Source organism: Nisaea sp., assembly GCF_017640745.1.
Taxonomy (GTDB): domain Bacteria; phylum Pseudomonadota; class Alphaproteobacteria; order Thalassobaculales; family Thalassobaculaceae; genus Nisaea.
The window spans coordinates 1-55,898 of sequence record NZ_JAEPQA010000013.1 but is presented as its reverse complement, the minus strand read 5'-3'; the positions used below and the strand labels follow the sequence as shown (position 1 = coordinate 55,898).

The following is a 55,898-nucleotide window of genomic DNA, read 5'->3' as shown; positions in this document are numbered from 1 at the left end:
TTCAGCTGCGCACTCTTCTGGTCATTGCCTTCGTCGCTGCCGGATCGCTCGGCCTGATGGCTTGTGACCGCCAGGGCCCCGCCGAGCAGCTTGGCGAAAAAATTGACGACACCGTCGAGCAGGCCGGCGATGCGATCGAGGATGCGACCGACAAGTAAAAATCAATCTGTCTGTCGATCTGTTTACATCGAAGTGGAAAATAATAGATTAGTAATAAAACAGCCGCAAGCATCGCGGCTGTTTTTTATTTTTATGAAAACAATAAATCATTCGGGAACAATTTATTCAGTCTGACGTTTTCTAAGTGTGTCGGGTTCGAGAAGACCGGACAAAGGAAATCAGATGGAAGGCGTCCCGCATTTGACCGGGTCGTATTCTGAATACCGCAAAGTTGTTTGATCGTTTCAGGAGGCAATCATGAAAAAGTATCTTCTCAGCACCGTTCCGGTGGCGTTTCTGGCCATTGTTCCGGCCAATGCGGACGCGAACATTTTCTTCGAACAGGTCGAGGAGATCCGGAAGGAAGCTCCGGCCGGCGATGATTTCCGCGCGAACCTGGTGCGCGAGTACAAGGATCTCACGATCTACGAGGCCGACGAGATGTATGACTGGTTCGATGCGGAGAACCATGCCGAGAAAGGCATGATGGCCGCGAAGGGCCAGACTCCGATGCCGTCCGACCCGAAAGAGTGGGGCATCGAGGACTCGCTCAAGCTGCGTGAGCTTGAAACGGCCCGTGCCGGTATGATGGCCCTGTTCGACAAGGGCGCGCGGACCACGGCGCCGAAACAGGCCGCCCACGCCCAAGCGAAATACGACTGCTGGGTCGAGCAGCAGGAAGAAGGCCATCAGCCGGCGCACATTGCCGCCTGTAAGCAGGAATTCGACGCGGCTATGGCGGCCCTTGATCTTGCCATGCAACCGAAGGTGTCCGAGGCCAAGCCGGCGCCCAAGACCACCACGGTGACCACGGTCGTCGAGGAGGTCGCCCGCGAAACCGTCTATTTCGGTTTTGACAGCGCCTCGATCCGTCCGGCCGAGCAGGCCAAGATCGACGCTTTCGTTACCGAGATGAAAGGCATCCAGCCGGTCGTCACCCTCTATATCGAAGGGCATGCGGATACCTCCGGTCCCGCGGATTACAACATGAAGCTTTCGGCTGAGCGTGCGCGTTCTGTGCGGACCGAGCTCGGCCGTCAGGGCATGAACCTCGGCGATTACAAGAAGCTGGAAGTCGAGCCGGAAGGCGAGGGCGAGCCGGCTGTCGATCTCGGAGATGGTGTGCGCGAAGAGCTGAACCGGCGCGTGGTTATCATCGCCCGTGGCCAGGTTACCAAGACGGAGTCGCTTGCGGTTGTTCCGCAATAAAATAAAAACTTTCGACCGCGAAAACCCCCGCGCTTGCCGCGGGGGTTTTTGTTTTTGTGCAATAGAAAAGGAACAATAAACGGGCTTCCGGCGTTTCCTCATTGAACGCGCATGTTGTTTCAAAGATGCGTTTTGAATTCAGAGACGTAGAAATTTTATTCAATGAGGAGAAGAAAGTTATGATCCGTAATCTTCTTGCGACGACTGCATTGAGCGCCGCCGTGGTTCTGTCCGGGGGCGTGCCGTCCGGCGCTGCAACTGGCAAGGTTGTATTCGACAATGAAGCCAAGGCCGGAAGCGCCGCGAGCGCGAACTCTTACCACAAGGTGGAGCGCGACCAGATCCTGGCCTCGGTACTGATCGGGCAGGCGGTCTACAACTCCGCCTCTAGCGACGCGGAACCGATCGGCGACATCAACGATATCGTGATGACCACGGACGGCATCGTCGTGGCGACCGTGATCGGTGTCGGCGGCGTACTCGGTATCGGTGAGAAGGACGTCGCGGTCGATATCGATCGTCTCGTCTGGATTCCGCTGGAGGATGGCCGCCGGCTTACCGTGAACGCCTCCAGGACCGAGCTTGAGGCCGCGCCGGAATATGATCGCAAGAAGTTCGAGAAGCTCACCGGACTCAGCATCTCGGCGCCGGACATGAAAGACGTCGACAAGGCGTTCAGCGAGTTCAAGACGGATACGAAGAAGGCCCTCGGCGGCTACATGCCGGACGACAGTGACCTGATGCCGGTGGACCTTGCGACGGTCCAGCCGCAGGAACTGGTCGGTGCGCCGGTCTTCGGTGCCGACAAGGAGGATATCGGCGAGATCAGCCGGGTTCTGCTGGCTGACGGCAACCGGGTCGAAGCCTATGTCGTCGATGTCGGCGGTTTCCTTGGCATCGGCGAGAAGCGCGTAGCCCTCGGTTCCGGTACAGGCCGGGTGATGATGGACCGGGCGGATGGCGGCATCGTGATCCAAATGCCCTTCACCCAGGCGCAGCTCGAGGCCCATCCGGCCTTCAGGTCCGAGGCCTACGACAACGATCCGGACATCATGATCCTGCGCTGATCGAGCATGCAACTGCCGGCGACAGTCCCGGCGGCGGGGTGCCGGCCCGATCCGGCCCCCGCACTTTTCCCCAGACCCGAAAGGAGACCATCATGGCGACCGCTCAGGCAAATGCCACCACGGCCAAGAAGGCATCGGATGGAAAGAACGCTTCCCAGGAAGATATCGAGAGCCAGCTCGCCGCGCTGCGCGAGGATGTCGCGGCGCTTGCGGGCAGCTTCGCCGATCTCGGCCGGAGCAAGGCCGGCGAGGCCAAGGTGCGCGGCCAGGACATGGCGTCGAAGGCCGCCGAAAGGTCGGGTGCCGCTGCGCGCCGCGTCCGGGACGATCTGAAACGGATCGAGGACGGCGTCAGCACCGGTGTGCGGGAGCGTCCTCTTCGCTCGATCGCGATCGCGGCCGGGATCGGTCTCGTCGCAGGCTATCTGATCAGGCGCTAGGCCGTGATCGGACGTCTTGCAACCCATGTCGGACGGATCGCGGCCTGGAATGCGGAGCGCCTCGCGGCCCGAACGCGGCGCAACCTGGTTCTCGCCGCGGTTTCCGGCGTGTTCGGGACGACGGCCTACGGCGCGGGTCTCATTGCGGGCACGCTCTGGCTGGCCGGTAAACTCGGTTTGCCTGGTGCGCTCGCGGTGGTGGGGGTGGTTTCGGCCGCCCTTGCGGTCGTGGTTGCCGCAATCGCGATGGCGATCAATGCGACGGAGCGTCGGCGCGAGGCCGAGGTGCGGCGCGCGAGTGCCGAAACGGTCTCGACCGCACTCCCTGCATTGCCGATGCTCAAGGGTTCCAATCTCGCCGTGATGGCTGCGGCGGGCGCAGCGCTGGCCTATTTCGCGATCGGTCATGACGGGTCGGAAGCTGGTGGAGGCGAGGCGGACTGAAGCGCGATCGGCTCTCCGATCCGCCCCCTCCTCGTACCTTTACGGCTTCGGTTTGAGGACCGTGAGCGCGCCCGGGTGGATCTTCAGTTCCACATTTTTTTCCAGCCTGACCAGTTCGCCGTCGATCGTGGCTTTCGCCTTGCGCGTCAGCTTCGGGAACTCGAGCGTGACAGAGCGTGCCGGCGCCATCTCGAAGTCGGGATTGGCGCGCCAGTTGCCGATGACGAAATCGGCAATCAGCTGGAGGTTCTGATGCGGTTTCAGCGGGGCGGCCTGGCCGAGGCCCAGGGCGCCCCCGGAAAGGTCGTCCGCGTAAGGCAGATGCCCGTCGCCATAGAGGTTGTTGCTGACGACGATAAGGCTGTAGCGGCCCTCCAGGCGGTCGTCATCGGTCGCGATCCTGGCCGGGAAGGCTGGTGGCCGGTGAAAGGTCGCTAGCGTCGCCCGCAGGCCCGCGATCATCTTCCCGATCCGGGAATAGTACTGGAAGCTGTTGCGGTCCCCGATGATCCGGGGCTGCATGCCGACGGAAAACTGGTGCACGAAGGGCCGCCCGTTGGCGGTGGCGATATCGCAGGGGCTCTGATCCGCCTCGGCCAATGCATCGGCAGCCTGCTCAAGGTCGAGCGGCAGGCCGAGAGCGCGGGCGAACATATTCATCGTCCCGGCGGGGAGAACGCCGAGCGGTTTGCCTTTCTTCCAAGCGATCGAAGTCGCGGCGGAAACGGTACCGTCGCCACCGCCAGCGATCAGGGCGTCGTATTTGTCCTCGCCGGCCGCGTCCTCGAGCGCATCGACAATCTCCTTGCCGGAGGTGGGCCGGCAGTCGATCTCGCCTCCCCTCGCGGAAAAGCTCCGCCGAAGGGTATCGCAATAGGACTCCATGTCCGTCGTCTTGAAGGTGCCGCCGTCGCGGTTCAGGACTGCAACGACGCGCATCTGAGGTCTCCGGAAGGTGGGCGGGTCAAACCCGTGCTTGGCGTGAACGACGCCGGGATCAGGCGACGAAGGCCTGGGAAGTGACGGGAGCGGAAACGGCATCCGGACCGTAGTCGGCGGGACCCTCGATATAGAGGACTTCCTGCAGTTTCTGCCGCCCCCGGTTGATCCGGCTCTTGATGGTTCCGACGGCACAGCCGCAGATTTCAGAGGCCTCCTCGTAGGAGAACCCGGAGGCCCCGACGAGAATCAACGCCTCGCGCTGGTCTTCCGGCAGGGTGTCGAGCGCCCGTCGGAAATCCCGCATGTCGAGCGAACCGTACTGTTCCGGATGAACGGAGAGCCGCTCGGTAAACGTGCCCTCGCTGTCCTGCACCTCGCGGCCGCGCTTGCGCATCTGGCTGTAGAACTCGTTGCGCAGGATGGTGAAGAGCCAGGCCTTGATGTTCGTGCCGTGGGTGAAGCTGTCCTGCTTTGCCCAGGCTTTCATGATCGTGTCCTGAACCAGATCGTCGGCCTTGTCGGAGGCGCCGATCAGGGATACGGCGAAGGCGCGGAGATTGGGCAATGCCGCAATCATGTCGCGCTTGAAACTGGCGGCAGCGGCGCCGTCCGTCGATCGGTCCGCACTCATTTCTTCACCGCCAGCTTGGATTTCTGTTCCGCCTCGTCGAGTTTCTCGAGCAGGTCGAGGAAACGGTCGGGGATCGCCTCCTCGCGCACGGAATCATAAAGCTCCCGCAATTTCCCGGAAATCTGGGCGTTTATGTCATTGTCACGGGGCGGTCCGCTGGGGGCCGGTCCCCGGTTCTCTGTATTGTTTGTATCGGCCATGGATCTCTTTCCCACCTGAGTCAGTCGGCAATACAACGCACGGCAACCAAAAAAGTTCCGATGCCGGGGAACTTTTTTTCATCCCGCCCGTTATACGTCGGTGAACCGCCCGTTTCGAGGGCTCTGAGGGAGTTCGTTTCATGTCTTTATCCACTCGCGTCGCTCCGCATCTTCCGAGTTTGCGCCGCCATGCGCGCGCTGTCAGCGGGTCGCAGACGTCCGGGGACGCCTACGTGGCGGCAACCCTCGAGGCGTTGATCGCCGACGTTTCCTGCTTCCCGGAAACATCCAGCGACCGCGTGTCCCTGTTTAAACTCTTCGCCCGCCTGTTCGGTTCCGTTCCGATCGAGATCGAACCGAAGGACTCGCCCTATGCCTGGGAAAAGCGCGCGGCGGCGAATCTCGCCGCGGTGCCGCCGGTGGCCCGCCAGGCGTTTCTTCTGGCCGTCATTGAAGGTTTCTCCCATGCCGAGATCGGTGAGATCCTTGGGCGGGACGAAGAAGGCGTCGGCGCCTTGCTCAACGAAGCGTCTCAGGAGATTTCCCGCCAGGTCGAGACCGACATCATGATCATCGAGGACGAGCCGCTGATCGCGATGGATATCGAGCAGATGGTCGAATCCCTCGGTCACAACGTCACCGGCATCGCGCGGACCCATTCCGAGGCCGTCGACCTTTTCGCACGCACGAAGCCGAAGATGGTTCTGGCCGATATCCAGCTCGCCGACGGCAGCTCGGGGATCGACGCGGTCAACGATATCCTGAAGACCGACAGCAATATTCCGGTGATCTTCATCACCGCGTTCCCGGAGCGGTTCCTGACGGGCGAGCGCCCGGAGCCGGCCTTCCTGGTCACCAAGCCGTTCAACCCGGACATGGTCAAGGCGCTGATCAGTCAGGCCCTGTTCTTCATGCGGGAGGTTCCGGCGGCGGCCGCTGAATGATTTGACGCCGCACAGCCGAAAATTCCAGCGATTGCGGAACGAAAAGGCAAGAAAAGCGTTTCTACTCTATCAAGACAATGGAGGCTGTTATGCTTTTCTATGCTCTTCTTTTCTTTCTTGTCGCGATAGTTGCAGGCGTTCTTGGTTTTGGAGGTGTGGCTGGTGCCAGTGCCGGTATCGCACAAGTTCTGTTTTTCCTGTTCCTCGTTCTGTTCGTGGTCTCGCTTCTGGCGCGGCTGTTCAGGCGGGTTTAGTGAATTAGCCGGCCCGGTCGCCAAAGCGGGCGCTGCGAGGGTGCGGCGCCCGCAACCGATTCCGGTATCTTGGGAGGTTCGAAGGCTGTGAAAGAGTCTCTGACCTGGAAGAAGGCAGACCAGGACGAGTCCGAGCTCAGCGATTATCTGGTTCGGGCACTGATCCGGTCCGGTGTCTGCGTAACGCTCCAGGGCGCCGATCTCGGTTATGTATTTATCGCCAATCTCCCGGACTGCTGGTCGGTGGAGGCCGAGCGCGACCCCGACGACAGCACCATTTTCGGTGCCGGCAGCGGCGCCGAGATCGCCGCGCTGAAACGCGAGGCGATGGGGGCCGGGGAAAAGCGACGAACCGAAATCTCCCCGGGAGACGAGCTGTTCTTCGAAATCCATGTCGAGCCGATCCGCGCGGCCGACGGATCCGTCTCTGTCATGACGACGATAATCGATCTGACCGAAGAGCGGCGACGGGAGAGAATTCTGCGCGCCTTGCTGCGGGAGCTGAGTCACCGCTCGAAGAACCTGCTGGCGATCATCCAGAGCATCGCGAACCAGACCGCGCGTTTCGCGCCGGACCTGGAGTTCTTCAAGCGCAAGTTCTTCGGCCGTCTCCATTCCCTTTCCCAATCCCAGGACCTGATCACGGATTCAAGCTGGCGCGGCGCGCGTTTCTACGATCTTGCCGAGCAGCAGATCGAGAAATACCTGCCGGAAGTGCCGGGTTCTGTCTCCGTCACGGGCGAGAATCTCTGGCTCAATCCGAACGAGGCGCTGCATGTCGGGCTCGCGCTGCATGAGCTTGTGGTGAACGCGGCGGGTGCCGGAACGATGCGCGCCGGCGGCGCGCCGATCGAAATTTCCTGCGTCTCGGTCCGCAAGAAGAACGAGTGTCCGCAGGTTGCCGTCACCTGGTCGGAGAACAGGAAGGGACTGACTCTCAGCGATGATGCGATCGCGGATCAGAGCGTGTTCGGCAGCATTGTATTGCAGCGGGTCGTTCCGAACGCGGTCGGCGGCGAGGCCGAATACAGTTATGACGACGACCGGGTCTGCTACAGGCTGAAATTCCAGCAACGCGCAGAAGACTAAAAAATTGCCGGCGCCGTCAGGGGAGCGACAGCGCCGGCCTAAACCTCTCGGGAGTTGGAATTCCGTCTGCAGTCGTGCGGCTTTCTTTTTTGTAAGAACGCTCAGCGTTGCTGCAGTTATAGTGATAACGATTAAGGCCCGAATTTGTTCCTCCCGCCTTCTACAGACCTTCTTCCTCTCTCAGTTTCAGGTCCGCTGAGGCTGCCGATATCCCCCGGTTCCCGCTCATGAGGCGGGTCGGAATTGCTTCAAATTGAAAGAATTGCGGAAGCGCGGGGGAGGCCGTAAAAAGTTAACGAATTTTCAAGGACCGTATTCTTGAGCCGATATTTCCCGCTGCTGGTTTTCCTCCTGGTCGGATCGATCGGACTGGCGACAACGATCGTTGTCTACCGGGCCGAAGAAGCTGCCGAACAAGCCCGTTTCGAGGCCCTTGCCGACGATACGGTCGACCGGATCGGCGAGCGTCTGAGGCGCTCACTTGCATTGCTTCGTGCGACCAACGCCTATTTCACCACCAGCCGCGGTTCGGTGTCCCGGCAGGATTTCATCTCCTATGTCGACGGACTGGAAATCGAGCAGCGGTTTGACGGCCTGCAGGGCCTCGGCTTTGCGCGTTTCCTGCCGGCGGGTCAGGAGCGGGACGTCGAGGCGGAGCTGGAGCGGAACTACGACTGGGCGATCAAGGCCTGGCCGGAAACGGACCAGGACCGGCGCGCGGTCATCGTGCTGCTCGAGCCGCACAATTTCCGGAACGAGGCCGCGCTCGGCTACGACATGTTCAGCGAGCCGCTGCGCCGACGTGCGATGCAGACCGCGATCGAGACCGGACAAGATACGGCGAGCGCGCCGGTCTCGCTGGTGCAGGAGGTGACATCGGTCAAGCAGGCCGGGTTCCTTGTCTATACGCCGCTCTACCGTTCTGGAACCGGGATCGCCTATCGGGCAGAGCCGATCGGTTTCGTCTATGCCGCGTTCCGGGCCGGGGATTTTCACCAGGCGGCGTTGGAGCGCCCTGACCAGCTCCCGCTTGTCGTCGAGACCCGGGACACGACCGACGGGCAGTCCGAGCTCCTCTTCCATTCGGAAGGATATGACGAGATGTCCGCATCGAGCAGCTTCACCGTCGAACGCAAGATCCCCATCGCAGGGCGCTCTTGGACCATCACGGCGCACGAGACCCAGGCTTTCTTCGATGCATCGCGTTACTGGCGTACCACTGTCCTCGGAGCGATTTTCCTGTTGCTCTCCGCCGCGCTTGCCGCGGTTGCGCGGCTGCAGGCCCGTGCGATGGAAGCGGCCAGGGAAATCCAGGTCCTGACAGAGAAGGCGGTGGAGGAGAAGGACCTTCTCCTGCACGAGACCAAGCACCGGATCAAGAACTCGATCACCCGGATCCTCGCCATGGCGCGGCAGACCGCGCTGAATTCAGAGACGCTGGAGGATTTCAGCCGGTCCTTCGAGGCGCGCATGCAGGCGATGGCGAACGCCCAGGACCTGCTGACCCGGTCGGGACACCGGAACCCGGATCTCGAGACCTTGCTGCGCGGCGAACTGCAACAGGTCTTCGGCGATCATATTGCTGACGGTGCAGTCGATGGACCGGCGGTGGAGCTTGGCGACACGGCGATCCAGGCGCTTGGCCTGACCTTCCACGAACTGGCGACCAATGCGCTGAAATATGGCGGCGTGTCGGGACCCGGCGGCAGCCTCAAGGTAAGCTGGGAACTGATCAACGATGGTGACCACCTGTCTCTCGAATGGATCGAGGAGCGTCCCGAGGCGGCCCCGGACGCAGAGCCGGACGTTGCCGAGAGTACTGGGCGCAAAGGCTTCGGAACCCGGCTGATCGACGCCAGTATCAAGCTCGAACTCGGCGGCACCATCGAGCGCGCATTCTCCGCTTCCCGCTCGCGGATCTTCATCAGCATTCCCTTGGCGGAACCGGCCGAGGAGGCCGGCTGACCGCGCGGCCGGCCGCCCGCCGGTCGCAAACCTCGCTCGCGTCATAGAGGATATCAATCGATCCATCGGTACTAACGATTGGATCGCGCGGCGCTGCTCGTAAATGCTTCTGTCTCAACCCGCGGTAAAGCGGGCATGCGACAAGACGATTGCGAGATATGCTCATGCCGGTGACCGCTGAACGGCCCGAAACCCTTGATGTGCGCACGCTCTGCGCCGCATATGGCAATCAGGCGCCGATGCTGCTGGAGGTCCTGCATGACCTGCAGGAGAAAATCGGGTACGTGCCGGAAGCCTGCGTTCCGGCGCTCGCCGAATGCCTGAATCTCTCGAAGGCGGAAGTCCACGGCGTCGTCAGCTTCTATCACGATTTCAGGACCGCGCCGGGAGGCCGGGTCACGGTCAGGATCTGCCAGGCGGAGGCCTGCCGCTCCATGGGGGCGGAAGCGCTGACCGAGCAGATCCTGTCGCGCTATGGCGTGTCGCTCTCCGAGGCGACGGTGGCGGGCATCACTTTCGAGCCGGTCTATTGCCTCGGAAATTGCGCCCTCGCCCCGGCGGCAATGGTCGGTTCCGAATTGATCGGCCGGGCCGACGGACCCTCGCTCGACGCCGCGATCGAGGAGGCCGGACGATGAGCATGATCCTCTATGTCCCGGACGATGCTGCCGCTCTCTCGGTCGGCGCGGAGCGGGTCGCCAAGGCGCTTGCGGCTGCGGCTGTCGGGCGCGGCCTTAATCTGACAATTGTGCGCAACGGGTCGCGCGGGCTGCTCTGGCTGGAGCCGCTGGTCGAGTGGGACGGTCCCGACGGACGCATGGCCTTCGGACCGGTGACGCCGGATCAGGCCGGAGCGCTGCTCGACGCGATCCAAGCCGGTACGGAGCACCCGCTCGCCCTCGGCCCGACCGAGGAGATCGATTATCTGAAGAACCAGGAGCGGTTGACCTTCGCGCGTGTCGGCGTGATCGATCCGCTCTCGGTGAAGGACTACGAGGCGCATGGCGGGCTCGAGGGCTTGAAGGTTGCGCTCATCATGACCGACGAGACGATCTGTGAGGCGGTGTTGCAGGCCGGCCTCCGGGGCCGCGGCGGCGCCGGTTTCCCCGCTGGTATCAAATGGCACACCGTACGCAAGCAGGACGCGGCGGAGAAATACATCTGCTGCAACGCCGACGAGGGCGACAGCGGAACCTTTGCCGACCGCATGCTGATGGAGGGCGATCCCTTCACTCTGCTGGAGGGCATGGCGATCGCCGGTCTCGCCACCGGCGCCCGGCACGGCATCGTCTATATCCGTTCGGAGTACCCGCACGCGATCTCCAAGATGGCCCGTGCCATCGAGGCGCTGGGGGAGGCGGGCTGGCTCGGCGCGAACATCCGCGGCAGCGGGAAGGACTTTCAAATCTCGATCCGGCGCGGCGCCGGCGCCTATATCTGCGGCGAGGAAAGCTCGATGCTCAACAGCATCGAGGGCAGGCGCGGGACGGTGCGCTCGAAGCCGCCGATCCCGGCGATCCGCGGGCTCTTCGGAAAGCCGACGGTGGTGAACAATGTCCTCACGCTCGCGACCGTGCCGGTGATCCTCGCCAAAGGCGCGGAGTTCTATAGGGAATTCGGCATGGGGCGCTCGCGCGGGACCCAGGCCTTCCAGCTTGCCGGCAACATTCGGCGCGGCGGCCTTGTCGAGAAGGCCTTCGGCGTCACCATCCGCGAGCTCATCGAGACGTTCGGCGGCGGCACCGCGACCGGTCGTCCCTTCCGCTCCGCACAGCTCGGCGGCCCGCTCGGCGCCTATGTCTCGGAGGAGATGCTCGACCTTCCGATGGATTACGAGGCACTCGCTGAGAATAACGCAATGCTCGGCCATGGCGGCATCACCGTGTTCGACGAGACGGTCGACATGGCCGAGATGGCCCGCTTCGCCTTCCAATTCTGCGCGGAGGAAAGCTGCGGGAAATGCACACCCTGCCGGATCGGCGCAGTGCGCGGCCGGGAGACCGTCGAGAAGATACTCCGGGGCGAGAATGTCGCCCGCAACATCGCGCTCGTCGGAGACCTCTGCGAACTGATGACGGATGGCTCGCTCTGCGCCATGGGCGGCCTGACTCCCGTGCCCGTGCTCTCCGCCATCCGGCTGTTCCCCGAGGATTTTGAACGCGCTTCGGTCCTCGCGGCCGAATAGGGAGGAAACAAGAATGACCTATCAAAGGCAGCACGATCACGGCACGCCTGCGGGCGACGGCAAGCCGGTCACCCTCTTCATCGACGGCTCGGAAGTTACAGTGCCGGAAGGCAGCTCCGTCATGTACGCGGCCTCCCGGATCGACCGGCCGATCCCCAAGCTCTGCGCCACAGACATGGTCGACGCCTGGGGCTCCTGCCGCATGTGCCTGGTGGAGATCGAGGGCGTGCGCGGCACCCCGTCCTCCTGCACCACGCCCGTCACCGAGGGCATGAAGGTGACGACCCAGAACACGCGTCTGGAGCGCATCCGCAAGGGCATCATGGAGCTCTATATCTCCGACCACCCGCTGGACTGTCTGACCTGCCCGACCAACGGCGACTGCGAGCTGCAGGACATGGCCGGCACGGTCGGTCTGCGCGAGGTCCGCTACGGCATGGACGGAGAGAGCCATTTCGCGCCGGAGACGAAGGCCGAGGCGGACGTCTCCAATCCCTATTTCCAGTACGACCCGTCGAAATGCATTGTCTGCTCGCGCTGCGTGCGCGCCTGCGAGGAAGTTCAGGGCACGTTCGCTCTGACCATTTCCGGACGCGGTTTCGAGAGCCGGGTCTCGCCGGGCACGGCCGCCGACGATTTCTTCGCCTCCGACTGCGTCTCCTGCGGCGCCTGCGTGCAGGCCTGCCCGACCGCGACGCTGGTCGAGAAATCCGTGGTCGAGAAGGGCATCCCGTCGCGCAGCGTCGTGACCACCTGCGCCTATTGCGGCGTCGGATGCTCCTTCCGGGCCGAGATGCAGGGCGACGAGGTCGTCCGCATGGTGCCGTGGAAGGATGGTGGCGCGAACGAGGGCCATTCCTGCGTGAAGGGCCGTTTCGCCTTCGGCTACGCCACCCACAAGGACCGCCAGACCAAGCCGATGATCCGCGAGAAGATCACCGACCCCTGGCGCAAGGTTTCCTGGGACGAGGCGATCTCCTTCGCCGCCGAGAGGCTGAAGGCAGTGCAGGCGAAATACGGCAAGGGCTCCATCGGCGGCATCACCTCCTCGCGCTGCACGAACGAGGAAGTCTATGTCGTGCAGAAGATGATCCGCGCGGCCTTCGGCACCAACAACGTCGATACCTGCGCCCGGGTCTGCCACTCGCCGACCGGCTACGGCCTGAAGACCACCTTTGGCACCTCCGCCGGCACGCAGAACTTCAAGTCGGTCGAAAAGTCCGACGTGATCTTGCTGATCGGCGCCAACCCGACCGACGCGCATCCGGTTTTCGCCAGCCGGATGAAGAAGCGGCTCAGGGAAGGGGCCGAGATCATCGTGCTCGATCCGCGCCGGATCGACCTCGTGAAATCGCCGCATATCAAGGCGGCGCATCATATCCAGCTCCGTCCGGGTACGAACGTCGCCGTGATGAACGCGCTTGCGCATGTGATCGTGACCGAGGGGCTGGTGGACGAGGATTTCGTCCGCGAGCGCTGCGACGTGAAGGAGTTCGCCCGCTGGGTCTCCTTCGTCGCGGAAGAGCGGAACAGTCCGGAAGCGCTGGCCGAAATCATCGGCGCTCCGGCAGAGGACATCCGCAAGGCTGCCCGTCTTTTCGCCAGCGGCGGCAACGGGGCGATCTATTACGGCCTCGGCGTCACCGAACATTCCCAGGGTTCGACCATGGTCATGGCGATGGCCAACCTCGCCATGGCGACCGGCAATATCGGGCGCGAGGGCGTCGGCGTGAACCCGCTTCGGGGCCAGAACAACGTGCAGGGCTCCTGCGACATGGGCTCCTTCCCGCACGAGTTTCCGGGATACCGCCATGTCGGCGACGACGTGGTGCGAAACCTGTTCGAGACGGACTGGGGCGTGCCGCTCTTGAGCGAGCCGGGCCTGCGCATTCCGAACATGTTCTCCGCCGCGATCGACGGCAGCTTCCGGGGCATGTTCGTGCAGGGCGAGGACATCGCCCAGTCGGACCCGAATACCCAGCATGTGGAAGAGGCGTTGAAGTCGCTCGATTGCCTGATCGTGCAGGACCTGTTCCTGAACGAGACCGCGGCCTTCGCCCATGTCTTCCTGCCGGGCACCTCCTTCCTCGAGAAGGACGGCACCTTCACCAATGCCGAGCGCCGCATCAACCGGGTGCGTCCGGCGATGCAAGAGAAGTCCGGTCTCAGCGAGTGGGAAGCTGTCTGCCGCCTTGCGACCGCCATGGGCTATCCGATGTCCTATTCCGGCAGCCACGAGATCATGGTGGAGATTGCGCGTCTGACGCCGAGCTTCGCCGGCGTTTCCCATGCCCGGCTGGATGCGGGCGAACAGCTGCAATGGCCGGTGAACGAGGCCTTCCCGAACGGCTCGCCGGTCATGCATGTGGATGGCTTCGTGCGTGGCAAGGGCCTGTTCATGGTGACGGAATATGTCCCGACCACCGAACGCAGCACGCGGATGTATCCGCTGATCCTGACGACCGGCCGGATCCTCAGCCAGTACAATGTCGGCGCACAGACCCGCCGCACCGAGAACAACCGCTGGCATGGCGAGGACATCCTGGAGATCCATCCCTTCGATGCGGAGGAGCGCGGGATCGCCGACGGCGACATGGTTTCGCTTGCCAGCCGCATGGGTGCGACCACGCTCCGGGCCGAGGTGTCGGAACGGATGCCGCAAGGCGTCGTCTACACGACCTTCCACCATCCGCTGACCGGCGCCAACGTCATCACCACGGACAATTCCGACTGGGCGACCAACTGCCCCGAATACAAGGTTACCGCCGTTCAGGTGACGCGCTCCAACCGTCCGTCCGGCTGGCAGGACGAGCATGAAGAGGCGCGGCGGAAGAACTACCGGATCGAGATCGAGGCGGCGGAGTAAAATGCGGGTGAACTCTACCGAGTATCCGGTCTCCCAGGCGGTTTGGGGCACGGTCAGCGGAGGCGCCCGGCCGGGACCGGCACGATGGTCCGTCGCCGAGGAGGTTCCCGTCGCGATCCTGGTGAACGGCGCGCATTTCGCCGTGGTCATGGCGACGCCTGCGGATCTTGAGGATTTTGCCATCGGCTTCGCGCTCAATGAGGGGATCGTTCGCGACCGGAACGGCCTGCTCCGGTGCGCCGTCGCCGGTGCGGCGGACGGCTACGTGATCAATCTTAGGGTCTCCGAGGCCGATGCCTTACGGGCGGAGGCTCGGCGGCGCAATCTTCCTGCCCGCGCCGGCTGCGGGATCTGCGGCGCGCAGACTTTGGCCGCGGCGGTTCCGACCTTGCCGAAAGTGCGCGGGTATATTCCCCGGACGGACGCGGTGCTCGCCGCCTATGCGGCGTTTCCGGGGCTGCAGGAGATGCGGCGCGAGAACCGCTCGACCCACGCGGCCGCACTGTGCGGAACAGGGGGCGAGATCCTCGCGGTACGGGAGGATGTCGGCCGTCACAACGCACTCGACAAGCTCGCCGGCGTGGCGGCACGGCTCGATATCGACCGCTCCCGCTGTTTCATCCTGCTGTCCAGCCGGATCAGCTTCGAGATGGTGCAGAAGGCGGCGGCGATCGGCGTGCCGTTCGTGGCCGCGGCCTCCGCTCCGACAAGTCTCTCGCTCCGGGCGGCGGAAGAGGCGGGACTGACCCTCGCCGTCGCGGGCGAGGGCGAACTCATGATCTTCGACACACTCACGGCCGAGGAGCCGGCAGCATGAATTCCGACGAACTGATCCGTATGGCCAACCAGATCGCCGACTTCTTCAAACCCTACGGTCACGACGATGCGGTGGCGGGGATCGCCCAGCATATCCGGGATTTCTGGGATCCGCGGATGCGGGCCGGCATTGCGGATACCCTCAGGAAAAATGCGGATGGTTTGACCGATCTCGCGCGGGAGGGTGTAGAAAAGGCGATCGCCAGCTAGATCCGAGAGCAGTTCCCTCCCGATGGATATTCGCCAGCTCCGCTATCTCATCGCGCTCGCCCAGGAAGAACATTTCACCCGCGCGGCCGAAATCTGCAACGTCACCCAGCCGACCCTTTCCGGCCGGATCCGCCAGCTTGAGCAGGAACTCGGCGTCTCCATCGTGATGCGCGGGCAGCGGTATCACGGTCTGACGGAGGAGGGGCAGCGCGTGCTGCGCTGGGCCAAGCGCATCGTCGAGGATTGCGAGGGCATGCGCGAGGAGCTTGAGGCGCTGACCGGGGATCTGCGCGGCTCCATCACCCTCGGCGTGATCCCCTCCGCCCTGCCGATGACGCCCGATCTGACGGGGCCGCTGCGCAAGCTCTATCCCCAGGTCGGCTTCAGCATCGTCTCGCGGACCTCGAACGAGATCATCCGTCAGCTTGAGGATTACTCGATCGACGCCGGTATCACCTATCTCGACAACGAGCCGCTGGAGGACTGCAAGACCTGGCCGCTGTACCGGGAGTCTTACCGCTTGTTCGTTGCCCGGGAGCACCCCTTCGCCGGACGTGAGACCGTTTCCTGGGCCGAGGCGGCGTCGCTCCCGCTCTGTCTGCTGACGCGCGACATGCAGAACCGCCGGATCGTCGATGCGGCCTTCCGGCAGGCCTCCTGCGTCGCCGTTCCGGAGGTCGAGAGCAATTCGATCATCAGCATCTGTGCCCATGTGCAGGATGGCGGCTTCGCGGCGGTCCTGCCCGAGATCGTTGAGCGGACGATCGGGACGGCGAGCGGGTTGACGGCCATCAGGCTGGTCGATCCGGTTGTGGAATACACTGTCGGCCTTGCCGTGCAGGACCGAGATCCGCTGCCGATCCTGGTGTCTTCCCTCGGCGATATCGCGAGCGCGTTTGCGCCCTAGGTGGTCAGCTTCGCCGTCAGCCTTTCCAGCATGGTCAGGCACTGGTCGATCTGGTCGAGTGCGATGAACTCGTCGGGTTTGTGGGCCTGCTCGATGGAGCCGGGGCCGCAGACGACGGTGGAGATCCCGAGCTTCTGGAACAGTCCGGCCTCGGTGCCGAAGGCCACGAGATCAGCGCCGTTTGCCCCGGTCAGCTCGGCGACGATGCGGAGCGCCTCGTTTTCTGGAACCGGCTCCAGCCCGTCGACCTCTCCAATCACTTGCGTGACAATGTCGGCATCCGGCGAGACCTTGCGCATGGCGGGCAGCAGCTCGTCTTTCACATAATCGGCGATCCGGTCTTTCACGAAATCCATGTCCGCCTTCACGACTGGGCGCATTTCCCAGTCGAGGGTCGCCAGGCCGGGAATGACGTTATGGGCGACGCCGCCGGAAAGCCGGCCGATCTGCAGGGTGCTCCAGGGCGGATCGAAGCGCGAGCCCTCCGGCACCCGGCCTTTCAGCGCCTCGCGCAGTTCCATCAGCTTGGTCACGTAGCGCACCGCATATTCGACCGCGTTGACGCCGAGGTCGGGCTGCGAGCCGTGCCCCTCCATGCCGGTGAAGGTGACGGTATATTCGCAGCAACCCTTGTGCCCTTCGATGATCCGCATCTCGGTCGGCTCGCCGATGATGCAGACGGCGGGGCGGAAGGGCAGCAGGGCAAGGTCGTGCATCAGTGCCTGCGCGCCGAGGCAGCCAACCTCCTCGTCATGGGTGAAGGCAAAATGCACCGGCCGCTTCAGGTCCTGCGCGGCATAGTGCGGCGCCATCGCCAGGGAGGCGGCGATGAAGCCCTTCATGTCGCAGGTGCCGCGCCCGTAGGCCTTGCCGTCCGCGATCCGCATCTCGAACGGGTCGCTCGACCAGTCCTGATCCGCAACCGGCACCACGTCGCTGTGCCCTGAGAGCACGATCCCGCCGTCGACCTCGGGGCCGATGGTGGCGAAGAGATTGGCCTTGGCCCCGCTTTCGTCGCGGTAGAGCTTCACCTCGGCTCCGAGATCGCGGAGCCGGTCCGCCGCATAGCCGATCAGCGCCAGATTGCTGTCGGCGGAAACCGTCGGGAAGCCGATCAGGTCCTGGAGGATCGAGAGGGTCTCTTCGCGGGTTGCCTGCATAACGGCTTATGCATCCTCCTTTACGAAGAGCTTGCGCTCGACATTGGCGAGGCATTCGGCCGGGCCGTCCTCGGTGATGCGGATGGTCTCGGTGATCTCCAGCCCCCAATCGTCCATCCAGAGTGCCGGCATGAAGTGGAAGGTCATGTTCGGCTGCAGCACGGAATTGTCGCTCGGGCGGATCGACATGGTGCGCTCGCCCCAGTCCGGTGGATAGGAGAGCCCGATCGGATAGCCGCAGCGGCCCTCGCGCTTCACGCCGTGCTTCTCCAGCACAGCATAGAAAGCGCGGGCGATGTCGCCTGTGGTGTTGCCGGCGCGCGCCGCCTCGATCCCGTCCGTGATCCCTTCGAGGACCACTTCCTCTGCGCGCAGCATGTCGAGCGGCGGCGGGCCGAGATGGATCGTGCGGCAGAGCGGGGCGTGATAGTGGCGGTAGCAGCCGGCGATCTCGAAGAAGGTGGCTGCGTGCGGCTCCAGCTCTGCATCGTCCCAGGTCAGATGCGCGGCACTGGCGTCCTTGCCGGTGGGCAGCAGCGGCACGATGGCGGGATAGTCGCCGCCGAAGCTGCCTTCCTCGTCCTCGCCGCCCATCAGGCCGGTGCGGTAGATCTCCGCCACCAGTTCGTTCTTCCTGAGGCCCGGTCGCATCAGCTCGTAGATCGCGGAATGCATCTTCTCGACGATGCGGGCCGCCCGGCGCATGTATTTGAGCTCGGTCGGGGACTTCACGCCGCGCTGCCAGTTCACGAGGCCCGTCGCGTCCTCGACCTCGCCTTCGTGGTGTTTGGTCAGCACAGAGTGGGCGCGGGCGGAGTAGTAGTAGTTCTCCATCTCGACGCCGAGGGTCTTGCCGTTCCAGCCGCGGTCGGCGAGGACCTGCGCGAGGTCCTGCATCGCATGCCGGTCGGAGGCCATGACGTAATCGTCGGCGTAGCCGCGGATATTGTCCTCGTCCATGTAGCAGGTGCGCATCGCGCCCTTGGCGTCCATGCCGCGGCCCCAGAAGATCGGCTGGCCTTCGGGGCCGACGATCACGCCCTGGTGGACATAGAAGGACCAGCCGTCATAGCCGGTCAGCCAGGCCATGTTCGAGGGGTCGGATACGAACAGGACCTCGACCCCGGCCTTCTCCATGGCAACACGGACCCTGGCGAGACGTTCGGCATATTCGTCGCGGGAAAACGGCAGTTTGACGTCGGGCATCGCGGGAAATCCATGGATGGCGTTGCGAAATCAGGCAGTTGCGGCGATTGAGCATCAACATCGTCGATTTGACAATCGCCGCCACATGTGGCCGATGCTGAAAAGAAAAAAGCACAATTACTTGTCCCCTTCGGAAGGAAATTTGTCTGTGAGCGATTGGCGCCGGGAACTCTCGAACGCGACGGTGGAAGCGGCGCGCGGTGCGATCGCCGGGATCGCGCTGGAGACGCCGCTGGTGCCCTCGTCGTATCTTTCGGCCCATGCCGGGACGGAAATCCTGTTGAAACTTGAACTCGCCCAGCCGATCGGCGCCTTCAAGATCCGTGGTGCGGCGAATGCCATTGCGGCACTTCCGGACGATTGCCCGGGTGTCACCTGCTGCTCGACCGGCAATCACGGGCGAGGTGTTGCCTATGCCGCGAAGGCTCGGGGGATGAGGGCGGCGGTCTGCATGTCGGAGCTGGTGCCGCAGGCGAAGGTGGACGGCATCCGCGCGCTCGGCGCCGAGGTCCGGATCATCGGACGCTCGCAGGACGAGGCGGCGGAGGAAAGCCGGCGGCTGGTCGAGCAGGAGGGCTTGGCGGAGATTCCGCCCTTCGACGATCCGCTGGTGATCGCGGGGCAGGGGACCATCGGGCTTGAGCTCATGGAGGCACGCCCGGGTCTGGAGACTTTGCTGATCCCGCTCTCGGGCGGCGGACTCGCGGCCGGGATCGCGCTCGCGGCGAAGGCGGTGAAACCCGCCGTCCGGGTGATCGGGATCTCGATGGATCGGGGCGCGGCGATGTATGAATCGCTTGCGGCCGGGCGCAATGTCTCCGTCGAGGAGGTGCCGAGCCTTGCGGATTCGCTTGGCGGCGGGCTCGGGGCCGAAAACCGGCTGACCCTCGATATGTGCCGCGACCTGCTGGACGACGCCATTCTGGTGACCGAGGAAGAGATCTACCGTGCGATGCAGACGCTCTATTACGAAGACCGGATCGTCTGCGAAGGCGGCTCGGCGGTCGGCGCGGCGGCGCTTATCGCGGGCAAGCTGCCCCGGCTCGCGGGCCCGGCGGCGATGATCGTGACCGGTCGCAATCTCGACATGTCCGTGCATCATGACATCATGGCCGGGCGTTCCGTCCGCCTCGGAGACCTCACGCTCGAAGGGCGGCCCTATCATGCCTGACATCAAGATCCTGACCGAAGCCGACCTCCGGGACCTGGTGAAGCTCGATCTCGCGGCCGTCGACGTGGTCGAGAGCGCGTTCCGGGCGCTCGCCTCGGGCGAGGTCGTCATGCCGCCGATCCTCTCCATGGAGATTCCGGCCGCGAACGGCGAGGTGGATGTGAAGACCGCCTATATCCCCGGATTCGACGGGTTCGCGATCAAGGTCAGTCCGGGCTTTTTCGACAATCCGAAGCTTGGCCTGCCGAGCCTCAACGGCCTGATGATCCTCTTTTCGGCGAAGACAGGCCTCGTCGAGGCGCTTCTGCTGGATAACGGATACCTGACCGATGTTCGCACTGCCGCTGCGGGTGCCGTAGCAGCGCGCCATCTCGCCCCGGGAAATGTGCATACGGCGGGCGTGTTCGGGACCGGTGTGCAGGCGCGGCTGCAGATCGAGGCGGCGCGGCTGGTCCGGCCGTTCGAACGGGTGCTGGTCTGGGGGCGCGATCCGGAGCGCGCTACGGCCTGTGCCGCCGATCTCGCCCGGATGCTCGGCATCGAAGCGTGGGCGGAGTCGGATCCGGCCCGGCTCGTCGCCGAGAGCCAGCTTGTCGTCACCACGACGCCGGCGCGGGAGCCGGTGCTGCGGGCGGACTGGCTGCACGACGGCCTGCATGTGACCGCGATGGGTTCGGACCAGCCTGGAAAGGTGGAGATCGACCCCACCGCCTTCGAGCGGCTCTCCGCCTATGTCCCCGACCGGCTCAGCCAGTGCCGTATCCAGGGCGAGCTGCGCGCTGCCATCGCGGCCGGTGCCGCCAGGCCTGACCAGACGTTCTCGGAGCTTGGCGATGTGATCGCAGGCAAGGCGAAAGGACGCCAGGCTCCGAGCGACATCACCCTCGCGGACCTGACCGGGACCGGAGCGCAGGATACCGCCATCGCCACCCATGCCGTCGCGCTGGCGGCGCGGGCCGGGACCGGCGCCGTCATTTCCGCCTGAGGCCCGCCGATGCTGAAGCTCGACGCCCGCGACCTGAAGATCCTCGCCATCCTGCAGGAGGAGGGACGGATCTCGAAATCCGAGCTGGCGAAGCGGGTCAATCTCTCCAACACGCCCTGCTGGGAGCGGCTGCAGCGGCTGGAGGCGGCCGGCATCGTGCGCGGCTACGGTGCCCGCATCGCGCTCGAGGCGCTGGCGGAACACATGGCGGTCTTCGTCACCGTCGAGCTCGACAATCACAGGAGCGAGGATTTCTCGCGTTTCGAGGCGAAGGTTAGGGCGGAGCGCGAGATCGTCGCCTGCTGGGCTCTCGGCGGCGGGCTCGACTATCTCCTTCAGGTCGTGACCCGCAATGTCGCGAGCTACCAGCGCCTGATCGACCGGCTGCTGGAGAGCGACGCCGGAGTGAAGCGCTATTACACCTATGTCGTCACCAAGGAGGTGAAAGGCGCAGCGGGTTTCCCGATAGACCTTCTGGCAGGCGGCTGATAGCGCGAAAATCTCTCTGCCGTCCCCGCGCAATTCAGACAGACATTCTCCCGCCGCTCCCGATACTCTCCTTCGAAACCAGCCCAGCATTGAGAACAGGCTTTCGAAAGGAGCAGCCATGCTCACCAACGACCAGCTCGCCCAGTGGGACCGGGAGAACTTCTTCCATCCCTCGACCCATCTCGCCCAGCATGCCCGCGGGGAGACCCCCACCCGGGTCATCACCGGCGGCTCCGGGGTCTATATCGAGGACCGGGACGGCAAGCAGATGCTCGATGCCTTCGCCGGGCTCTATTGCGTGAATGTCGGCTATGGCCGGACCGAGATCGCCGACGCCATCGCCGCGCAGGCGCATGAGCTGGCCTATTATCATTCCTATGTCGGGCACGGCACCGAGGCCTCGATCACGCTTGCCAAGATGGTCGTCGACCGGGCGCCGAAGAACATGTCCAAGGTCTATTTCGGCCTCGGCGGCTCCGACGCGAACGAGACCAACATCAAGCTCGTCTGGTACTACAACAACGTGCTCGGACGGCCCGAGAAGAAGAAGATCATCTCGCGCTGGCGCGGCTATCACGGCTCCGGGCTGATGACCGGCTCGCTGACCGGACTGGAGCTTTTCCATAAGAAATTCGATCTGCCGCTGCCGCAGGTGCTGCACACCGAGGCGCCCTACTATTACCGCCAGGCCAAGCCGGGCATGAGCGAGGAACAGTTCACCGCCCATTGCGCGGCCGAGCTGGAAGCGCTGATCGAGCGCGAGGGCGCGGACACAATCGCCGCCTTCATCGGCGAGCCGCTGCTCGGCACCGGCGGGATCGTGCCGCCGCCGCCCGGCTACTGGGAGGCGATCCAGCCGATCCTTAAGAAGCACGACATCCTGCTGATCGCCGACGAGGTGGTCACAGGCTTCGGCCGTCTCGGCTCGATGATGGGTTCGGACCACTACGGCATCGAGGCCGATATCATCTCCATCGCCAAGGGCCTGACCTCGGCCTACGCGCCGCTTTCCGGCTCGATCATTTCGGACAGGGTCTGGAAGGTGCTGGAGCAGGGCACGGACGAGTTCGGCGCCATCGGCCATGGCTGGACCTATTCCGCCCATCCGATAGGGGCCGCGGCCGGCATCGCCAACCTGAAGCTGATCGACAGCCTCGGCCTTGTCGCGAATGCCGGCGAGACCGGCGCCTATTTCAGCTCGGCGCTCCGGGACGCGCTCGGCGGCCATCCGAATGTGGGCGAGGTGCGCGGCGAAGGCATGATCGCGGCGGTCGAGCTGGTCGAGGACAGGGACGACAGGCGCTTCTTCGATCCCGCGAAAAAGGCCGGATGGTCGGTGGCGAACGCGCTGCTCGGTGAGGGCGTGATCGCCCGCGCCATGCCGCATTCCGACGTCATCGGCTTCGCTCCGCCGCTCTGCCTGACGCGGGCCGAGGCGGACATCATCGTTGACGCGGCGGTGAAGGCGGTGAAGAAGGGGCTCGGTGCCTAGGAAGAGCTGCTGTCTCCGGCGGGCTCGGCCTTGCGGCTGCGCTCGCCGGCGCGCTTCTCGGCGCGGACGGTATAGATCGAGGTCCCGATGATCAGCGCGGCGCCGAGCGCGGTGTCGAGATCCGGGACCTCGCCGAACACCGCGAAGCCGATCAGGGCGGCGTAGATCAGGCGGGTATAATCCATGGGCGCCACCGCCGAGGCCTCGCCCTCCTTGAAGCCCTGGATGTTCATCAGCTGGCCGACCACCGAGAAGAGGCCGATGGCGCCCATGATCAGCCATTGTTCCAGCGTCGGCGTCACCCAGTAATAGACGGTCGGCACCAGCATCAGCAGCCCGACCATGATCGCCTGGTAGCTGAGGATCGTGACCGAGCGGTCGTGACGGGACAGCTTGCGGATGATCACCATGACCCCCGCCGCGGCCGCCGCCGCGATGACGGCGAGGATCGAGTAGAAATTGAACCCGGCCGGCCCAGGCTGGACCATGATCAGCACGCCGGCGAAACCGACCAGAACGGCGAGCCAGCGTCGCGGCCCCGCGACCTCACGCAGGATGAAGAGGGCGAGAACCGTCACGAACAGACTCTTGGCGAAACCGATGGCGGTCGCCTCCGCGAGGGGCAGGTGAATGAAGGCGGTGAAGCCGCAGGTCATGGCGACGACGGCGAGCGCGACGCGCACCAGATGCAGGTGAAGGTGGCGCGTCTTCAGGATCTCGGGAAAGCCGGAGACCAGGATCGGCAGCACCGTGCAGGTCATCACGATCTGCCGGAAGAGCAGGATCTGGAACACCGATATCTCACCGCCGACCGATTTGATCAGCGCGACCATGACGGTGAAGAAGAAGCTCGCGAGCAGGATCCAGATCGCGCCCCGCGCATTACCGGGAAGCGTCCGGAACGGGCCAGCGACGGGCTCCATGATGCGGGCGGTGAACTGCGACAGACGATCGGCGAGGGCGGAGACAGGGGCGGAGGCGGTTTTCTTGTCTGGCTCGCTGACCAATTTCGGAGTCCTTGAAAGGGCGCGCCGGTTTCGGAGGAGCGGATATGACGCCGTCGCGACCTCTGATTGACCGATTGGAAGACTGGCATTTTGCGGGCCGGCCGGCCCGCTGTCCATCAGATCGCTGCCATGAGTGTGGTTCCGCAAGGCGATGAACGAGAGCGCTGTCCCTCGTCGTGATCGGTGTTAGCCTGTCCGCCGTCCTGCTCTTCCGCTGGCGCCAGAGGCGCCGCGGTTCGGACGCGGACAAGGGAATGGTCTGAGGGATTCCATGAAGATTCTGGTCGTCAATCCGAACACCACCGCCTCGATGACGGACAAGATCCGCGAGACGGCCATCGCCGTCGCGGCGCCGGGCACCGAAATCGTCGCGCGCAATCCTGCCGACGGGCCGGTCAGTATCGAGGGACATTACGACGAGGCCTATTGCGTGCCGGGATTGCTCTGCGAGGCGAAGAAGGGGGCGGCGGAAGGCGCCGACGCTTTGGTCATCGCCTGTTTCGACGATCCGGGCCTCGAGGCCTGCCGCGAGGTTCTGGATATCCCGGTGATCGGTATCTGCGAGGCGGCGATGGCGGCAGCCTCCATGGTGGGGCATGGCTTTTCGGTCGTGACCACTCTGCCGCGCGCGGTGCCGATCATAGAGGCGCTGGCCTTCAAATACGGCTTCGAACGTCAGTGCCGGAAGGTGCGTTCCGCCGAGATCCCCGTGCTCGCGCTCGAGGAAGAGGGCGGCGGCGCGGCGGCGAAAGTGCGCGAAGAGGTACTGGCCGCGATCGAGCACGATCATGCCGAGGCGGTGCTGCTCGGCTGCGCCGGGATGACCGACCTTGCCGATGCGCTGACGAAGGAAACCGGGGTGCCCGTGATCGACGGCGTCGCGGCCGCGGTGAAATTCGCCGAGGCGATGGTCGGGCTCGGGATCAAGACCTGCAAGCGGCGCGCCTACGAGGCGCCGCGGGCGAAGAAATATACCGGCGCCTTCGCCTTCGCGGCCCCGGAGGCAAAGGCCTGATGGGCGACAATTACGTGATGAGGCCGATGACTGCCGCGGATATCGATGACGCGGTGGCCTGGGCGGCGGCGGAAGGCTGGAACCCCGGAGAGCGCGACGCGCAGTGTTTTGCCAGCGTCGATCCGGCAGGCTTCATCGGCGGTTTTCTCGACGGCCGGATGATCGCCTCGATCTCGGTGGTGAATTACGACGACGCCTTCTCGTTTCTCGGTTTCTACATCGTGCAGCCGGAGCATCGCGGCAAAGGCTACGGCTACCGGCTCTGGCAGGAAGGCATGGCCCATGCGGGCGACCGTACGGTCGGGCTCGACGGTGTGGTGGCGGAGCAGGAGAACTACAAGCGCTCCGGATTCGAGCTGGCCTATCGGAACATCCGTTATGGTGGGGCGCCGGCTCTGCCGGCGGCCGTTCCTGGGCTCGAGATCCGTGCGCTGAAGGCACCCGACGAGGCGTTGAAAGCTTTTGACCGGACCGCGTTTCCGGTCGCACGCGAGACTTTTCTGGATGCCTGGCTCCGGACGCGCGGCCATGCCGCTTTCGCGGCCTATCGGGGCGGAACTCTTGCCGGATATGCCGTGTCGCGCCCCTGCGTATCCGGGGCGAAGATCGGCCCGCTTTTCGCCATGGATGCGGAAGTGGCCGGCGCGCTTGCCGCCGCCACCATCGGCGCGGTCGAGACGAACGAGATCTTTCTCGATGTCCCGGAACCCAACGCGGCGGCGGTCCGGCTCGCCGAGCAGCTGGGGCTGAGCCCCGTCTTCGAGACCGCGCGCATGTACAGGGGCGCGGCCCCCGACATGGACCTCTCCCGGATCTTCGGGGTCACCTCCTTCGAACTGGGGTGACCCCGCGATCCCCTTAGACCCGGGAACTCGGCCGGTAGAACGGCTCGTGTTTCTCCGGGTCGTAATAGTTCGCGTAGAACTCCTTCACGTGCGGCAGCAGCGCCTTCGAGAGTTCCCGGCGCTCGACCTCGTCGTTCGAGAGGGCGGATTGCAGGTCGTCGTGCAGCGCCTTCAGGGCGCCTTCCTTGTCGACCTTGGTGAAGATTCCGTCGCGATAGATGATCTCGCCGTCGCACATCACCATGCGCACGCCCTCGGTCTTGGCGCGCTGTACCACCGCGTCGAGCAGCGGCATCTCTTCGTCGAGATAGGGATAGGAGACCTGCGCCCAGTCGATCAGCGACAGGTCCGCCTTCTTGCCGACCTCCAGCGTTCCGATGGTCTCGCCGTAGGGCGTGGTCTTCGCGCCGCCGCTGGTCGCCATGCGCAGCACCTGCGGCGAGGTCGGAACCACGTCGTCCATGCCGGGAACGCGGTGGGCGCGGAGCACCATGCGCATTTCCTGCAGCATGTCGCGGTCGTCGTTGATCCCGGCCTCGTCGAGGCCGATGGCGGTGTTCACGCCCTTGATCTCGAACACGTTGAGCGCGGCGAGCCCAGAGCGCAGGCGGAAGTTGGAGGAGCAGTTGTGGCAGACGCAGACGCCTGTCTCGGCGATCTTGTCGATGTCGCTCTCATTCAGCCAGACGCCGTGCCCGAGGGTCAGGCGCGGGCTCAAGAGGTCGAACCGGTCGAGATATTCGAGCGCCGTGCAGTCGCCCCGGCGCCGCGCATATTCTTTCTGGTAGGCGGTCTCCACCAGATGCATGTGCAGCGGAGCGTCGTATTTCTTCGAGGTGTCCGAGAGCGCGGTCAGCGCCCTGTCGGAGCACCAGTGCAGGTTCGCCGGCGCGAGCTGGATCTTGGTGCGCGACTTGTTGTGATGCTTGCCGTAGAGGCTCTCGAACATCGCCATGGAATCGTCGAGGCTCATCTGGAAGCGGTCGAACCAGCGCTTCATCGGGTCCTGCAGGGCTTTCGGCAGGGAGGCGACGAACTCCTCGTCCGCCTGATAGACCAGCCGGTTCTGGTCGCGCACGGCGAAGCAATAGGACACCCGCATGCCGATATCGTCATAGGCCTTGAGGACCTGCTCGGAATAGCCTTCGACCTGGTTCAGCTTGCCCGGCATCCAGCCATGGATGTGCTGCACGGTGGTGATGCCGGAAGAGATCATCTCGAAGGCCGAATAGAGCGTGTCGAGATAGACGTTCACGTTGCGGCAGATCATCCGCGTGATGAACCAGAGCTCAAGCGGCATGTCCGGCGAGCCGAGCTGCACCGGCGTCAGGCCGACATGGTGATGGCCGTTGACGAAACCGGGCAGCATGACCTCGCGGCCGGTGCCGACCACCGGCACGTCCGGATGCTGGCGTGAGAGGTCGGCATAGGTGCCGATTTTGGTGATCACACCGTCTTCCTGGAGCACGGCGCCGTCGGCGATCTCCTCGATAGTGTGGCGGTCGATGGCGCGCGTGATCATGGCGCTGCTGCGGATCAGGGAACTGGACATGACGTCCCTCCGTTGAAAAGAAGAATTCGGTTGTGGAGCGGGATGCGGGCGGACCGCCTCAGACGGCTTCAGCCATCTTTTCCTGCTCCTCGAAGGCGCGGTCGACCTCGTCCTTCAGCAGCTGGGTCAGCTGCTTGCGTAGCTCCTCGCATTCCGGCGAGAAGGGATCGCGGGGACGGGGCAGGTCGACCTTGACGGTCTCCTTGATGCGGCCGGGCCGTGAAGTGAACACGCAGACCCGGTCGGCGAGGGCGACGGCCTCGTCGATATGGTGGGTGACGAAGACCACCGAGGCGCCGCTGTCCCGCCAGACATCGATCAGGAAATCCTGCATCTTCTGCCGGGTCTGGACGTCGAGGGCCGCAAAGGGCTCGTCCATCAGCAGCACCCGGGGCCGCATCGCCAAAGCTCGCGCCACGGCAACGCGCTGGCGCATGCCGCCGGAGAGTTCGTCCGGCCGTTTCGAGCCCGCTTCGGCGAGCCCAACCCGTTGCAGCACCTCTTTTGCAGCCGCACGCCTGTCCGGCTCGCTCTCGCCGCGAATCTGCAGGCCGAAGCTGACATTCTCCCAGACGCTGAGCCATGGAAAGAGCGAGGTCTCCTGGAAGATGAGACTGCGGTCCGGCGAGGGCGCGGAGACCGCATCGCCGAAATAGGTCAGCAGCCCCGAGGTTTTTTCCTCCAGACCGGCGATCAGGTAGAGCAGGGTGCTCTTGCCGCAACCGGAAGGACCGAGAAGAACGACGAACTCGCCAGGTTCGATTTCGAGATCGATATCCTTCAGCGCCTCGTGGGCCCGGGACGTGCCGGCCGCCCAGATCTTGCCGACGCCGCGGCAGGAGACCGCGGGGCCGTTGGTTTCGTTCGCGTTAGAGGCCACGGAGCACCCCCGATGGGTCGTTGACCCAGTAAAGCACCCGCTTCTGGACCATGCGCATGGCGTAGTCGGTGGCAAAGCCGAGGAAGCCGATCAGCGCGATGCAGAAGAAGACGAGCGACGGATTGAAGGTATTGCGCGCGAGCATGATGACCTGGCCGAGGCCGTAGCCGACGCCGGTGGATTCGGCGATCAGCACCACCATCCAGGCGCCGAAGAGATTGAGACGCAGGATGACGAAGACGCCCGGCAGGATCGCGGGAATGATCACGCGGCGGTAGATCTGCGCCTTGGTCGCCCCCATGGTCCGGGCGACGTTGATCAGGTTCCTGTTCACGCCGTCGATGTGGTTGATGGTGGCGATGGTCATGTGGAAAAACAGCGCGATCACCACCATGAAGATGGCCGGCGCGTTGCCGATGCCGAAGAGGAAGATCGCCACCGGCAGCCAGGCAATGGGCGAGACCGGTGAGAGCAGGGTGACCGTCGGCAGGGTCAGGCGCTCGACGGCGACCCAGTAACGGATCGCCACGCCGAGCGAGAGGGCGAGCAGAGCGGCAATGGTGATGCCGACGAAGACTCGCATCGCCGACGAGACGACGGTGATGAGAACCGCCTGCCAGGGGCTCGGTCCGGCAGAGGCGGAAACGCCGATTGCCCAGCGCTGGGCGGTGTTGAAGAACTTCGCTTGGTCCGCGAAGTCGCCGAGGAAGATATGCGGCGGCGGGAGGAGTTTTGGGTCCGCCCATCCGATGGCCCAGAGGATCTCCCAAATCAGGGAAAACATCCCGACGGATACGAGCGTCCAGCCGATCTTCGGCAGGATCTCGCGCAGCGGCTCCGGCAGGGTCAGACCGGCGGGCGCCGGCGGACTTTTCTGTCCGCCGGCAATCTTGCCGGTCTCGCCGACCGAAGTCCGGTCAGTTGAGACCGCGGCCATGGATCAGGCCGCCTTGTATTTGAGCTTGCCGTAGAGGTCCGGATTCTCGGCGATGACCTCTTCGAGCGGTCCCCAGTCGATGGCGTTCCGGTCGGGCTTGTTCTTGATGTAGCCCATCTCGACCAGGCTGTCGGTCCGGTCGAGGATGAAGTCGGTTTGCGGACGGGCATCGACCACCGCCGGCTGTTTCGCCATGGCGATCTTCGCGTTCTCCATCGAGGTCTTGTAGTAGGTGCCGACCAGCTTCTCGAGCGTGCCCGCCGGATCGGACTCGGCCATCAGCTGGGCTTTCATCATGCCCTTGATGAGCGCTTTCAGACCGTCGCGGTTCTCGTCGATCAGCGAGGAGCGGGCAGCGAGGACGCAGTCCGTGTAGCCCTTACCGTAGATGTCCGTACCATCGGAGAGCATCACTGCGCCCGGAACGTCGTTCACCAGTGCGGTGCCGTAGGGCTCGATGGTGCAGATCCAGTCGACCGCGCCGGCCTTGAAGGCCTCGACCGCTTCCGGGGTCGAGCCCATGTAGCGGACATTCACGTCCTTGAAGCTGACGCCGTGCTTCTTCAGCCAGTCGTAGGGCATCACTTCCAGCGTATCGAGCTGGAAGGTCGCGAGGGTCTTGCCCTTCAGCTTCTCCGCGCTGTCGAGGCCCGGACGGGCGACGATGACGCAGCCCTCGATGCCGCCGCCGGCGACGACCTTGACCGGGGCGCCCGCATCATAGAGCGCCATGAAGCTGGTGTAGGGCATCAGACCGACGTCGACCTGACCGATGCCGAGGAAGGTGACCTGTTCGGCGAAGGTCGGGGTGTTGACGAATTCGAGTGTCAGGCCGTCTTCCTTCGCCGTCTGGACGGCATGCGAGAGGAAGATATTGAGATTGCAGAACCCGGTCCCGTGCGTGGACTTGATCGTGCTGTCCGCCGCCCAGGCCGCGGAGCCGAACATGCCGGGTCCGACCGCCATGGTGATTGCGCCGGCAGCGGCGGTGGTTTTCAGGAATTTGCGGCGATCCATCCGGATCGCTTCGAAGTCAGGCAGATGGTTGCATCCATGTCGTTCGCACATGCTAAGCACTCCCCGTGTAGCATTGCGCCGCCGCCGATTTTTCGGTTCGGTTCAGCGCCATCGGAGGGATGTTGTGGCCCTCCGCGCACCCCGCTTGGCAGCGGGGGCGGTGTCACGGGAACACCTTGCATTCAGCGCGTCCGGCACGCGGATAAGGGAGGAACCCTCTGTGCCGTCCTGGCGGGTCGGGCGGTGCCCGACCGGCACTATCGTGGAATGCAGAAGCATCACCGCAACAGTGGGTGGCACGCCAACCAATAAGCAATCGCCGAGGCGATGCTGCGCTACAGCAGAAATCGCAATTACTGTACCAAGTCAGGTTTGTTTGTTTTTTCAATTAATTATGAAATTTGTCGCCAAATAATACGCAAGAGCGGTCCTATTTTTTGTGCATTGCCGCAATCTTGGTGCCGCAAATCTGTGCATCCTGATCCTCGGTCCTGCTCCAGCCGTGCACCGGCCCGGCCTGGGCGATATCCGGACAAAACGGGCAAAATTCCAATGCCTCCGCGTAGCCCGGCATGCTTGGCTCCCGGCAGATGTTGAACTCGGTCCGCATCTTGCAGAATGTCCGGGAAACTCTCCCGACCGCATAGCCTTTGCGGAGATCGATCATGCGAATAGTCACGGTTGCCGCCGCCCAGATGGGACCGGTGGCGAAGTCCGAAACCCGTAGCCGGGTCGTCGAGCGGCTGATCGCCATGCTGGAGACGGCGGCCGGTCACGGCGCGGACCTTGTCGTCTATCCGGAACTGGCGCTCACGACCTTCTTTCCCCGCTGGTATTTCGAAAAAGAGGCGGATCTCGATGCCTACTACGAGCGCGAGATGCCGGGACCGGAAACCGCTCCCTTGTTCGAGAAGGCGAAGCAGCTCGGGATGGGGATCTCGATCGGGTATGCGGAGCTGACGCCGGACGGGCGGCGTTTCAATACCGCGATCCTTGTCGGTCCGGACGGCGCGCTTCTTGGCAAGTACCGCAAGATCCACTTGCCTGGGCACCGGGAGAACGAGCCCTGGCGCGCCTTCCAGCATCTGGAGAAGCGCTACTTCCTGCCCGGCAATCTCGGCTTCCGCGTTTTCGACGGTTTCGGCGGGCGCATCGGCATGTGCATCTGCAACGACCGCCGCTGGCCGGAAACCTATCGGGTGATGGGACTGCAGGGCGTCGAGATGGTGCTGCTTGGCTACAATACGCCGATCCACAATCCTCCGGCGCCGGAGCATGACCGCTTGTCCTGGCACCATAATAGTCTGGTCATGCAGGCGGGCGCCTATCAGAATGCCACCTTCGTCGTCGGCGTCGCCAAGGCCGGGATGGAGGAGGGGGTGCACCATATGGGCGGCACCCAGATCATCGCGCCCACCGGGGAGGCCATCGCATGCGCGGTGACCGAGGGGGACGAGGTGATCGTCGCGGATTGCGATCTCGACCTCTGCGCATCCTACCGGCAAAGTGTCTTCGCTTTCGAACGTCATCGCGAGCCGGAGGCCTACCGGCTCATCACGGGAACAAAGGGCTGCGTCACGCCGGAGGAGGCGGTCCGCATCGATCCGGCGCTCGGTCATGAGGATTAGCCCGGCGTCTTTCATTTTCGAGCGCTCTCCGCTCACGGAGGAGGAAAACTTGGCTGCCGAGCACCGCATCCTGCTGATCAATCCGAACGCGACCGAATACGTCACCGAGCGCATGGCGGTAGCCGTGCGCGAGGAACTCGGTCCCGACTGGTATGTCGAGGAGATGACCAATGTGGGCGCGCCCTCTATCATCACCGACGATGCCGGGCTCGAACTTGCGACCAACCTGATGGTTGAGGCCTTTGACAAGGGGCGCGATCCGCTCGACGGGGTGATCGTCGCGGCCTTCGGAGACCCGGCGCTGCAGGAACTGAAGACAAAGCTTTCCGTGCCGGTGGTGGGGATTGCGGAGTCGGGGATGCTGGAAGCCGCCGAATACGGAAGCTTTGCCATCGTCACGCCGACGCCGGACCTGTTCGATCCGATCAACGGGCTGGCCGAACGATACGGTGTCCGCGACAAGCTGGTGGTCCAGCTGTCCACCAAGACCGACGCCTATGTCCTGATGAGCCAGCCGGAAGCGCTGGTGAAGACCTTGCGCGGGATGATCGACGAGGTGGTCGCGCGCGGCGACGTCAACGCCGTTGTGATCGGCGGCGGCCCGCTTGCCGATGCGGCCAAGGCGCTCGCCGCGAATAATCCGCCCTGCCCGATCGTCGGGCCGGTGCCGGCCGCCGCGCGCCGGATCCGTAAGATGATCGAGGGCGCCTGATGTGAGCGGACGCGATTTCCTCGGTTACGGCCGCACGCCGCCACATGCCGAATGGCCCGGCGGCGCCCGGCTCGCGGTCTCCTTCGTGGTGAATGTCGAGGAAGGGGCGGAATATTCCGTCAGCCTTGGCGATGCGCGGAACGAGGATGTCTACGAGATCGTCGAGGGAGTCGCGGGGGCGCCCGACCCCTGCAAGGACACCCATTTCGAGTACGGTACTCGCGCCGGCTACTGGCGCGTCATGGACCTGCTCGACCGCTACGGTGTGAAAGCCTATGCCAATTGCTGCGCCCGGGCGCTGACCCTGTCGCCCTGGATGGCGGAGGACCTGGTCGCGCGTGGTCACGAGATCGGCTGTCATTCCTATCTTTGGGAACGCCACGCGGGGATGGACGAGGCGCGGGAGCGGGAGATCATCGCGAACTGCGTCCGCGACATCGAGGCGGTCGCGGGAACGCGTCCGGTCGGCTGGCATACCCGCTCGGCGCCGAGCCCGAACACCCGCCGCCTGCTGGTCGAGGAGGGCGGCTTTCTCTATGACAGCGACGCCTATAACGACGACCTGCCCTTTGTCATGGAGGTCGGCGGGAAAAGTCATGTGGTCGTGCCCTACGGGTTCGACACAAACGACATGCGCTTCCAGCGCGGCGGCGGTTTCGTCTTCGCCGAGGATTTTGCCAGGTACTGCATTGACGCCATCGACTGGCTCTGGGCCGAGGGCGCGGAGCGGCCGAAGATGATCACCATCGGCCTGCATCTCCGCATCATCGGCCGCCCGGGTCGGATCGCCGGGCTCGAGGCGGTTCTGAAACACCTCGCCGGCCTCGACGGAATCTGGTGCGCCCGGCGCGACGAGATCGCGCATCATTGGCGCCAGCTTGCAGGTCTGCCAGAATGGCAAGAGGGAAAGGGTGCCTGAGGGGGACGTTTGCCCGGTATGCGATCAGATAAGGGCGGCTCCTGCTCAGAAAGTGAGCAGGAATATAGCCCGGCGACATCTGGTGGATCTTGGAACGTTATGATTCCAAAGTAAAAAAGCCGGGTGCATTCTGGTCCCTATCTTGCAGATGTGCAGCAGGCGCAGGTTTGGCCCGCTTCCTTGCGGGTTCCGGACTCCTCAACGCTCTCTTCCTCCCAGGCGGTTCCTCACCGTCAAAAATCAAAGAACAGGAGTGGCAAATGGGTAAATTCAAGACTCTCGTGGCATCGGCCGTCATCGGCGCTGGCATGCTGGCCTCGGCCGGCCAGGCCCAGGCGGTCGACTGGATCATGGCCTCCGGCTATCCGGACAGCAACTTCCTCACCAAGAACCTCAAGCTGTTTATCGAGGACGTTAAATCCAGCTCTTCGGTGAATATCCAGCTGAACCCGAACGACACGCTGATCAAGCTCGATGCGATCAAGACCGCCGTGCAGCGCGGCCAGGTGCCGATCGGCGAGATCCGTCTCGGCGTCTACGGCAACGAGGACCCGATGTATATCCTCGCCGGCCTGCCTTTCATTGCGCCGGATTACGCTTCGGCCTGGCTGCTGAAGGATCTGCAGAAGGAATATTTCGACGCGATCTTCAAGAAGGCCGGCATGCGCGTGCTGTTCTATCAACCGTGGCCGGGCCAGGGCTTCTACACCAAGTTCCCGGTGACCAAGGTCGAGGACTTCTCCGGCAAGAAGCTGCGGATCTATTCCACCGCGACCCAGAAGATGGGTGAGATGCTCGGCTTCGACGCCACCATCCTGCCCTTCGCGGAGATTCCGCAGGCCTTCTCCACCGGCCTGATCGAGGCCCTCTTCACCTCTCCGCAGACCGGTATCGACATCCAGGCCTGGGACAACACCTCCAACTTCACCTATGCCGGCGCGATCTTCTCCAAGAACGCGGTCATCGTAAGCGAGCGGGCCTTCTCGGCGCTCTCCGCGGAAGACCAGGCGGCCATGCTGGCCGCGGCCGAAAAGGCCGAGCTCCGCGCCTGGGAAATGAGCGCGGCGACCACTGCCGAGCAGATGGCGGTGCTGGCGAAGAACGGCATGACGACGGCCAAGGCGCCGGAAGCCGTGACCGCGAAGATGAAGGAAATCGGTCTCGAGATGATGAAAGGCTGGCGCGAAACGGCGAGCCCGGAAGCGATCGCGATCCTCGATCGTTATCTCGCCCTTCAGTAACCTATTGGGCGGCGGCCGCCGGAGCTCCGGCGGCCGCACACCTCTCACAAAGAATTTCAGGATTTATTCCGGGGACATTCCATGGCGGTACGACGTCTGTTGGACGGGCTCTATCTCGGAAGCGGTTATCTTTCCGCGCTGTTCCTGGTGGCGATTGCGCTCACCATTGTCGCGCAGATCGTCGGACGCTTCTTCGGCGTGGCCGTGGACTCGACGGAAAGCGCCGGCTTCTGCCTGGCCGCTTCGACGTTCCTCGGTCTCGCCTACACTTTCAGGCATGACGGTCATATCCGCGTGACGCTGCTGGTCCGGCTCGCCTCCGGGCCCCTCGGCAAGCTGACCGAGCTCTGGGCCGTCGGTTTCTGCGCTGCCGGCATGGCCTACATGGCCTACTGGGCCGGCGATCAGGTCTATTTCTCCTTCACGTTCGGGGAGAAGAGCAAAGGTCTGCTCGCCATCCCGCTCTGGATCCCGCAGTCCGCCATGGCTCTCGGCACCGGGATCCTGACCATCGCCCTTGTCGACGAGTTCATCAGCATCCTGCTCGGCCGCACGCCGAGCTATGTCGAGAACTCCACCGCTCTCTTCCAGGGGGAGAATGACTGATGGATGCGGGCGTCATTTCCATCATTCTGTTCGTGCTGATGCTCGGCCTGCTGGCATCGGGCATCTGGGTCGCGCCGGCGCTGCTGGCCGTGGGGTTTGTTGCCATCCAGTTCTTCTCCACCGTGCCTGCCGGCATCACCCTTGCCGGCACCGTCTGGGATGCGAGCTGGAACTGGGCGCTGACCGCCCTGCCGCTTTTCGTCTGGATGGGCGAGATCCTGTTTAGGACGCGATTGTCCTCCGATATGTTCAACGGGCTCTCGCCCTGGCTGGCGCGGCTTCCGGGCGGACTGCTGCACGTCAATATCGTCGGCTGCGGCGTGATGGCGGCGGTCGCGGGCTCCAGCGCCGTCACCTGTGCCACCGTCGGACGGATGAGCATTCCGGAACTGAAGAAGCGCGGTTACGACGAGAGACTTTCCATCGGCACGCTCGCCGGATCCGGCACGCTCGGCCTGCTGATCCCGCCCTCGATCATGCTGATCGTCTACGGGGTGATCGCGCAGCAATCGATTTCCCGCATGTTCATCGCCGGCGTGATCCCGGGCATCATGATCATCGGGATCTTCATGGCCTATGTTGCGATCCGTGCCCTGCTCAATCCCGAACTGGCCCCGCCGGAGCCGGAACGGCTGAGTTTCTGGCAGAAGGTGAAGGCCTCGCGTCTGCTGTTCCCGGTGGTGCTGCTGATCTTCTGTGTCATCGGCTCGATCTATGGCGGTTTCGCGACGCCGACCGAGGCGGCGACGATCGGCGTGCTCGGCGCGCTGGCGCTCGCCTGGTGGTCGAAGTCTCTGACCTGGGCGTCCTTCATGGAAAGCCTGATGGGGGCGGTCCGGACCTCCTGCATGATTGCGTTCATTCTGGCGGGAGCGGCGTTCCTTTCCATCGCCATGGGTTTCACCGGCGTGCCGCGCGTGCTGGCGGGCTATGTCGATGCCTGGAACCTCTCGCCGGCGATGCTGCTCGTTCTTCTGACCCTGCTCTACATCTTCCTCGGCTGCTTCCTTGACGGGGTCTCGATGATGGTGCTGACGGCCGCCGTGGTGCTGCCGATGGTGGAGAATGCCGGCATCGATCTGATCTGGTTCGGGATCTTCACGGTGATTGTCGTCGAGATGGCGCAGATCACCCCGCCGGTCGGCTTCAACCTGTTCGTGCTGCAGGGCATGACCGGGCGCGACATCCTTCAGGTGACGAAGGCGTCCGTGCCGTTCTTCTTCCTGATGCTGCTCGGCATCCTGATCATCGGGATCTTCCCGGAACTGGTGACCTGGCCGGTCGAATACATGGTCCGGAAGAGCTGACGAAGCTCACGCTGCGGAATAGGTTTCCGGGACGATAAGGGGAACGCGGCTGCGCGTGTTACCCGCATCCGCCAGTTTGGCCGCAAGCCTGAGGAACTCCGCCTGCTCCCTGGTGTCGAGCCCGTCCACGATCAGTCCCTGGATTTCCCTCACCATCGGCGAGACGGCCTCGATCAGGGCGGTGCCTTCTGAGGTCAGGAATAGCTCCCGTGCCCGCCGGTCCCGTTCGCTGACCCGCCGGTCCACCCAGCCGCGTTCGACCAGTCGCTCAAGCACGCTTCCCATGGTCGCACGGTCATAGGCGATGAGGCCCGCCAACGTCGCCTGATCCACCCCGGGATGGTGCGCGAGCGCCGCCATCGCAGCGTACTGCACTTGCGTCAGATCGTAGCCTTCCGCTCTCATCCGGTCCTGGAACACGGACACCGAGATCTGGTTCAGCCGCCGGATCAGGTGGCCGATCATGCCGTGGATCTCAAGCGTCATCCCGGATCTCCATCTGCAATCTAGATAGTAAGTATACTTATCAACTTGACCTCGGGGCGCAACGGGTATTCAGTTCCATCGGCGCCAATACCGGAATCGGCCGCATGCAAGACGGCAGGCAAGGGAGGAATTGATGGCGGACCGACCCATACTGATCGCCGGCGGTGGCATTGGCGGACTTGCTGCGGCGGCGGGCCTGGCGCAGAAGGGCATTGCTTCGATCGTGTTCGAGCAGGCGGCCGAGCTGAGTGAGATCGGGGCCGGCATCCAGATCGGGCCGAATGCCTTCCATTCTTTCGATACCCTCGGCGTCGGCGACGAGGCGCGGGCGAAGGCGGTCTATATCGACGCGCTCCGGCTGATGGATGCCAAGGAAGGCGGCGAGATCGCGCAGATCCCGCTCGGCGAGGATTTCCGCCGCCACATGGGCAATCCTTATGCCGTCGTTCACCGGGCCGATCTGCATAAGGTGCTGCTGGATTATTGCGTGGCGAGCCCACTGGTCGAGCTCCGCACCAGTCACAAGTCGCTGGGCTACGAGCAGGACGGTAGCAGCGTCACGTTGAAACTTAAAGACCGGGAGCCGGTCAGCGGCAGTGCGCTGATCGCGGCCGAAGGGCTGCGCTCTCCGATCCGCGCACAGCTCGTCGGCGACGGAGAGCCGCGCATCTCCGGTCATACCACCTACCGGTCCGTGATCCCGACCGAGCAGATGCCCGAGGATCTGCGCTGGAACGCCGCAACCCTCTGGGCCGGGCCGAAATGCCATATCGTCCATTACCCGCTGAAGGGCTGGAAGGTCTTCAACCTCGTGGTGACCTATCATCGCGATCTGCAGGAAGCGATTTCCGGCCGGCCGGTCTCGAAAGAGGAGGTTGCGCAGGGCTTTGAGCATATCCATCCGCGTGCCCGTCAGATCATCGAGCATGGCGACAACTGGAAGCTCTGGGTGCTTTGCGACCGCGACCCGACCGACAAATGGATCGACGGACGCGTCGCGCTGCTCGGCGATGCCGCCCATCCCATGCTGCAGTACTTCGCGCAGGGTGCCTGCATGGCGATGGAGGATGCGGTCTGCCTCGCCCATTGCATGGATAGCCACGACGGGATCGAGACGGCGCTGAACACCTATCGTGACATGCGCCTGCCGCGCACCACGCGGGTGCAGGTCAGCAGCCGCCTGATCGGCGATTACATCTATCACCCGGACGGCGCCATCGCGGCGGCCCGGAACCAGATCATGTCGAGCCGCACGCCGGAGGAATGGTACGACCGACTGCACTGGCTCTACGGCTCGAACGGATTGCAGAACTGAGAGGAGACGAGGCTATGGGACCGGACAAGGACAAGGCGGCGGCGCCGCATGGCATGCAGCCGGAGGATACGCCGGAGCTGCGCGCGCTCTACAAGGGCTTCGAGGAAGAGTCGCTGCTGCCGCTCTGGACCCAGCGCGCAGATCTGATGCCCGCGCATCCGTCTCCGAAGGCGGTGCCGCATGTCTGGAAATGGTCGAAGCTGCTGCCGCTTGCGGAGAAATCCGGCGAATTGGTGCCGGTCGGTCGCGGCGGAGAGCGCCGGGCCATCGGCCTGGCCAACCCGGGGCTGGGCGGCAATGCCTATGTCAGCCCGACCATGTGGGCGGCGATCCAGTATCTCGGCCCGAAGGAGACCGCGCCGGAGCATCGACACTCGCAGAACGCCTTCCGCTTCGTCGTCGAGGGCGAGGGGGTCTGGACGGTGGTGAATGGCGATCCGGTGCGAATGAGCCGGGGCGACCTGCTGCTGACGCCCGGATGGCATTTCCACGGCCACCAGAACGTCACCGACAAACCGATGGCCTGGATCGACGGGCTCGATATCCCGTTCTCCCAGCAGAACGATGTCGGCTTCTTCGAATTCGGCCCGGAGAAGGTCAGCGACAGCTCGACGCCGGAATTCTCCCGCGGCGAGCGGCTCTGGTGCCATCCGGGGCTGCGTCCGCTCTCCCGCCTGAAGGCGACGGCGAGTTCGCCGATCGGCGCCTACCGCTGGGCACATACCGACCGGGCGCTCTCCGAACAGCTGAAGCTCGAGGAAGAAGGCTACGATGTCACCGTCGAGAAGGGCCATGCGGCGATCCGCTATGTGAACCCGACCACCGGCGGCGATGTGATGTCGACCATGCGCACCGAGTTTCACCGCCTTCGCGCCGGAACCGAGACGGTGTCGCGCCGCGAGGTTGGCTCGTCCGTCTTCCAGGTGTTCGACGGCACGGGCGCGGTGGTGCTGAACGGCACGGAGCACAAGCTGGAAAAAGGCGACATGTTCGTCGTCCCGTCCTGGATCCAGTGGTCGCTGCAAGCTGAAACCGGCTTTGACCTCTTCCGTTTCTCGGATGCACCGATCATGGAACGGCTGAATTTCGCCCGCGCCGAAGTGGATGGAGTTATCGAGCCGCGCTGACGCCGTCTGCGACACCGTGAGCGGTTGCATTCGGCAATTCCTTCCTGTACCAAGAAGGTTCTTAATGAGAATGACTCTCATTTCGGATTTTCCAGGTGGGTGTGCCCATGCGCTTCGAGCGACTTTCCCGGACGGTTCTGGTCGCGCTGACCGTGACATTGCTCTCGCTCGACGCGGGTGCGGCCGACCTGTCCGGAAAGCGGCTGCTTGTCGAGCTGAACAAGCTTGAACCGGCGGGCGAGGATTGCCGCACCACCTGGGTGCTGAACAACGGTACCGGAACGGATCTGGCCCGGCTGAAACTCGACATCGTCGCTTTCGATACCGACGGGATCGTGGTGCGCCGCGTCGGTGCCGAACTCGGGCCGATCCGTCGCGAGCACACGCGGGTCAAGCTCTTCGATCTCAAATCCATCGACTGCGGCAATGTGGGCCGGATGCTGATGAACGGTGTGCTCGCCTGCGAGGTCGAGGGCGCCGAGGCCGTTTCGCCCGACCATTGTGCCAACAGCCTCGAAACCGCCACGCGGACGACGGTTCCCTTCACCCAGTGAGCGGACGGCGCGCGCCGGTCCCGGGAGTAATGCAATGACGTCAGCTATCGATCAGGTGCGGGGGTTCATGGAAGCGGGCGGGCCGATCATGTATCTGCTCGCGCTTATGTCCGTCCTGGCGACCACTGTTTTCGTCTCCAAGCTGGTTCAGTTCCTGATGCTGCGTCTCTGGAGCGGCGGAGATCGGGACGAAGCGCTCAGGCTGTGGCGCTCGGGACAGAATCGTGCCGCTATTGCGCGACTCGAGGGCGCAGGACACCCCGCCTCGGCAATCGCACGATATGCGATGCAGCTCCGGCTGAGCCGGGAGCTGGACGATGCCGAGATGCGCGAGGAAGTGGAGCGTGTCGCAGGACTTTTTCTCGACCGCCTGTCCTCCGGCCTCAGGTTGCTTTCCGCAATCGCGATGCTGAGCCCGCTGATCGGGCTGCTCGGCACGGTGATCGGCATGATCGACGCCTTCCAGGCGCTTGAAGAGGCCGGCAACAAGGTCGATCCCTCGATCCTCTCGGGTGGCATCTGGGTCGCCCTGCTGACCACGGCAGCCGGGCTCGTCGTCGCCATTCCCGCGACCGCGGCGCACCAGTTGCTCGACGGCATCGTCGAGCGCGCAGGGCGGGCAATGGAAGACGCGGCGACGCAGGTCTTCACCGCCGCGCCGGGTATCGCCGAGGACAAGGTGGCGCGCCATGCGCCGGCATCGGCCGTTCTGCAGGGCGCGGAGTAGGCAGACATGCGCCTCGCAGCGCGGCGGCGGCGTCCTACGGCGGAGATATCTCTCACGCCGCTGATCGACGTGGTCTTCATCCTTCTGGTGTTCTTCATGCTGGCTTCGAGCTTTCTCGACTGGCGATCGATCGGCCTGCAGACGGCCAAGCTCGGTGGCGCGGGCAGTGCGTCCGAGGGTTCTGTGCTGGTAAAGCTGAAGGCCGACGGAGGCTTCCTCGTCTCCGGCGAGAACATGGATCATGCCGGCTTTACCGAGCGGCTGGCGAAGCTGGCCGGGCGCGAGACCAAGCCGAAGATCGTGCTCGAGGCGGAGCGCGGCGTCCCGCTGCAGGCGGTGGTCGACACGGTCGACCAGGCGGCGGCGCAGGGGCTGACCGAGGTGACCCTCGCCAGCCGGCCGGAGCGCTGAGCGATGCGTCTCGTCAAGCCGAAACGGAAATCCGCCGCCGAGAACGTGCTGCCGCTGATCAATGTAGTCTTCCTGCTGCTGATCTTCTTCATGCTGGCGGGAGCGCTGGAGAAAGCGGATCTGCTCGATATCCAGCCGCCGGAGACTCTCGGGACAGACCTGCCCGACGACACCACCGCGATACTCCTCGTGGATGACGACGGTACCCTCTCGTTCCGCGACGAGATCGTCCGGCGCGACGAGATCGTTGCGCGGCTCAAGGCCTGGTTCGTGGAGCATCCTGACGGACGTCTGAAGCTGAAGGCCGATGCCAGGAGTGACGCGGCCGACGTGATCGCGTTGATCGAAGAGCTTCGTTCAGCGGGCCTGAAGGAACTCGGGCTGCTGGCGACGGGGGCGTCATGAGTGCGGTTATCCAGCGGCGCGGGGACATCTCTTCCAAGGTGGCCGGTTTTGCGGTCGCCGTGGCGCTGCATGGCGCGGCGGTCTGGTCGATGGCCGCGTTCCAGGAGCCCGCGACGAGTGCTTTCGATAGCGCGTCGGGCGGACTCACCGTGATGATCGGCGAGGCCGGAGGCGCGCGGGAGATCGGCGAGGTCGGTGCGGCGCAGGCCGAAGGGGTTGTCGAGGGCACGGCCGAGCAGGCGACGCTGGAACAGGCGCCTCCTGTGGAGATGGTCCAAAGCATCACCGACACGACGGTGCCGGTCGAAGCGGCTCCGATCCCGGAGGTTGTGGAGACGGTGGTCGCGGCGACGGTGCCGGCCGAACCTGTGAAGGTCTCTGAGCCGGTTGAACCCGAGCCGGTTGCAGCGGAGCCGGTCGAAGTACCGGTCGTGGAGGCGGAGACCGTCCAGGCAGTCGCGGAACCGGTTGCCCCGGCGCCGATACCCCAGGCGCGGCCGGAGCCGAAGCCGCAGCCCGTCAAGGCGGCGGTCGCGGTCCCACCTCGCCCGGTCAAGGCGGTGGAAGTGGTCGAGGCAAAGGCCGCGAGCCCTGATCCGGCAGTGGAGCCAGCGTCAGAACGGTCGGTTGCGGAGCAGAAGAAGGGATCGGGCGCGGTCTTCGATGCGGCGGCCTCTTCGCCGACCCTCTCGACTGCAGCCGGCACCTTGCAGGCTTCTTCGAGTGGAGGTGGTGCGGCGGGAGCCCGCAAATCCTATCTCGCATCGCTGCAAAGCTGGCTCGAGCGGCATAAGAAGTATCCGCGTGCGGCACGCCTGCGGCGCTATGAGGGAACGGTCCAGTTCCGCTTCCTGATCGACCGCGCCGGCAGTGTGCTCGAGCATTCGATCGTCGAGAGCTCCGGCAAGCGGGTGCTCGACGAGGCTGTCCTGGAACTCCTGAAGCGTGCGGATCCGATGCCCTCGATGCCGCCGGAAATCGCCGGCGCCACGCTCGAACTCACGACATCGATCGATTTCAGACTGCGCTGACGACGGACATCGCGGCAGTCACTGTCATGCGTAAATATGCGCATTACAAATGAGAATGATTTGCATTTACGAAATCACTGCATTATGACATTGATCAACAATGCGGTGGGGAATGCCGCTTCGCGTGATCTGGAATAAGCAGGAGTAGCCGAGTTGTTGGCGGGGACACCCTCGGACAAGCCGGAAGACGGTGAGACCGCTTCCGTTTCGCGATCGGACGGTTCGGATGAGAAAACCCGAATCCATGTGAGCGATCTGATGGGGAACGATCGGGAGGTCTTTCTTCTCTTCAACGGCGCCGAGTACCGGCTCCGCGTCACCAACAACAACAAGCTTATCCTGACGAAATAACCGGATCACCGGGGCGCCGCTCCGGCCTGCAACATCCAGCCACCCAGCCTTTTCGCTAGGCAGCTAACCACCAGCGACCTTCTGACGAAGAGGCTTTCGAATGCGTGTTTATATCGCTGCGGCGGCGTGTATCGCCTCCGCTGTGGCCCTGCCGGCTGATGCCCAGGAGGCCACACGGCTCGACCGGATCGTGGTTTCCGCGGGCAAGGAAAAAGTAGCCATCGAGACTCCGCAATCGGTGTCCGTCGTGGACCAGGAGGACCTGGAAGCGGCGCAGCCGACCACCATCGGCGACGTGCTGACCGACCTTCCGGGCGTGAAGGCGATCGGCTCCGAGCGGGTGCTCGGCGAAAGCTTCAACATCCGCGGTATCGGCTCGCTCGGCTCGGCCGACGAGAACCGGCTGATCGTCCGCGTGGACGGCGCCACGAAGTTCCACGAGCAGTACCGGATGGGCTCCTTCTTCTCGGACCCGGAACTCTACAAGGGCGTCGAAGTCCTGCGCGGTCCGGCCTCCTCGACACTCTATGGTTCCGGTGCGCTCGGCGGAGTCATCGACGTTACGACCAAGGATGCCGCCGACTACCTGAAGGGCGACGACAAGTATGCTTTCCGGCAGAAATTCGAGGCCCACGACAACGAATCCGGTTTCCTGACCTCGAGCATCTTCGCCGCGCGGCCCGTGGACGACCTCGATCTCCTCGGCGCCTTCAACTACCGCCGGGCGGGAGAGTACGAGGATGGTGACGGCAATGCCGTGACCGGCTCGGATTTCGAGGCTCCGTCGGGTCTTCTGAAGGGGACCTACAGGTTCGGTGCGGACAAGGAGCACAAGCTCCGTGCCTCCTACCAGCACTGGGAAACCGAGGACAAGAACGACAATTATTCGCAGACCAATACCTCGCTCAGCTTCGGCTATATCGACCGCGAGGTGCGGGATCAGACCGCGGTTCTGAGCTACGGCTATACGCCGGCGAACAACCCGCTGATCGACCTGGAGGTCCACGGCTCCTATTCGAACACCGAAGTCGACCAGTACAATTCGACCCTGAAGAATGTCAGCACGTCCCAGCTCTTCCAGGACACTTACTACGCCTATGAAACCTGGCAGGCGCGGGTCGAGAACACAGCGTCCTTCAGTGGCGACTCGTTCGAGAACCACCTGATCACGGGCATCAGCACCGCCTATCAGACCCGGACGGCAGACACACCGGTCAGCTCGATCAACACGACCGGCGGGATCGACTTCCATCCGGGTGGCGAGACGGAGCAGTACGGCATCTATGTCCAGGATGAACTGGTGCTCTGGGACAAGCTGACCCTGATCCCGGGCGTGAGGCTCGATCACCAGTCCATCACGCCGACGAGCAGCGTAAGCTTCAGTCAGGATGGAGTCGAGAATACCGCTGTTTCCCCGAAACTGGCGGCGCATTACCAGATGAACCGGAACTGGGGCGTGTTCGGCTCCGTCTCCTACACGGAGCGGCTGCCGGTCCTGGACGAGCTGTTCGATGCCAATAGCGGCAATCTCAATCTCGATCCGGAACAGTCCTTCAACGTCGAGGGCGGCGTCGCCGCGTCCTTCCGCGATGTCGCGATGAAAAGCGATGCCTTCACCGCGAAGACCACGCTGTTCCGCAACGAGGTCGAGAACCTGATCGAGCGCGAGAACACCCGGGCGACCTTCTACAATGTCGGCCAGGCGGAGATCGTCGGCGTCGAGTTCGAAGCGGCCTACGAATCGACGTATTTCTTCTCGCGAGCGGCCTACACCATGATCCGCGGCGAGAACACGGAGACCGACGAGGATCTCAACTCGATCCCGGCCGACGAACTCGTCCTGACCCTGGGCGGGCGGCTTCCCGAGCAGGACCTGAGTTTCGGCTGGCGCGGCGTCTTCGCCGCAGGGCAGGACAAGGTCTCCGGCACCACCCTCACGACCGACGGCTACACGGTGCACAACCTGTTCGCCAGCTGGAAGCCGACGGAAGGCGTCATGGGCGGGACCGAGGTGCGCTTCGGCGTCGAGAACCTGCTCGACAAGAATTATCGCGAACATCTTTCGGGCGACAACGCGGCAGGCCGGACCTTCCGGATCACACTCGCACGCCAGTTCTGAGGAGAGAAACATGACAAGACAATCGGCGGAACAGCTGCTCGCTGAGCTCAATCGCATGAAGGAAGAGGAGGGAGCGGTCCGTGCGCGTACCGCGGCCGCCGCCCTCGGCGTCCCTGAGGCGGCGCTTCTGGAAGCGATGGAGCTCGACGGCGGCGTCCGCCGGTTGTCGGTCTCCGGCATGGAAGTCGTCCCGCTGATCGAGCGCCTCCCGGCCGTCGGCGACGTCATGGTTCTCACGCGCAACGAGTATTGCGTGCACGAGAAGACCGGCGTGTTCGAGAACATGCGCTTCAACACCCATATGGGCTCGGCATTCGGGAAGGAGATCGACCTCCGGATGTTCTTCACCAAATGGGTGACGGGATTCCATGTGGTTGACGAGTCGCCGAAAATGACGCGGCATTCGCTGCAGTTCTTCGACGCGACGGGGACGGCTGCGTTCAAGATCTACGCCGTCAAGGGCACGGATCTGGACGCTTTCGTCGCGCTTGCGGAGGAGTACACGGACCCGTCGCCGAAACCGCTTGAGTTCTCGGCGCCGGAACCAGCAAAGCAGGACAGGCCCGATTCCGAGATCGACGTCGAGGATCTCCGCGGACGCTGGAGCCGTCTCGGCAACGGGCATCAGTTCAACCGGATGCTGGCGGAACTCGGTATCGGGCGTCAGCAGGCACTCCGGCTGGCGGGGCAGGAGTTCGCCCGGCCGGTGCCGGTGACCTCGGTCGAGTACATGCTGAACAGCGTCGCCGAAAGCGGCCTGCCGATCATGTGTTTCGTGCGCGGTCCCGGCTGCGTGCAGGTCCATTCGGGGCCGGTCAAGACCATCAAGCGGGCCGCGGGGTGGCTCAACATCCTCGATCCGCGCTTCAACCTGCATCTGAGGGACGACGCGATCGCCGCCTGCTACCTGGTCTGCAAGACCTCGACGGAAAAGGGGCTGAACATCACCTCGCTCGACAGCTTCGATTCCGACGGAAACGTGATCTGCCAGTTCTTCCCGGTCCGGGAGGAAGGCGCCGAGGAGCCGGAAGCCTGGCTCGATCTGGTCAACGGCTTCGTCACGGGAGCGGCGGCATGAGACGGCTGCCGTTCCTATTCCTCGCCGCGGCACTGCTGCTCGCGGAAGCGGCGCACGCGGACAGCCCGCAGCGGATCGTCTCCGCCGGCGGCGATATCACCGAGATCATATATGCGCTGGGGGCGGGCGACCGGGTGATCGCCGTTGACAGCACCTCGAACCATCCGTCTGAAGCGGTCTCGAAAGAGCAGATCGGCTATATCCGCAGGCTCGCCGCCGAAGGGATTCTCTCCCTGCAGCCGGATCTTCTGATCGCCGCGCATGACGCCGGACCTCCGGCGGCCGTCGAGCAGCTTCGCGCCGCGGGGCTGCGCGTCGAACTGGCGCCGAAGGGGAATACCCCGGAGGGCGTGCTCGAAAAGGTCCGCTTCGTCGGTAAGGCGATTGGCCTTGAGGCCGAGGGCGAGACTCTCGCGCAGCGGGTCGAGAGGGATATGGCCAAGGCCCTCGAAACCGCCAAAGGCTACACCGATACCCCTCGGGTGATCTTCGTCCTGAGCGAACGTGACGGCGCGCCGCTGGTTGCCGGCGCGGAGACATCCGCCGACGCGATCATCGCCCTCGCGGGCGCGTCGAACGCGGCCGAAGGCTTCTCCGGATACAAGCCGATGTCGCAGGAGGCGATCATCGAAGCGGCGCCGGACGTGCTGCTGATGATGTCCCAGACCGTGGAGCGTCTGGGAGGCATCGATGTCATGCTTTCCCGGCCCGAGTTTGCCCTGACGCCGGCCGGCCAGGAGCGCCGCTACGTCGCGATGGATGGCCTGCTTCTGCTCGGCTTCGGCCCCCGTGCGCCGGAGGCGGTGCGCTCGCTCGCCACGGCCTTGCGGGGCGGCTGAACGAAATGTCCGAGACCTCGGCCCTGCCGCGCCACGCGGCGGCGCGATTTGCCGGGATCCCGGTGTTTGCGCTGCTCGGGGCGGCCCTGCTGATCGTCGTTTTCGCCGAACTTGCGCTCGGGCCGGTCAGACTCGGACCGGGTGACTTGCTGGCCGTGCTCCTCGGCGAGGGCGAGCAGGGCCCGAGCGCGATCCTTCTGCAGATCCGCCTGCCGCGCGCCGTGCTCGGTCTCGCGGTCGGGTTCGGTCTCGCGCTCTCGGGCTGCGCGATGCAGGGCGTGCTGCGCAATCCGCTGGCGGATCCCGGCCTGATCGGCGTGACGGCGGGTGCCGCGGTCGGGGCCGTCTCTGTCATCGTGCTCGGAAATTACTTCGTCGGCGACCTGCCGGCCCCGGTCCGACCCTATGCACTTCCGCTCGGCGCCTTCGCCGGAGGGCTGCTCGTCACCGCTTTCGTCTTTTCGCTCTCGCATCTCAGCGGCGGCACCAACGTCGCCATGCTGATCCTCGCCGGTGTCGCGGTGAATGCCATCGCCGGCGCCCTGATCGGCGCCATGGTCTATATCAGCGACGACCAGCAGCTGCGCGATCTGACCTTCTGGTCGATGGGCTCGATCGCTTCCGGCAACTGGATGCAGGTCTCGGTCACCACGATGCTGGCACTAGCGGCGGCACTAGGTCTGCTGACCATGGGCCGTTCCCTCGATCTTTTCCAGCTTGGCGAGCGCGCGGCCTTCCACGCCGGGATCGATATCGAGCGTGAGAAATGGCGCATCGCCCTGATGACCGCGATCGCGGTCGGCGCGGTGACGGCGGCGGCGGGGCCGATCGGCTTCATCGGCCTGGTCGCGCCGCACATGGCGCGGCTGATCGTCGGCCCGGCGCACCGCAACGTGCTGCCGGCGGCCGCCCTCATTGGCGGGGCCCTGATCCTCGGCGCCGATCTGGCGGTCCGGCTCGCCGTGCCGCCGACCGAGCCGCCGATCGGGCTTGCCACCAGCATGATCGGCGGGCCGTTCTTCCTCTGGCTGCTGATGCGGCGCCTGAAAAGGGGAGGTTTCTGATGCTGGAGGCCCAGGGGATCTGGCACGGCTTCGGGTCAACCGAGGTGCTGCGGGACGTCAGCGTCAAGGTGCGGCCCGGAGAGATGGTCGCGCTCTGCGGACCGAACGGGGCCGGGAAATCGACATTGCTCGCGGTCATGGCCGGGGACTACGCGCCGCAGCAGGGTCTGGTGCATATCGACGGGCAGAGTGTCACCGGCCTTCCGCCGGACGTGCTCGCTCGCCGCCGCGCCGTTCTGGAGCAGACGCCGACCCTGAGCGCGGCCTTCACGGTGCGCGAGCTTCTGGCGCTCGGCATTCCGCGCGACGTGCCGCCGGAGCGGGCCAACCTGCTGATCAGTGAAACCCTGCGCGATGTGTCCCTTCTCGATCGCGCCGACGACAATTGCCTGATCCTGTCCGGAGGCCAGCGCCACAGGGCGCATCTGGCGCGCGTCCTGGTCCAGCTTGCGGCCTCGGATAGGGCCTGCGGCTACCTGATGCTGGACGAGCCGACCGCCAGCCTCGACATCGCGCATCAGATCGCCACCATGCGGATCGCCCGCCGCGCGGCGCGGCTGGGGGAGGGCGTGCTCGTGGTGCTGCACGACCTCAACCTCGCCGCCGCCTTCGCCGACCGGGTGGTGCTGATGCATCGGGGGCGCGTTGTCGCGGACGGGACGGGGACGGACGTCTTCACAGCCGCGCGGCTGAGCGCCATCTATGAAACCGAGATTGTCGTGGAAGAGGCCATGGACGGCCGCCCGCGTATCGTGCCGGTCTACGATCCGGACACGCATCCGGCCCAAAGGGCCTGAACGTCAGAGGAGAGACGCATGTATATCGCCATGAACCGGTTCAAGGTCCTGAAGGGATCGGAACAGGATTTCGAGACCGTCTGGAAGACGCGGGACAGCCAGTTGAACCAGGTCCCGGGTTTCGTCGAGTTCCGCCTGCTCAAGGGGCCGGAGGCGGAGGATCACACGCTCTATGCCTCGCACACGCTCTGGAAGGACTACGACTCCTTCGTCGCCTGGACCAAGTCCGAGCATTTCCGCAAGGCGCACGCCAATGCCGGCAACAACAAGCCGCTCTATGCGGGTCACCCGCAGTTCGAGGGTTTCGAAACGGTGCAGAAGCTCTGAGGCCTCACGTGACCGATCTATTGAGAACGGCGTCCGAAAGCAGGTCCCGGACGCCGTTCCATGCTGGTCTCGGCGCCTCCGCCAGTCGCGAGACATTTCAATCGATTTGATCCGGCCTGCGGGGTTCTTCCAAACCCGATCTCAGGCGCTATGATTGCGGCAACGAGCGCCTGACGGCGCGCCTCAAGTCAGAGTGTCCATGACGGATCAGGCTGCCAATCCTCAAGTTCTCCTGCAACGCGCGACGAGTGCGCATGGCGCGGGAAATCTCGTTGAGGCCGAAAGGCTTTACCGACAGATTTTGTCAGAGCAGCCGGGGCAGCCGGTAGCGCTTTATCTGTTGGGCGTCGTGGCGCTTCAGGTGGGGCGGCCAGACGTCGCGGCGGATCTCATCGGGCAATCGCTCCAGCGCCAGCCTGCAAACGCGGAGGCCCACTATAACCTTGGCAATGCCTATCGTAGGCTCAGGCGCGACACCGATGCAGAACGCTGCTTTCGGGAAGCGATCCGTCTGCAGCCCGATTATGCCTCGGCGCATTACAATCTTGGCATTATGCAACACGAAGCGGGGTCGCTAGAGGCCGCGGAACGCAGTTTCGAGGCCGCTGTTCGGCATGCGCCGGGACTTGGTCTGGCGTGGTGTAGCCTCGGTATGGTGCTCGACAAACTGGGGCGGACCGATGCCGCGGTCGCGGCATACCGGACCGGTTTGGAAGCCACACCAGCATTGGCCGAGGGACATAATAATCTCGGCAATCTGTTGACCAATCTTGGCCGCAACGAGGAAGCGCTGGCCTGTTACCGCACCGCGCTTTCGGCAAATCCGATATTTGTTGCGGCCTATCGCAATCTCGGGACCAGGCTGCAGGCCTCAGGAGCGAAGGACGACGCGGTAATGCCTTTCCGCCGGGCCCTTCTCATCGAGCCTGGTTCAGCTGAAAACTGCTACAATTTCGGCACCCTTCTGCAACGGGCCGAAACCGGTATCTCATGGCTCCGGCGGGCCCTTGCGATACGGCCGAAATACGCGGCCGCCGGATACAATCTCGGGACGGCCTATTTGGCGAAAAGGGCCCTAGAGGAGGCAAGGCGAACCTTTTTGGAGGTGGTCGCGGCAACGCCGGAACACGCCAAGGCCTGGGGGAATCTCGGGGCGGTAGCACAGAAGCAAGGCGAATTGTTTCTGGCGAAGGACTTATATCGCAAGGCAATCTGCCTGGCGCCGGCGGAACTCAGCGCGCTGGTTAATATGATCGCTGTCCTGCGGGACATGCAGGATCTTGATGGCGCAATCAAACTGGCGCAGGCCGGACTTTCTGTTGATCCTCTCTCCCCGGCCCTTATGGGGGCGCATGGTATGGCCTGGCAGGCAAAAGGTGATAGCCGGGCCGAGCCAATCTTGCGTCGTGCGATTATCGCGGCGCCCGATGAAGCTCCCCAGTATTTGAACCTGAGTCTGACACAGATCGAAAAACAGAAGATCTGTGATGCGGAGGTTCCCTTGCGCAGGGCCCAGATGATCGCCCCGGATGAAGCACTTGTTCTTGCGCGTCTTGGGCTTTATCTCGCCGACTTGGCCTGTTTCGATGAGGCCTTCGCGTTATCCACGCGTGCTGTCGAGCGACAGCCTCATAATCCCGAAATCCATAAAATGCTCCTTTTTTTCCTGCAATACATCCCGGGCTTGGAGATAGAGCGCTACCTGTCGGCTTATAAGCGTTTCGATGCGGAAATCGGCGGCCCCCTTCGGAGCCGGTGGCAACCTCATCCGAACTGCCGGGATCCAGATAAGCGTCTTAAGATCGGATATGTCGGTGGTTCTTTTCAGCGACACTCGAGCACGAGCTTTTTTCTGCCTTTGCTTCAGCACCACGATCACGGCAAGTTCGAGATTTACAGTTATGCGTACCATTCGGATCGCGCGGATAATCTCACCGAGCAGATGCGCGGGTTCTCGGATCATTGGGTTCCGACCTTCGGCATAGGTGATCGCGAATTGGCGGATCGGATCCGTGCCGACGGGATTGATATTCTTGTCGATCTTTGTGGGCACACCAAGGCCAGCAGATTGAATGTCTTCGCTGAGAAACCTGCTCCGGTTTCCTTTCATTGGCTCGACCATGGAGTGACCACCGGCCTCACGGCGATTGACTATTTTCTCGGCGATCCGGTCTTCACGCCAGAGGGCTCGGACGGATTATTCTCCGAAAAGATCTGGAACCTTCCGCATACGGTGTTCCCGTATACACCGCTGGACAAGGACCTGCCTCTGACGCCATCCCCAGTCTTGAAGAACGGCTATGTGACGTTCGGGGCAATTGCGCGGTCTATTAAAATCAACGATCAAGTCGTCAGGGTGTGGTCCGAGCTTATGATGCGCTCGCCAGATTCGCACTTCGCTCTGTTCAGCCAGTCGTGCCGCGACCCCAAGATACGTGAGGAACTGATCCAACGTTTCGAGAAATGCGGGGTCGAACGGGAGCGCATGACGGTCGATTTCTGCCCCCGTGTCCTTGATGCTCACGCGCAGATCGACATCATGCTTGATACAATCCCTCACTGTGCAGGAGTCACGTTCTGCGAGTGCCTCTATATGGGAATGCCGGCGGTGACCTTACGTGGGAAACCCGCGATAGGAACGCTCGGCAGCTCGATGTTGACCCAGCTAGGGCATCCGGAATGGATCGCCGAAACCGAGGACGACTACGTTCGCATTGCGTGCGACCTCGCTTCCGACATCGAGAGGCTGGCATATCTGCGACAGACCCTGCGGCAGGAGATGGAGCGGTCGCCGCTAATGGACGGTCCCGCATTCGCGCGCGATTTCGAGGCAGCCTGCCGCGCGATGTGGGCAAAGTGGTGCGCCATCGAGTAGCCGCGCGTGCTGCGCCTTCGCTGCTGTATTGAATATGCGTTGAATTTTATATTTATCCCGTCTGTTGGCGACGGCTTTTTAACTTATCCTTGCTTTAATAAAGAGAGCCGTTGAGCCGAACTTGAATTTCGTCAGGTTTTAGTGAATACGGTCGCTAGGTATTTCGAATCGGCAATACTAATTTTCTCGGGTGGGGTTTCGTGAAGAACATCAATCTGTCGACCAAGATCCCGGCGCTTGTCGGGATCGCGACGGCGCTTTCGATCTTGGTGGTTGCTTCTTTCAGCTATTTCCAGTCCGCGCGGCAAATGGAAGAGCGGGCGGTGGCCCAACTCGAGGCCATGTCGGTGGCACGTGTTGCCGCGCTCCGGACCCTGCTGGATTCCATCCGTGACGACCTGCAGATCGTTGCCGCCAATACCGGGACCGACAAGGCGCTGAACGGGTTCAAGTTCGGGTTCCGCCTGTTCGCGCGCAAGGGCAATCCGACAGAGACGCTGCAGAAGCTCTATATCGAGGACAATCCGAATCCGCCCGGCAGCAAGCAACTGCTCGACAAGGCCGAGGACGATTCTGGATACACGAAATATCACCTGGAAAACCACCCGTGGTTCCGCAAGCTGGCCGAGGATCGCGGCTATGCCGACGTGATGCTGATCGATAACGAAGGCAACATCGTCTACAGCGTGCTGAAGGACCAGGATTTCGCGACCAATCTTGTCGAAGGCCCCTGGAAGGACACGGAACTGGCCGGAACGGTCGCCACGCTGGCTGAGAACCCGGAGCCCGGCCGGGTCGTGATGACCGATTTCCATCCCTACGAGCCGCGCGGCGGCGCGCCGACGGCCTTTATTGCGACGCCGATCTTTGTCCGCGACGAATTCGCGGGCAGCCTGGTTTTTCATATCCCCGACGGCCTGATCGACCGGCTGATGCGCGATACCGCAGGAATGGGCGCGACGGGCGAGACGATTCTGGTCGGCGCCGACGGCCTGCTGCGCAGCTCCTCCCGGATTTCCGGCGCGGAAGCCATATTGCAGGCCAAAGCAGAGACTGAGGCTACGGATCGTGCCCTCGCTGGCGAGGAAGGTACCGTCAAGGGTGCGAACTATCTCGGGACCGCGGTCTATACCGTGTACAAGCCGCTCGAGTTCGCGGGGGTCAAGTGGGCGGTGCTCGGCGAGATGAGCGAGGCCGAAATCCTAGGCCCGGTGCGTGAAATGCGGAACATCCTCGCGATCGTCGGTGCGGTGATGTTCGTTCTCCTGGCAGGTATCGGCTATACCACGGCCCGGAATGCGTTGCGGCCGGTCGTACAGATGACGGGGGTCATGAACGAACTCTCCCACGGCAATCTCGAGGTCGAGATCCCCGGTGCCGGACGTGGCGACGAGATCGGCGAGATGGCCGGGGCCGTCGAGGTTTTCCGCGAGAACATGGTCCGCAACGAGGAAATGAAGGCGGAGCAGGAGCGCTCCCAGCAGCGCCGCGAGGCCCGGGCAAAGAAGATCGAGGAGATCACCCAGAACTTCGACAAGGCCGTGAGCGAGGCGCTCCGCAGCGTCGCCAGCGCGACCACGGAACTCGATTCAACCGCCCAGTCCATGGCGGGGATTGCCGAGAATACCCAGTCCCAGGCGGATTCCGTTGCCGCCGCGTCGAGCGAGGCTTCTTCGAACGTGGATATGGTGGCGGCCGCGGCCGAGCAGCTTGCGTCCTCGATCCGGGAGATCGGCCAGCAGGTGAGCGAGTCCACTCGGATCAGCGCCGAGGCTTCGGAACAGGCGGAGCATACGCGGGAATCCGTGGTCGGGCTCGATCAGGCGGCGCAGAAGGTCGGCGAGATCGTCGGCCTCATCAACGACATCGCCGAACAGACCAACCTGCTTGCCCTGAATGCGACCATCGAGGCCGCGCGCGCCGGCGAGGCGGGCAAGGGCTTTGCCGTGGTGGCAAGCGAGGTGAAGAATCTCGCCAACCAGACCGCCAAGGCGACCGAGGACATCACGACGCAGATTTCCGCCATGCAGTCGGAGACCGCAAGCGCGGTGAACGCGATCCGGACCATCACGGAGACCGTGGCCCGGGTGAGCGAGATCGCGACCGGCATCGCCTCGGCGGTGGAGGAGCAGAACTCGGCGACCTCGGAGATCAGCCGCAACGTTCAGGAGGCCGCGCAGGGCACGCAGATGGTGTCCGCGAACATCTCCTCGATGACCGAGGGAGCGCAGGAAACCGGCACCGCGGCAAGCCAGGTGCTGCAGACCGCCCGCGAGGTGGCACAGCAGTCCAATTCGCTGAACGAGACCGTGCGCCGCTTCCTCGACGAGGTACGCAACGCCTAAATAGGAGGGCGTCCGGCGGCTACTTCGCCTCGAGCCGTTCCAGGAACCAGCCGAGCAGGCGGCGCCAGAGTTCGTCGCCGAGCGCGGCGCCCTCGATGTTCGTGTCGAGGTTCGGGTTGTCGTTGACCTCGATGACGAAGACCCCGTCGGCATTCTGCTTCAGATCGACTCCGTAGAGGCCGTCGCCCATCATGGCGGCGGCCTTGACCGCGACATCCACCACTTCTGCGGGTGCCTGCTCTACCGGCATGGTCTTGAAGCCGCCCTCGTCGAACTTGCCGTCCGCCTTGTGGTGTACGATCTGCCAGTGCTTGCGAGCCATCAGGTACTGGCTCACATAGAGCGGCTTGCCGCCGAGCACGCCGACCCGCCAGTCGAAATCGGTCGGCATGAATTCCTGCGCCAGCAGCAGGTCGGTCTTATGGAACAGATCGGTGCAGAGCGAGGTCAGCGCGTCCAGGTCGTTGACCTTGTGAACGCCGCGGCTGAAGGAGCCGTCCGGAATCTTCACGACCATCGGAAAGCCGATCGTTTCGGCCGCCTTCGTGAGGCCGCCGGCGGAAGCCATGACGATCGATTTCGGGATCGGCAGCTTTGCCGCTTCCATCATTTCCTTGAGGTACACCTTGTTGGTGCAGCGGATCATCGACATCGTGTCGTCGATCACCGGCATGCCTTCCTGCTCGGCCCGGCGGGCGAAGCGGAAAGTATGATCGTTGACCGACGTTGTTTCCCGGATGAAGAGGGCATCGAATTCGGCGACGCGCGGCAGATCCTTCTGCTGGATCGGTTCGACTTCGATCCCCATCTTGGCGCCGACAGATGCCAGCCGTTTCAGGGAACTGATCTGGGTCGGCGGCATGGCCTCCTTCGGATTGTGCAGGACCGCGAGGCTCCAGCGCAGAGGAGTCTTCGATTTCGGTCCCGACCAGGACCGCCGGCAATGGGCCGCCATCGCCTGGGTGAAGAATTCCCTGTCTTCCGTCGTCAGGCCTTTCGGGGAGACCGGTTTCAGGCTCTTGATCCGGGTCCATTCGCCGGTATCGACCTCGACCGCGATCATCGGGCAGCGGAACCAGTCGAACAGCAACCGGGCGAATTTCTCGTATCCCGCGACGGACGGCCGGCCGAAGGCGACCAGCAGGGTAAAGCTCTCCTGTTCGGGCTCGGTTTTGCGGTTGCGGTCCCGGTTGATGGCCTCTTCCAGTTCCGGAAGCGCCGAGGCGTACAGTCCCTTGCGGGACAGTTCGAGCATGGTCTGGACCGTCGGGATCACCCGGTGGCCGCGCGCTTCGGCCAGCAACGAGGCGTAGTAGCCCGCACTCTGATAGGCGTAGCTGCGCGCCAGGTTGATGACCACGGGCCGGAGGCCGTCGAAGAGCCCGGCCGCCGACAGGTAATCGCGGACCGACAGCACCTTGTGCGGCGTGTCGGTATGGTCGATGTCCTTGCGGCTCTCGGTAAGAATCAGCCAGTCCGTCACTGTTTCTCATCCTTTCGTACGATAATCGCCGCACGGAGCCTGCCCCGGCCCCAGCGCGCCATTCGGC

General features: G+C 63.9%; 56 protein-coding genes (1 of these 56 running past the window's edge). 43 read left to right on the top strand and 13 right to left on the bottom strand.

The genetic code is table 11. The features are described 5' to 3' along the window. The 5 genes from JJ959_RS10800 to JJ959_RS10780 all read left to right on the top strand — a co-directional run. On the top strand, window positions 1-158 hold the 3' portion of the coding sequence (locus JJ959_RS10800) for a hypothetical protein (RefSeq protein ID WP_292883319.1). The gene continues 13 nt to the left of window position 1, outside the view; the window shows 158 of its 171 coding nt (coding positions 14-171); its start codon lies off the left edge, out of view; the stop codon is at window positions 156-158. 259 nt (window positions 159-417) lie between these two features. After that, window positions 418-1,368 carry an OmpA family protein gene (locus JJ959_RS10795; protein WP_292883317.1) on the top strand — a complete coding sequence of 317 codons (951 nt, stop codon included), beginning with the start codon at window positions 418-420 and terminating at the stop codon, window positions 1,366-1,368. Window positions 1,369-1,547: 179 nt separating this feature from the next. Continuing rightward, complete coding sequence (locus JJ959_RS10790; RefSeq protein WP_292883314.1) at window positions 1,548-2,435, top strand: PRC-barrel domain-containing protein; 888 nt, start codon at window positions 1,548-1,550, stop codon at window positions 2,433-2,435. 92 nt (window positions 2,436-2,527) lie between these two features. Continuing rightward, a complete protein-coding gene (locus JJ959_RS10785; RefSeq protein WP_292883312.1) occupies window positions 2,528-2,875 on the top strand; it encodes a hypothetical protein in 348 nt (115 codons plus the stop codon). A gap of 3 nt (window positions 2,876-2,878) precedes the next feature. Next, complete coding sequence (locus tag JJ959_RS10780; RefSeq protein WP_292883309.1) at window positions 2,879-3,319, top strand: hypothetical protein; 441 nt, start codon at window positions 2,879-2,881, stop codon at window positions 3,317-3,319. A gap of 39 nt (window positions 3,320-3,358) precedes the next feature. Here JJ959_RS10780 and JJ959_RS10775 read toward each other — a convergent pair whose 3' ends face one another. From JJ959_RS10775 to JJ959_RS10765, 3 genes are read right to left on the bottom strand one after another with little or no spacing between them, the layout of a single operon-like run. Further along, on the bottom strand, window positions 3,359-4,258 hold the full coding sequence (locus JJ959_RS10775) for a diacylglycerol kinase family protein (protein ID WP_292883306.1): 900 nt from the start codon (window positions 4,256-4,258) through the stop codon (window positions 3,359-3,361). Window positions 4,259-4,316: 58 nt separating this feature from the next. Then, complete coding sequence (locus tag JJ959_RS10770) at window positions 4,317-4,892, bottom strand: RNA polymerase sigma factor (RefSeq protein WP_292883303.1); 576 nt, start codon at window positions 4,890-4,892, stop codon at window positions 4,317-4,319. Then, on the bottom strand, window positions 4,889-5,092 hold the full coding sequence (locus JJ959_RS10765) for a NepR family anti-sigma factor (RefSeq protein WP_292883300.1): 204 nt from the start codon (window positions 5,090-5,092) through the stop codon (window positions 4,889-4,891). The genes JJ959_RS10770 and JJ959_RS10765 overlap by 4 nt, the downstream gene beginning before the upstream one ends. 140 nt (window positions 5,093-5,232) lie before the next feature. Between JJ959_RS10765 and JJ959_RS10760 the strand changes: the two genes are divergently transcribed. The 10 genes from JJ959_RS10760 to JJ959_RS10715 all read left to right on the top strand — a co-directional run bounded on the left by JJ959_RS10760 (window position 5,233) and on the right by JJ959_RS10715 (window position 16,328). Beyond that, window positions 5,233-6,036 (top strand): response regulator, encoded by an 804-nt coding sequence (locus JJ959_RS10760; RefSeq protein ID WP_292883297.1) that lies wholly within the window; start codon window positions 5,233-5,235, stop codon window positions 6,034-6,036. An 89-nt stretch (window positions 6,037-6,125) separates the two neighbouring features. Beyond that, a complete protein-coding gene (locus JJ959_RS10755) occupies window positions 6,126-6,290 on the top strand; it encodes a DUF1328 family protein (protein WP_292883295.1) in 165 nt (54 codons plus the stop codon). An 87-nt stretch (window positions 6,291-6,377) separates the two neighbouring features. Beyond that, entirely contained in the window at window positions 6,378-7,379 is a 1,002-nt protein-coding gene (locus JJ959_RS10750) for a sensor histidine kinase (protein ID WP_292883292.1), read from the top strand. Between the two features lie 318 nt (window positions 7,380-7,697). Beyond that, complete coding sequence (locus JJ959_RS10745; RefSeq protein WP_292883290.1) at window positions 7,698-9,344, top strand: CHASE domain-containing protein; 1,647 nt, start codon at window positions 7,698-7,700, stop codon at window positions 9,342-9,344. A gap of 164 nt (window positions 9,345-9,508) precedes the next feature. Further along, window positions 9,509-9,982: an NAD(P)H-dependent oxidoreductase subunit E gene (locus tag JJ959_RS10740; protein WP_292883287.1), complete on the top strand. Its 474-nt coding sequence runs from the start codon at window positions 9,509-9,511 to the stop codon at window positions 9,980-9,982. Continuing rightward, window positions 9,979-11,529: a formate dehydrogenase beta subunit gene (locus JJ959_RS10735; RefSeq protein WP_292883284.1), complete on the top strand. Its 1,551-nt coding sequence runs from the start codon at window positions 9,979-9,981 to the stop codon at window positions 11,527-11,529. Before JJ959_RS10740 ends, JJ959_RS10735 begins: the two co-directional genes overlap by 4 nt. A gap of 13 nt (window positions 11,530-11,542) precedes the next feature. Continuing rightward, window positions 11,543-14,395, top strand: a complete 2,853-nt coding sequence (gene fdhF, locus JJ959_RS10730) for a formate dehydrogenase subunit alpha (protein WP_292883282.1) — start codon at window positions 11,543-11,545, stop codon at window positions 14,393-14,395. 7 nt (window positions 14,396-14,402) lie between these two features. Further along, window positions 14,403-15,212, top strand: coding sequence for a formate dehydrogenase accessory sulfurtransferase FdhD (fdhD, locus tag JJ959_RS10725; RefSeq protein WP_292883279.1), 810 nt, complete (start codon window positions 14,403-14,405; stop codon window positions 15,210-15,212). Next, the gene (locus tag JJ959_RS10720) at window positions 15,209-15,421 is read left to right on the top strand and encodes a formate dehydrogenase subunit delta (protein WP_292883276.1); all 213 of its coding nucleotides are present in this window, start codon (window positions 15,209-15,211) and stop codon (window positions 15,419-15,421) included. Before fdhD ends, JJ959_RS10720 begins: the two co-directional genes overlap by 4 nt. Window positions 15,422-15,443: 22 nt before the next feature. Continuing rightward, a complete protein-coding gene (locus JJ959_RS10715) occupies window positions 15,444-16,328 on the top strand; it encodes a LysR family transcriptional regulator (RefSeq protein WP_292883273.1) in 885 nt (294 codons plus the stop codon). On the opposite strand, the gene argE is transcribed toward JJ959_RS10715, so the two are convergent. Both argE and doeA read right to left on the bottom strand, forming a co-directional pair. Continuing rightward, on the bottom strand, window positions 16,325-17,488 hold the full coding sequence (gene argE / locus JJ959_RS10710) for an acetylornithine deacetylase (RefSeq protein WP_292883270.1): 1,164 nt from the start codon (window positions 17,486-17,488) through the stop codon (window positions 16,325-16,327). The two genes, JJ959_RS10715 and argE, sit on opposite strands and share 4 nt — an antisense overlap. A 6-nt stretch (window positions 17,489-17,494) precedes the next feature. Continuing rightward, the gene (doeA, locus tag JJ959_RS10705; RefSeq protein WP_292883267.1) at window positions 17,495-18,694 is read right to left on the bottom strand and encodes an ectoine hydrolase DoeA; all 1,200 of its coding nucleotides are present in this window, start codon (window positions 18,692-18,694) and stop codon (window positions 17,495-17,497) included. A gap of 148 nt (window positions 18,695-18,842) precedes the next feature. On the opposite strand from doeA, the gene eutB reads away from it, so the two are divergent. From eutB to JJ959_RS10685, 4 genes are all read left to right on the top strand, one after another. Then, a complete protein-coding gene (gene eutB, locus JJ959_RS10700) occupies window positions 18,843-19,865 on the top strand; it encodes a hydroxyectoine utilization dehydratase EutB (protein ID WP_292883264.1) in 1,023 nt (340 codons plus the stop codon). Next, window positions 19,858-20,850, top strand: a complete 993-nt coding sequence (locus JJ959_RS10695; protein WP_292883261.1) for a cyclodeaminase — start codon at window positions 19,858-19,860, stop codon at window positions 20,848-20,850. Before eutB ends, JJ959_RS10695 begins: the two co-directional genes overlap by 8 nt. Window positions 20,851-20,859: 9 nt before the next feature. After that, window positions 20,860-21,339 carry an Lrp/AsnC family transcriptional regulator gene (locus tag JJ959_RS10690; protein ID WP_292883258.1) on the top strand — a complete coding sequence of 160 codons (480 nt, stop codon included), beginning with the start codon at window positions 20,860-20,862 and terminating at the stop codon, window positions 21,337-21,339. Between the two features lie 118 nt (window positions 21,340-21,457). Continuing rightward, window positions 21,458-22,831 carry an aspartate aminotransferase family protein gene (locus JJ959_RS10685; RefSeq protein ID WP_292883256.1) on the top strand — a complete coding sequence of 458 codons (1,374 nt, stop codon included), beginning with the start codon at window positions 21,458-21,460 and terminating at the stop codon, window positions 22,829-22,831. Here the strand turns inward: JJ959_RS10685 and JJ959_RS10680 are convergent. Further along, window positions 22,828-23,838, bottom strand: a complete 1,011-nt coding sequence (locus tag JJ959_RS10680; RefSeq protein ID WP_292883253.1) for a DMT family transporter — start codon at window positions 23,836-23,838, stop codon at window positions 22,828-22,830. The genes JJ959_RS10685 and JJ959_RS10680 overlap by 4 nt on opposite strands. A gap of 271 nt (window positions 23,839-24,109) precedes the next feature. Here JJ959_RS10680 and JJ959_RS10675 point away from each other — a divergent pair, with 271 nt between their 5' ends. Continuing rightward, on the top strand, window positions 24,110-24,853 hold the full coding sequence (locus tag JJ959_RS10675) for an aspartate/glutamate racemase family protein (protein ID WP_292883251.1): 744 nt from the start codon (window positions 24,110-24,112) through the stop codon (window positions 24,851-24,853). Continuing rightward, window positions 24,853-25,698 carry a GNAT family N-acetyltransferase gene (locus JJ959_RS10670; RefSeq protein ID WP_292883250.1) on the top strand — a complete coding sequence of 282 codons (846 nt, stop codon included), beginning with the start codon at window positions 24,853-24,855 and terminating at the stop codon, window positions 25,696-25,698. The genes JJ959_RS10675 and JJ959_RS10670 overlap by 1 nt, the downstream gene beginning before the upstream one ends. 13 nt (window positions 25,699-25,711) lie before the next feature. Here JJ959_RS10670 and JJ959_RS10665 read toward each other — a convergent pair whose 3' ends face one another. From JJ959_RS10665 to JJ959_RS10645, 5 genes are all read right to left on the bottom strand, one after another. Next, window positions 25,712-27,250 (bottom strand): amidohydrolase family protein, encoded by a 1,539-nt coding sequence (locus tag JJ959_RS10665; RefSeq protein WP_292883247.1) that lies wholly within the window; start codon window positions 27,248-27,250, stop codon window positions 25,712-25,714. A gap of 58 nt (window positions 27,251-27,308) precedes the next feature. Then, window positions 27,309-28,130, bottom strand: a complete 822-nt coding sequence (locus JJ959_RS10660) for an ABC transporter ATP-binding protein (RefSeq protein WP_292883244.1) — start codon at window positions 28,128-28,130, stop codon at window positions 27,309-27,311. After that, entirely contained in the window at window positions 28,120-29,067 is a 948-nt protein-coding gene (locus JJ959_RS10655; protein WP_292883243.1) for an ABC transporter permease, read from the bottom strand. The genes JJ959_RS10660 and JJ959_RS10655 overlap by 11 nt, the downstream gene beginning before the upstream one ends. Window positions 29,068-29,070: 3 nt before the next feature. After that, window positions 29,071-30,135 carry an ABC transporter substrate-binding protein gene (locus tag JJ959_RS10650; protein WP_292883241.1) on the bottom strand — a complete coding sequence of 355 codons (1,065 nt, stop codon included), beginning with the start codon at window positions 30,133-30,135 and terminating at the stop codon, window positions 29,071-29,073. A 379-nt stretch (window positions 30,136-30,514) separates the two neighbouring features. Then, a complete protein-coding gene (locus tag JJ959_RS10645; RefSeq protein ID WP_292883238.1) occupies window positions 30,515-30,751 on the bottom strand; it encodes a hypothetical protein in 237 nt (78 codons plus the stop codon). On the opposite strand from JJ959_RS10645, the gene JJ959_RS10640 reads away from it, so the two are divergent. The 6 genes from JJ959_RS10640 (at window position 30,750) to JJ959_RS10615 (ending at window position 36,497) form a co-directional block, all read left to right on the top strand. Then, complete coding sequence (locus JJ959_RS10640; RefSeq protein WP_366816987.1) at window positions 30,750-31,712, top strand: N-carbamoyl-D-amino-acid hydrolase; 963 nt, start codon at window positions 30,750-30,752, stop codon at window positions 31,710-31,712. The two genes, JJ959_RS10645 and JJ959_RS10640, sit on opposite strands and share 2 nt — an antisense overlap. Window positions 31,713-31,761: 49 nt before the next feature. Then, window positions 31,762-32,424, top strand: coding sequence for an aspartate/glutamate racemase family protein (locus tag JJ959_RS10635; RefSeq protein ID WP_292883235.1), 663 nt, complete (start codon window positions 31,762-31,764; stop codon window positions 32,422-32,424). A gap of 1 nt (window position 32,425) precedes the next feature. Next, window positions 32,426-33,343, top strand: coding sequence for a polysaccharide deacetylase family protein (locus tag JJ959_RS10630; protein WP_292883232.1), 918 nt, complete (start codon window positions 32,426-32,428; stop codon window positions 33,341-33,343). A gap of 260 nt (window positions 33,344-33,603) precedes the next feature. Continuing rightward, window positions 33,604-34,584: a TRAP transporter substrate-binding protein gene (locus JJ959_RS10625; RefSeq protein WP_292883229.1), complete on the top strand. Its 981-nt coding sequence runs from the start codon at window positions 33,604-33,606 to the stop codon at window positions 34,582-34,584. 81 nt (window positions 34,585-34,665) lie between these two features. Beyond that, window positions 34,666-35,190 carry a TRAP transporter small permease gene (locus JJ959_RS10620; protein WP_292883226.1) on the top strand — a complete coding sequence of 175 codons (525 nt, stop codon included), beginning with the start codon at window positions 34,666-34,668 and terminating at the stop codon, window positions 35,188-35,190. Further along, window positions 35,190-36,497 (top strand): TRAP transporter large permease subunit, encoded by a 1,308-nt coding sequence (locus tag JJ959_RS10615; RefSeq protein WP_292883223.1) that lies wholly within the window; start codon window positions 35,190-35,192, stop codon window positions 36,495-36,497. The genes JJ959_RS10620 and JJ959_RS10615 overlap by 1 nt, the downstream gene beginning before the upstream one ends. 6 nt (window positions 36,498-36,503) lie before the next feature. Here JJ959_RS10615 and JJ959_RS10610 read toward each other — a convergent pair whose 3' ends face one another. After that, window positions 36,504-36,983, bottom strand: a complete 480-nt coding sequence (locus JJ959_RS10610; RefSeq protein WP_292883220.1) for a MarR family transcriptional regulator — start codon at window positions 36,981-36,983, stop codon at window positions 36,504-36,506. 133 nt (window positions 36,984-37,116) lie between these two features. Here JJ959_RS10610 and JJ959_RS10605 point away from each other — a divergent pair, with 133 nt between their 5' ends. From JJ959_RS10605 to JJ959_RS10530, 16 genes are all read left to right on the top strand, one after another. Beyond that, window positions 37,117-38,298 (top strand): 3-hydroxybenzoate 6-monooxygenase, encoded by a 1,182-nt coding sequence (locus tag JJ959_RS10605; RefSeq protein WP_292883217.1) that lies wholly within the window; start codon window positions 37,117-37,119, stop codon window positions 38,296-38,298. Between the two features lie 14 nt (window positions 38,299-38,312). Then, a complete protein-coding gene (locus tag JJ959_RS10600; RefSeq protein WP_292883215.1) occupies window positions 38,313-39,425 on the top strand; it encodes a cupin domain-containing protein in 1,113 nt (370 codons plus the stop codon). 95 nt (window positions 39,426-39,520) lie between these two features. Then, the gene (locus JJ959_RS10595) at window positions 39,521-39,979 is read left to right on the top strand and encodes a hypothetical protein (protein WP_292883213.1); all 459 of its coding nucleotides are present in this window, start codon (window positions 39,521-39,523) and stop codon (window positions 39,977-39,979) included. A 34-nt stretch (window positions 39,980-40,013) separates the two neighbouring features. Further along, window positions 40,014-40,706 carry a MotA/TolQ/ExbB proton channel family protein gene (locus JJ959_RS10590; protein WP_292883210.1) on the top strand — a complete coding sequence of 231 codons (693 nt, stop codon included), beginning with the start codon at window positions 40,014-40,016 and terminating at the stop codon, window positions 40,704-40,706. 6 nt (window positions 40,707-40,712) lie between these two features. After that, window positions 40,713-41,117, top strand: coding sequence for a biopolymer transporter ExbD (locus tag JJ959_RS10585; protein WP_292883208.1), 405 nt, complete (start codon window positions 40,713-40,715; stop codon window positions 41,115-41,117). A 3-nt stretch (window positions 41,118-41,120) separates the two neighbouring features. Then, a complete protein-coding gene (locus JJ959_RS10580; protein WP_292883206.1) occupies window positions 41,121-41,522 on the top strand; it encodes a biopolymer transporter ExbD in 402 nt (133 codons plus the stop codon). Further along, window positions 41,519-42,553: an energy transducer TonB gene (locus JJ959_RS10575; protein ID WP_292883203.1), complete on the top strand. Its 1,035-nt coding sequence runs from the start codon at window positions 41,519-41,521 to the stop codon at window positions 42,551-42,553. The genes JJ959_RS10580 and JJ959_RS10575 overlap by 4 nt, the downstream gene beginning before the upstream one ends. A 240-nt stretch (window positions 42,554-42,793) precedes the next feature. After that, window positions 42,794-42,904, top strand: coding sequence for a hemin uptake protein HemP (gene hemP, locus JJ959_RS10570; RefSeq protein WP_319024859.1), 111 nt, complete (start codon window positions 42,794-42,796; stop codon window positions 42,902-42,904). 100 nt (window positions 42,905-43,004) lie between these two features. Further along, on the top strand, window positions 43,005-45,023 hold the full coding sequence (locus JJ959_RS10565; protein ID WP_292883201.1) for a TonB-dependent receptor: 2,019 nt from the start codon (window positions 43,005-43,007) through the stop codon (window positions 45,021-45,023). A 10-nt stretch (window positions 45,024-45,033) separates the two neighbouring features. After that, window positions 45,034-46,101, top strand: a complete 1,068-nt coding sequence (locus JJ959_RS10560) for a ChuX/HutX family heme-like substrate-binding protein (protein ID WP_292883198.1) — start codon at window positions 45,034-45,036, stop codon at window positions 46,099-46,101. Continuing rightward, complete coding sequence (locus JJ959_RS10555; protein WP_292883195.1) at window positions 46,098-46,940, top strand: ABC transporter substrate-binding protein; 843 nt, start codon at window positions 46,098-46,100, stop codon at window positions 46,938-46,940. The genes JJ959_RS10560 and JJ959_RS10555 overlap by 4 nt, the downstream gene beginning before the upstream one ends. Window positions 46,941-46,945: 5 nt before the next feature. After that, complete coding sequence (locus JJ959_RS10550) at window positions 46,946-48,004, top strand: iron ABC transporter permease (RefSeq protein ID WP_292883192.1); 1,059 nt, start codon at window positions 46,946-46,948, stop codon at window positions 48,002-48,004. Beyond that, window positions 48,004-48,801: a heme ABC transporter ATP-binding protein gene (locus JJ959_RS10545; RefSeq protein ID WP_292883189.1), complete on the top strand. Its 798-nt coding sequence runs from the start codon at window positions 48,004-48,006 to the stop codon at window positions 48,799-48,801. The genes JJ959_RS10550 and JJ959_RS10545 overlap by 1 nt, the downstream gene beginning before the upstream one ends. A gap of 18 nt (window positions 48,802-48,819) precedes the next feature. Next, window positions 48,820-49,128, top strand: a complete 309-nt coding sequence (locus JJ959_RS10540; RefSeq protein ID WP_292883187.1) for an antibiotic biosynthesis monooxygenase — start codon at window positions 48,820-48,822, stop codon at window positions 49,126-49,128. A 199-nt stretch (window positions 49,129-49,327) separates the two neighbouring features. Further along, the gene (locus tag JJ959_RS10535; RefSeq protein WP_292883184.1) at window positions 49,328-52,003 is read left to right on the top strand and encodes a tetratricopeptide repeat protein; all 2,676 of its coding nucleotides are present in this window, start codon (window positions 49,328-49,330) and stop codon (window positions 52,001-52,003) included. A 200-nt stretch (window positions 52,004-52,203) separates the two neighbouring features. Further along, window positions 52,204-54,348 carry a methyl-accepting chemotaxis protein gene (locus JJ959_RS10530; protein ID WP_292883181.1) on the top strand — a complete coding sequence of 715 codons (2,145 nt, stop codon included), beginning with the start codon at window positions 52,204-52,206 and terminating at the stop codon, window positions 54,346-54,348. 19 nt (window positions 54,349-54,367) lie between these two features. Here the strand turns inward: JJ959_RS10530 and JJ959_RS10525 are convergent, their stop codons facing one another. Beyond that, on the bottom strand, window positions 54,368-55,831 hold the full coding sequence (locus JJ959_RS10525; RefSeq protein WP_292883178.1) for a RimK family protein: 1,464 nt from the start codon (window positions 55,829-55,831) through the stop codon (window positions 54,368-54,370). Window positions 55,832-55,898 lie beyond the last annotated feature (67 nt).

Excerpts from the sequence above, each read along its gene's own strand:
- JJ959_RS10675 (WP_292883251.1), top strand. The coding sequence starts at position 24,110 with ATGAAGATTCTGGTCGTCAATCCGAACACCACCGCCTCGATGACGGAC.
- JJ959_RS10770 (WP_292883303.1), bottom strand. The coding sequence starts at position 4,892 with ATGAGTGCGGACCGATCGACGGACGGCGCCGCTGCCGCCAGTTTCAAG.
- JJ959_RS10545 (WP_292883189.1), top strand. The coding sequence starts at position 48,004 with ATGCTGGAGGCCCAGGGGATCTGGCACGGCTTCGGGTCAACCGAGGTG.
- JJ959_RS10615 (WP_292883223.1), top strand. The coding sequence starts at position 35,190 with ATGGATGCGGGCGTCATTTCCATCATTCTGTTCGTGCTGATGCTCGGC.
- JJ959_RS10785 (WP_292883312.1), top strand. The coding sequence starts at position 2,528 with ATGGCGACCGCTCAGGCAAATGCCACCACGGCCAAGAAGGCATCGGAT.
- JJ959_RS10650 (WP_292883241.1), bottom strand. The coding sequence starts at position 30,135 with ATGTGCGAACGACATGGATGCAACCATCTGCCTGACTTCGAAGCGATC.
- JJ959_RS10685 (WP_292883256.1), top strand. The coding sequence starts at position 21,458 with ATGCTCACCAACGACCAGCTCGCCCAGTGGGACCGGGAGAACTTCTTC.
- JJ959_RS10795 (WP_292883317.1), top strand. The coding sequence starts at position 418 with ATGAAAAAGTATCTTCTCAGCACCGTTCCGGTGGCGTTTCTGGCCATT.
- JJ959_RS10695 (WP_292883261.1), top strand. The coding sequence starts at position 19,858 with ATGCCTGACATCAAGATCCTGACCGAAGCCGACCTCCGGGACCTGGTG.
- argE (WP_292883270.1), bottom strand. The coding sequence starts at position 17,488 with ATGCAGGCAACCCGCGAAGAGACCCTCTCGATCCTCCAGGACCTGATC.
- JJ959_RS10790 (WP_292883314.1), top strand. The coding sequence starts at position 1,548 with ATGATCCGTAATCTTCTTGCGACGACTGCATTGAGCGCCGCCGTGGTT.
- JJ959_RS10640 (WP_366816987.1), top strand. The coding sequence starts at position 30,750 with ATGCGAATAGTCACGGTTGCCGCCGCCCAGATGGGACCGGTGGCGAAG.
- JJ959_RS10535 (WP_292883184.1), top strand. The coding sequence starts at position 49,328 with ATGACGGATCAGGCTGCCAATCCTCAAGTTCTCCTGCAACGCGCGACG.
- JJ959_RS10755 (WP_292883295.1), top strand. The coding sequence starts at position 6,126 with ATGCTTTTCTATGCTCTTCTTTTCTTTCTTGTCGCGATAGTTGCAGGC.
- JJ959_RS10600 (WP_292883215.1), top strand. The coding sequence starts at position 38,313 with ATGGGACCGGACAAGGACAAGGCGGCGGCGCCGCATGGCATGCAGCCG.
- JJ959_RS10590 (WP_292883210.1), top strand. The coding sequence starts at position 40,014 with ATGACGTCAGCTATCGATCAGGTGCGGGGGTTCATGGAAGCGGGCGGG.
- JJ959_RS10565 (WP_292883201.1), top strand. The coding sequence starts at position 43,005 with ATGCGTGTTTATATCGCTGCGGCGGCGTGTATCGCCTCCGCTGTGGCC.
- doeA (WP_292883267.1), bottom strand. The coding sequence starts at position 18,694 with ATGCCCGACGTCAAACTGCCGTTTTCCCGCGACGAATATGCCGAACGT.
- JJ959_RS10715 (WP_292883273.1), top strand. The coding sequence starts at position 15,444 with ATGGATATTCGCCAGCTCCGCTATCTCATCGCGCTCGCCCAGGAAGAA.
- JJ959_RS10720 (WP_292883276.1), top strand. The coding sequence starts at position 15,209 with ATGAATTCCGACGAACTGATCCGTATGGCCAACCAGATCGCCGACTTC.
- JJ959_RS10645 (WP_292883238.1), bottom strand. The coding sequence starts at position 30,751 with ATGATCGATCTCCGCAAAGGCTATGCGGTCGGGAGAGTTTCCCGGACA.
- JJ959_RS10580 (WP_292883206.1), top strand. The coding sequence starts at position 41,121 with ATGCGTCTCGTCAAGCCGAAACGGAAATCCGCCGCCGAGAACGTGCTG.
- JJ959_RS10610 (WP_292883220.1), bottom strand. The coding sequence starts at position 36,983 with ATGACGCTTGAGATCCACGGCATGATCGGCCACCTGATCCGGCGGCTG.
- JJ959_RS10550 (WP_292883192.1), top strand. The coding sequence starts at position 46,946 with ATGTCCGAGACCTCGGCCCTGCCGCGCCACGCGGCGGCGCGATTTGCC.
- JJ959_RS10575 (WP_292883203.1), top strand. The coding sequence starts at position 41,519 with ATGAGTGCGGTTATCCAGCGGCGCGGGGACATCTCTTCCAAGGTGGCC.
- JJ959_RS10775 (WP_292883306.1), bottom strand. The coding sequence starts at position 4,258 with ATGCGCGTCGTTGCAGTCCTGAACCGCGACGGCGGCACCTTCAAGACG.
- JJ959_RS10670 (WP_292883250.1), top strand. The coding sequence starts at position 24,853 with ATGGGCGACAATTACGTGATGAGGCCGATGACTGCCGCGGATATCGAT.
- JJ959_RS10620 (WP_292883226.1), top strand. The coding sequence starts at position 34,666 with ATGGCGGTACGACGTCTGTTGGACGGGCTCTATCTCGGAAGCGGTTAT.
- JJ959_RS10765 (WP_292883300.1), bottom strand. The coding sequence starts at position 5,092 with ATGGCCGATACAAACAATACAGAGAACCGGGGACCGGCCCCCAGCGGA.
- JJ959_RS10605 (WP_292883217.1), top strand. The coding sequence starts at position 37,117 with ATGGCGGACCGACCCATACTGATCGCCGGCGGTGGCATTGGCGGACTT.
- JJ959_RS10540 (WP_292883187.1), top strand. The coding sequence starts at position 48,820 with ATGTATATCGCCATGAACCGGTTCAAGGTCCTGAAGGGATCGGAACAG.
- JJ959_RS10625 (WP_292883229.1), top strand. The coding sequence starts at position 33,604 with ATGGGTAAATTCAAGACTCTCGTGGCATCGGCCGTCATCGGCGCTGGC.
- JJ959_RS10760 (WP_292883297.1), top strand. The coding sequence starts at position 5,233 with ATGTCTTTATCCACTCGCGTCGCTCCGCATCTTCCGAGTTTGCGCCGC.
- JJ959_RS10560 (WP_292883198.1), top strand. The coding sequence starts at position 45,034 with ATGACAAGACAATCGGCGGAACAGCTGCTCGCTGAGCTCAATCGCATG.
- JJ959_RS10655 (WP_292883243.1), bottom strand. The coding sequence starts at position 29,067 with ATGGCCGCGGTCTCAACTGACCGGACTTCGGTCGGCGAGACCGGCAAG.
- fdhF (WP_292883282.1), top strand. The coding sequence starts at position 11,543 with ATGACCTATCAAAGGCAGCACGATCACGGCACGCCTGCGGGCGACGGC.
- JJ959_RS10690 (WP_292883258.1), top strand. The coding sequence starts at position 20,860 with ATGCTGAAGCTCGACGCCCGCGACCTGAAGATCCTCGCCATCCTGCAG.
- JJ959_RS10735 (WP_292883284.1), top strand. The coding sequence starts at position 9,979 with ATGAGCATGATCCTCTATGTCCCGGACGATGCTGCCGCTCTCTCGGTC.
- JJ959_RS10740 (WP_292883287.1), top strand. The coding sequence starts at position 9,509 with ATGCCGGTGACCGCTGAACGGCCCGAAACCCTTGATGTGCGCACGCTC.
- JJ959_RS10665 (WP_292883247.1), bottom strand. The coding sequence starts at position 27,250 with ATGTCCAGTTCCCTGATCCGCAGCAGCGCCATGATCACGCGCGCCATC.
- JJ959_RS10555 (WP_292883195.1), top strand. The coding sequence starts at position 46,098 with ATGAGACGGCTGCCGTTCCTATTCCTCGCCGCGGCACTGCTGCTCGCG.
- JJ959_RS10585 (WP_292883208.1), top strand. The coding sequence starts at position 40,713 with ATGCGCCTCGCAGCGCGGCGGCGGCGTCCTACGGCGGAGATATCTCTC.